Origin of the sequence: Streptomyces olivochromogenes, from assembly GCF_021538895.1 — a bacterium.
GTDB classification, from domain to species: Bacteria; Actinomycetota; Actinomycetes; order Streptomycetales; family Streptomycetaceae; genus Streptomyces; species Streptomyces olivochromogenes_A.
On the sequence record NZ_JADDRL010000072.1, the window covers coordinates 1 to 51,203 of the forward strand.

54 protein-coding genes, 1 tRNA gene and 1 pseudogene are annotated in these 51,203 nt (G+C 68.4%); 32 read left to right on the forward strand and 24 right to left on the reverse strand.

Annotation, left to right across the window (positions count from 1 at the left end):
* Positions 1–430: pseudogene (gene carB, locus IPZ69_RS30325) on the forward strand (carbamoyl-phosphate synthase large subunit); the annotation flags it as partial.
* Positions 431–493: 63 nt separating this feature from the next.
* Here carB and IPZ69_RS30330 read toward each other — a convergent pair.
* Both IPZ69_RS30330 and IPZ69_RS30335 read right to left on the reverse strand, forming a co-directional pair.
* A complete protein-coding gene (locus IPZ69_RS30330; protein WP_235457836.1) occupies positions 494–1,141 on the reverse strand; it encodes a LysE family translocator in 648 nt (215 codons plus the stop codon).
* Between the two features lie 45 nt (positions 1,142–1,186).
* Entirely contained in the window at positions 1,187–1,615 is a 429-nt protein-coding gene (locus tag IPZ69_RS30335; protein ID WP_235457837.1) for a DinB family protein, read from the reverse strand.
* Positions 1,616–1,859: 244 nt separating this feature from the next.
* On the opposite strand from IPZ69_RS30335, the gene IPZ69_RS30340 reads away from it, so the two are divergent.
* Positions 1,860–3,206 (forward strand): aminotransferase-like domain-containing protein, encoded by a 1,347-nt coding sequence (locus tag IPZ69_RS30340; RefSeq protein WP_235457839.1) that lies wholly within the window; start codon positions 1,860–1,862, stop codon positions 3,204–3,206.
* Here IPZ69_RS30340 and IPZ69_RS30345 read toward each other — a convergent pair.
* The gene (locus IPZ69_RS30345) at positions 3,120–4,181 is read right to left on the reverse strand and encodes an NAD(P)/FAD-dependent oxidoreductase (RefSeq protein WP_235457841.1); all 1,062 of its coding nucleotides are present in this window, start codon (positions 4,179–4,181) and stop codon (positions 3,120–3,122) included. The genes IPZ69_RS30340 and IPZ69_RS30345 overlap by 87 nt on opposite strands.
* A gap of 504 nt (positions 4,182–4,685) precedes the next feature.
* Here IPZ69_RS30345 and IPZ69_RS30350 point away from each other — a divergent pair.
* The 4 genes from IPZ69_RS30350 (at position 4,686) to IPZ69_RS30365 (ending at position 8,361) form a co-directional block, all read left to right on the forward strand.
* The gene (locus tag IPZ69_RS30350) at positions 4,686–5,726 is read left to right on the forward strand and encodes a LuxR C-terminal-related transcriptional regulator (RefSeq protein WP_235457843.1); all 1,041 of its coding nucleotides are present in this window, start codon (positions 4,686–4,688) and stop codon (positions 5,724–5,726) included.
* A gap of 64 nt (positions 5,727–5,790) precedes the next feature.
* Positions 5,791–6,363 (forward strand): Chromate resistance protein ChrB, encoded by a 573-nt coding sequence (locus IPZ69_RS30355; RefSeq protein WP_235457845.1) that lies wholly within the window; start codon positions 5,791–5,793, stop codon positions 6,361–6,363.
* Between the two features lie 38 nt (positions 6,364–6,401).
* Entirely contained in the window at positions 6,402–7,577 is a 1,176-nt protein-coding gene (locus IPZ69_RS30360; RefSeq protein ID WP_235457890.1) for an MFS transporter, read from the forward strand.
* A 91-nt stretch (positions 7,578–7,668) separates the two neighbouring features.
* The gene (locus tag IPZ69_RS30365; protein WP_235457847.1) at positions 7,669–8,361 is read left to right on the forward strand and encodes a GNAT family N-acetyltransferase; all 693 of its coding nucleotides are present in this window, start codon (positions 7,669–7,671) and stop codon (positions 8,359–8,361) included.
* A gap of 419 nt (positions 8,362–8,780) precedes the next feature.
* On the opposite strand, the gene IPZ69_RS30370 is transcribed toward IPZ69_RS30365, so the two are convergent.
* Complete coding sequence (locus IPZ69_RS30370) at positions 8,781–9,137, reverse strand: hypothetical protein (protein ID WP_235457848.1); 357 nt, start codon at positions 9,135–9,137, stop codon at positions 8,781–8,783.
* 498 nt (positions 9,138–9,635) lie between these two features.
* Entirely contained in the window at positions 9,636–9,989 is a 354-nt protein-coding gene (locus tag IPZ69_RS30375) for a VOC family protein (protein ID WP_235457849.1), read from the reverse strand.
* A 271-nt stretch (positions 9,990–10,260) separates the two neighbouring features.
* Here IPZ69_RS30375 and IPZ69_RS30380 point away from each other — a divergent pair, with 271 nt between their 5' ends.
* Positions 10,261–12,255, forward strand: coding sequence for a YncE family protein (locus IPZ69_RS30380; protein WP_235457850.1), 1,995 nt, complete (start codon positions 10,261–10,263; stop codon positions 12,253–12,255).
* A 706-nt stretch (positions 12,256–12,961) separates the two neighbouring features.
* Here the strand turns inward: IPZ69_RS30380 and IPZ69_RS30385 are convergent.
* The 4 genes from IPZ69_RS30385 to IPZ69_RS47935 all read right to left on the reverse strand — a co-directional run bounded on the left by IPZ69_RS30385 (position 12,962) and on the right by IPZ69_RS47935 (position 15,904).
* Positions 12,962–13,357, reverse strand: a complete 396-nt coding sequence (locus IPZ69_RS30385; RefSeq protein WP_235457851.1) for a DUF3883 domain-containing protein — start codon at positions 13,355–13,357, stop codon at positions 12,962–12,964.
* A gap of 450 nt (positions 13,358–13,807) precedes the next feature.
* Complete coding sequence (locus IPZ69_RS30390; RefSeq protein ID WP_235457852.1) at positions 13,808–14,392, reverse strand: DUF4145 domain-containing protein; 585 nt, start codon at positions 14,390–14,392, stop codon at positions 13,808–13,810.
* Between the two features lie 410 nt (positions 14,393–14,802).
* Positions 14,803–15,144 (reverse strand): hypothetical protein, encoded by a 342-nt coding sequence (locus IPZ69_RS30395; protein WP_235457853.1) that lies wholly within the window; start codon positions 15,142–15,144, stop codon positions 14,803–14,805.
* Positions 15,145–15,619: 475 nt separating this feature from the next.
* Positions 15,620–15,904: a Pycsar system effector family protein gene (locus IPZ69_RS47935; RefSeq protein WP_374294335.1), complete on the reverse strand. Its 285-nt coding sequence runs from the start codon at positions 15,902–15,904 to the stop codon at positions 15,620–15,622.
* A 465-nt stretch (positions 15,905–16,369) separates the two neighbouring features.
* Here IPZ69_RS47935 and IPZ69_RS30400 point away from each other — a divergent pair, with 465 nt between their 5' ends.
* Both IPZ69_RS30400 and IPZ69_RS47940 read left to right on the forward strand, forming a co-directional pair.
* Positions 16,370–18,997, forward strand: a complete 2,628-nt coding sequence (locus IPZ69_RS30400; RefSeq protein ID WP_235457854.1) for an N-6 DNA methylase — start codon at positions 16,370–16,372, stop codon at positions 18,995–18,997.
* The gene (locus IPZ69_RS47940; RefSeq protein ID WP_374294339.1) at positions 18,994–19,986 is read left to right on the forward strand and encodes a ComEC/Rec2 family competence protein; all 993 of its coding nucleotides are present in this window, start codon (positions 18,994–18,996) and stop codon (positions 19,984–19,986) included. Before IPZ69_RS30400 ends, IPZ69_RS47940 begins: the two co-directional genes overlap by 4 nt.
* A gap of 434 nt (positions 19,987–20,420) precedes the next feature.
* Here IPZ69_RS47940 and IPZ69_RS30405 read toward each other — a convergent pair whose 3' ends face one another.
* Entirely contained in the window at positions 20,421–21,206 is a 786-nt protein-coding gene (locus tag IPZ69_RS30405) for a hypothetical protein (protein ID WP_235457855.1), read from the reverse strand.
* Positions 21,203–22,288 carry a DUF1152 domain-containing protein gene (locus tag IPZ69_RS30410; protein WP_268835222.1) on the reverse strand — a complete coding sequence of 362 codons (1,086 nt, stop codon included), beginning with the start codon at positions 22,286–22,288 and terminating at the stop codon, positions 21,203–21,205. Before IPZ69_RS30410 ends, IPZ69_RS30405 begins: the two co-directional genes overlap by 4 nt.
* An 80-nt stretch (positions 22,289–22,368) precedes the next feature.
* On the opposite strand from IPZ69_RS30410, the gene IPZ69_RS30415 reads away from it, so the two are divergent.
* The 14 genes from IPZ69_RS30415 to IPZ69_RS30480 all read left to right on the forward strand — a co-directional run bounded on the left by IPZ69_RS30415 (position 22,369) and on the right by IPZ69_RS30480 (position 31,191).
* On the forward strand, positions 22,369–23,109 hold the full coding sequence (locus IPZ69_RS30415) for a GntR family transcriptional regulator (RefSeq protein ID WP_235457857.1): 741 nt from the start codon (positions 22,369–22,371) through the stop codon (positions 23,107–23,109).
* A 276-nt stretch (positions 23,110–23,385) separates the two neighbouring features.
* Entirely contained in the window at positions 23,386–23,823 is a 438-nt protein-coding gene (locus IPZ69_RS30420) for an ATP-binding protein (RefSeq protein WP_235457858.1), read from the forward strand.
* 87 nt (positions 23,824–23,910) lie between these two features.
* Positions 23,911–24,639, forward strand: coding sequence for a GntR family transcriptional regulator (locus IPZ69_RS30425; RefSeq protein ID WP_235457859.1), 729 nt, complete (start codon positions 23,911–23,913; stop codon positions 24,637–24,639).
* A gap of 123 nt (positions 24,640–24,762) precedes the next feature.
* The gene (locus tag IPZ69_RS30430) at positions 24,763–25,113 is read left to right on the forward strand and encodes an SCO3933 family regulatory protein (RefSeq protein WP_235457860.1); all 351 of its coding nucleotides are present in this window, start codon (positions 24,763–24,765) and stop codon (positions 25,111–25,113) included.
* Positions 25,114–25,118: 5 nt separating this feature from the next.
* Positions 25,119–26,492: an FtsK/SpoIIIE domain-containing protein gene (locus IPZ69_RS30435; protein ID WP_235457861.1), complete on the forward strand. Its 1,374-nt coding sequence runs from the start codon at positions 25,119–25,121 to the stop codon at positions 26,490–26,492.
* An 83-nt stretch (positions 26,493–26,575) separates the two neighbouring features.
* Entirely contained in the window at positions 26,576–26,782 is a 207-nt protein-coding gene (locus tag IPZ69_RS30440; RefSeq protein WP_235457862.1) for a hypothetical protein, read from the forward strand.
* Positions 26,782–27,399, forward strand: coding sequence for a DUF2637 domain-containing protein (locus IPZ69_RS30445; RefSeq protein WP_235457863.1), 618 nt, complete (start codon positions 26,782–26,784; stop codon positions 27,397–27,399). The genes IPZ69_RS30440 and IPZ69_RS30445 overlap by 1 nt, the downstream gene beginning before the upstream one ends.
* 18 nt (positions 27,400–27,417) lie before the next feature.
* The gene (locus IPZ69_RS30450) at positions 27,418–27,609 is read left to right on the forward strand and encodes a hypothetical protein (protein ID WP_235457864.1); all 192 of its coding nucleotides are present in this window, start codon (positions 27,418–27,420) and stop codon (positions 27,607–27,609) included.
* Positions 27,609–27,800, forward strand: coding sequence for a mobile element transfer protein (locus IPZ69_RS30455; protein ID WP_235457865.1), 192 nt, complete (start codon positions 27,609–27,611; stop codon positions 27,798–27,800). The genes IPZ69_RS30450 and IPZ69_RS30455 overlap by 1 nt, the downstream gene beginning before the upstream one ends.
* Before the next feature lie 9 nt (positions 27,801–27,809).
* Entirely contained in the window at positions 27,810–28,004 is a 195-nt protein-coding gene (locus IPZ69_RS30460) for a hypothetical protein (protein ID WP_235457866.1), read from the forward strand.
* Positions 28,005–28,017: 13 nt separating this feature from the next.
* Positions 28,018–28,263, forward strand: coding sequence for a SpdD protein (locus IPZ69_RS30465; protein ID WP_235457867.1), 246 nt, complete (start codon positions 28,018–28,020; stop codon positions 28,261–28,263).
* Between the two features lie 128 nt (positions 28,264–28,391).
* On the forward strand, positions 28,392–29,690 hold the full coding sequence (locus tag IPZ69_RS30470; protein ID WP_235457868.1) for a replication initiator: 1,299 nt from the start codon (positions 28,392–28,394) through the stop codon (positions 29,688–29,690).
* Positions 29,690–29,896: a helix-turn-helix domain-containing protein gene (locus IPZ69_RS30475; protein WP_235457869.1), complete on the forward strand. Its 207-nt coding sequence runs from the start codon at positions 29,690–29,692 to the stop codon at positions 29,894–29,896. Before IPZ69_RS30470 ends, IPZ69_RS30475 begins: the two co-directional genes overlap by 1 nt.
* A complete protein-coding gene (locus IPZ69_RS30480; RefSeq protein ID WP_235457870.1) occupies positions 29,884–31,191 on the forward strand; it encodes a site-specific integrase in 1,308 nt (435 codons plus the stop codon). The genes IPZ69_RS30475 and IPZ69_RS30480 overlap by 13 nt, the downstream gene beginning before the upstream one ends.
* 75 nt (positions 31,192–31,266) lie before the next feature.
* On the opposite strand, the gene IPZ69_RS30485 is transcribed toward IPZ69_RS30480, so the two are convergent.
* The 3 genes from IPZ69_RS30485 to IPZ69_RS30495 form a co-directional block, all read right to left on the reverse strand.
* Positions 31,267–31,340: transfer RNA gene (locus IPZ69_RS30485), tRNA-Pro, on the reverse strand.
* Positions 31,341–31,373: 33 nt separating this feature from the next.
* Entirely contained in the window at positions 31,374–32,165 is a 792-nt protein-coding gene (locus tag IPZ69_RS30490) for a Pr6Pr family membrane protein (protein ID WP_235457871.1), read from the reverse strand.
* A 132-nt stretch (positions 32,166–32,297) separates the two neighbouring features.
* Complete coding sequence (locus tag IPZ69_RS30495) at positions 32,298–33,224, reverse strand: metallophosphoesterase (RefSeq protein WP_235457872.1); 927 nt, start codon at positions 33,222–33,224, stop codon at positions 32,298–32,300.
* A gap of 94 nt (positions 33,225–33,318) precedes the next feature.
* On the opposite strand from IPZ69_RS30495, the gene IPZ69_RS30500 reads away from it, so the two are divergent.
* A complete protein-coding gene (locus tag IPZ69_RS30500) occupies positions 33,319–33,786 on the forward strand; it encodes a GatB/YqeY domain-containing protein (RefSeq protein ID WP_235457873.1) in 468 nt (155 codons plus the stop codon).
* 166 nt (positions 33,787–33,952) lie between these two features.
* On the opposite strand, the gene IPZ69_RS30505 is transcribed toward IPZ69_RS30500, so the two are convergent.
* Positions 33,953–36,235: a transglycosylase domain-containing protein gene (locus tag IPZ69_RS30505; RefSeq protein ID WP_235457874.1), complete on the reverse strand. Its 2,283-nt coding sequence runs from the start codon at positions 36,233–36,235 to the stop codon at positions 33,953–33,955.
* A gap of 440 nt (positions 36,236–36,675) precedes the next feature.
* Here IPZ69_RS30505 and wblA point away from each other — a divergent pair, with 440 nt between their 5' ends.
* Positions 36,676–37,014: a transcriptional regulator WblA gene (gene wblA, locus IPZ69_RS30510; protein ID WP_179851885.1), complete on the forward strand. Its 339-nt coding sequence runs from the start codon at positions 36,676–36,678 to the stop codon at positions 37,012–37,014.
* Positions 37,015–37,189: 175 nt separating this feature from the next.
* Here the strand turns inward: wblA and IPZ69_RS30515 are convergent, their stop codons facing one another.
* Positions 37,190–38,542 carry an ArsA family ATPase gene (locus IPZ69_RS30515; protein WP_235457875.1) on the reverse strand — a complete coding sequence of 451 codons (1,353 nt, stop codon included), beginning with the start codon at positions 38,540–38,542 and terminating at the stop codon, positions 37,190–37,192.
* Positions 38,539–39,516 carry an ArsA family ATPase gene (locus IPZ69_RS30520; protein ID WP_235457876.1) on the reverse strand — a complete coding sequence of 326 codons (978 nt, stop codon included), beginning with the start codon at positions 39,514–39,516 and terminating at the stop codon, positions 38,539–38,541. The genes IPZ69_RS30515 and IPZ69_RS30520 overlap by 4 nt, the downstream gene beginning before the upstream one ends.
* 72 nt (positions 39,517–39,588) lie before the next feature.
* Here IPZ69_RS30520 and IPZ69_RS30525 point away from each other — a divergent pair, with 72 nt between their 5' ends.
* From IPZ69_RS30525 to IPZ69_RS30540, 4 genes are read left to right on the forward strand one after another with little or no spacing between them, the layout of a single operon-like run.
* Entirely contained in the window at positions 39,589–39,750 is a 162-nt protein-coding gene (locus IPZ69_RS30525; protein WP_003975360.1) for a DUF4177 domain-containing protein, read from the forward strand.
* The gene (locus IPZ69_RS30530) at positions 39,747–40,211 is read left to right on the forward strand and encodes a RidA family protein (protein WP_235457877.1); all 465 of its coding nucleotides are present in this window, start codon (positions 39,747–39,749) and stop codon (positions 40,209–40,211) included. Before IPZ69_RS30525 ends, IPZ69_RS30530 begins: the two co-directional genes overlap by 4 nt.
* A gap of 55 nt (positions 40,212–40,266) precedes the next feature.
* Positions 40,267–41,145 (forward strand): NUDIX hydrolase, encoded by an 879-nt coding sequence (locus tag IPZ69_RS30535; protein ID WP_235457878.1) that lies wholly within the window; start codon positions 40,267–40,269, stop codon positions 41,143–41,145.
* On the forward strand, positions 41,142–41,972 hold the full coding sequence (locus IPZ69_RS30540) for an MBL fold metallo-hydrolase (RefSeq protein ID WP_235457879.1): 831 nt from the start codon (positions 41,142–41,144) through the stop codon (positions 41,970–41,972). The genes IPZ69_RS30535 and IPZ69_RS30540 overlap by 4 nt, the downstream gene beginning before the upstream one ends.
* Here the strand turns inward: IPZ69_RS30540 and IPZ69_RS30545 are convergent.
* Together IPZ69_RS30545 and IPZ69_RS30550 are read right to left on the reverse strand one after the other, a co-directional pair.
* A complete protein-coding gene (locus IPZ69_RS30545) occupies positions 41,969–42,790 on the reverse strand; it encodes a nucleotidyltransferase domain-containing protein (RefSeq protein WP_235457880.1) in 822 nt (273 codons plus the stop codon). The genes IPZ69_RS30540 and IPZ69_RS30545 overlap by 4 nt on opposite strands.
* 103 nt (positions 42,791–42,893) lie before the next feature.
* On the reverse strand, positions 42,894–43,568 hold the full coding sequence (locus IPZ69_RS30550) for a Crp/Fnr family transcriptional regulator (RefSeq protein ID WP_235457881.1): 675 nt from the start codon (positions 43,566–43,568) through the stop codon (positions 42,894–42,896).
* A gap of 310 nt (positions 43,569–43,878) precedes the next feature.
* On the opposite strand from IPZ69_RS30550, the gene nth reads away from it, so the two are divergent.
* The 3 genes from nth (at position 43,879) to IPZ69_RS30565 (ending at position 46,811) form a co-directional block, all read left to right on the forward strand.
* Entirely contained in the window at positions 43,879–44,745 is an 867-nt protein-coding gene (gene nth / locus IPZ69_RS30555) for an endonuclease III (protein ID WP_374294356.1), read from the forward strand.
* 157 nt (positions 44,746–44,902) lie between these two features.
* The gene (locus IPZ69_RS30560; protein WP_235457883.1) at positions 44,903–45,598 is read left to right on the forward strand and encodes an NUDIX hydrolase; all 696 of its coding nucleotides are present in this window, start codon (positions 44,903–44,905) and stop codon (positions 45,596–45,598) included.
* A 13-nt stretch (positions 45,599–45,611) separates the two neighbouring features.
* Positions 45,612–46,811: a MarP family serine protease gene (locus IPZ69_RS30565; RefSeq protein WP_235457884.1), complete on the forward strand. Its 1,200-nt coding sequence runs from the start codon at positions 45,612–45,614 to the stop codon at positions 46,809–46,811.
* A 38-nt stretch (positions 46,812–46,849) separates the two neighbouring features.
* Here the strand turns inward: IPZ69_RS30565 and IPZ69_RS30570 are convergent, their stop codons facing one another.
* The 5 genes from IPZ69_RS30570 to IPZ69_RS30590 all read right to left on the reverse strand — a co-directional run.
* The gene (locus tag IPZ69_RS30570; RefSeq protein WP_235457885.1) at positions 46,850–47,029 is read right to left on the reverse strand and encodes a hypothetical protein; all 180 of its coding nucleotides are present in this window, start codon (positions 47,027–47,029) and stop codon (positions 46,850–46,852) included.
* Between the two features lie 127 nt (positions 47,030–47,156).
* Entirely contained in the window at positions 47,157–48,080 is a 924-nt protein-coding gene (locus IPZ69_RS30575) for an alpha/beta fold hydrolase (RefSeq protein WP_235457886.1), read from the reverse strand.
* A complete protein-coding gene (locus IPZ69_RS30580; protein WP_235457887.1) occupies positions 48,077–48,571 on the reverse strand; it encodes a phage holin family protein in 495 nt (164 codons plus the stop codon). Before IPZ69_RS30580 ends, IPZ69_RS30575 begins: the two co-directional genes overlap by 4 nt.
* A 91-nt stretch (positions 48,572–48,662) precedes the next feature.
* Positions 48,663–50,099 (reverse strand): Na+/H+ antiporter NhaA, encoded by a 1,437-nt coding sequence (nhaA, locus tag IPZ69_RS30585; protein WP_235457888.1) that lies wholly within the window; start codon positions 50,097–50,099, stop codon positions 48,663–48,665.
* A 236-nt stretch (positions 50,100–50,335) separates the two neighbouring features.
* Positions 50,336–51,203 (reverse strand): AMP-binding enzyme (locus tag IPZ69_RS30590; RefSeq protein ID WP_235457889.1); only part of this gene is annotated, 868 nt, incomplete at its 5' end.

A 51,203-nucleotide genomic window follows, 5' to 3' on the forward strand; every position in this document is an offset into this window, starting at 1 on the left:
CAGGGGGCGGGCGTTCATCTCGGTGGCCAACCGGGACAAGCGGTCGATGATCTTCCCGGCGCGGGAACTGGTCGCGCACGGCTTCGAGCTGCTGGCCACCTCGGGCACGGCGGAGGTCCTCAAGCGCAACGGCATCCACGCCACGATCGTGCGCAAGCAGTCCGAGGGCGTCGGCCCGAACGGCGAGCGGACCATCGTCCAGCTCATCCACGACGGTGAGGTCGACCTCATCGTCAACACCCCCCATGGCGCGGGGAGTCGGCTGGACGGGTACGAGATCCGCACCGCGGCGGTGGCCCGGTCCGTGCCGTGTCTGACCACCGTCCAGGCTCTCGCGGCCGCCGTTCAGGGCATCGACGCCCTCAACAGCGACGCGGTACGCGTCCGTTCGCTGCAGGAACACGCGGCACGCCTCGCCGCGGGGCGGTAGCGCCGGAGCCGGAAAGGCGGAGGGCCGGTCACGGGATTCCGTGACCGGCCCTCCTGCCGTGTGTCAACTGGCCTTGGCCGGGCCCGAGGTGTCGATGGCCAGGGAGATGGCGAGGGCGCCCAGCACCGTACCCATCGCGTAGCGCTGCACCTTGAGCCAGGAGGGGCGGCGGGCGAGGAAGACGGCGATCGTGCCGGCGGCGAGGACGATGGTGAGGTTGACCGCCACGCTGACCACGATCTGGAACGAGCCGAGGATGAGGCCCTGGAGGAGGACGTGGCCCTTGTCCAGGTCGATGAACTGGGGGATGAGGGAGACGTACATGATGGCGATCTTCGGGTTGAGCAGGTTCGTCATCAGGCCCATCGTGAACAGCTTGCGCGGCGAGTCGTGCGGCACGTCCTCCGGGGCGAACACGGAGATGCCGCCCGGCTTCAGGGCGTTCCAGGCGAGGTAGGCGAGGTAGGCGGCGCCGGCCAGCTTCACCGCGAAGTACAGCTCGGGTACGGCGAGGAAGACGACCGACAGGCCGAGGTTCGCGGCGAGCAGGTACACCATGAAGCCCAGGGCCACGCCACCGAGGGAGATCATTCCGGCACGCCTGCCCTGGGTGATGCTGCGGGAGACGAGATAGATCATGTTCGGACCGGGGGTGAGCACCATGCCGAGTGCCACCACCGTCACGCCGAGGATGCCGCTCAGTTCAACCATGAAAATCCCTCATTCGCTGTACACACGCTGAACGTTGATCGCTGATCACTGATCGCGCTCGGCCTCGGCCAGGTCGTGCGCGATGTCGTGCAGGAGATGCCGGGTGAAGAAGCCGACGGTGAGGCGCGGGTCGGCCAGGCGCGGGTCCGCGCGGTCCCAGTCCTCGGCGGTGAACGCGGCCAGGCGGCGGGCCAGGGTCACGGCCGCCCGTCCCAGTTCCTCCGCCACCTGTCGGGGGTCCTCGTCCTGGTAGCGCCGGAGGGTGTCCCCTTCGGTGGATATTCTCGGTGCAATCGCCGATTCGCCGAGGATTGCATCGAGCCGGGTGTGGAACAGCAGGCACATGTCCCGTACGTGGCAGCCGCTCTCCAGGGGAGACCAGGCGGGCAGGCCCGCGCGCCGGTCGTCCAGCTCCGGCGCCCGGAGCAGTCGTTGCCACCCTGCCGTGTACTCCCGTAGCGCGTCGGCGACCACATCCTGCCTGATCAGGTCGGATGTGAAGCCGCAGCGTCGGCAGTCGGGCGGGGGCAGAGGGGCCGGACCGAGGGGTAACCGGGGACGTGTCGTCGTATTCACCGCGCGCGGGACTCCCTTCCGGGCTCGGAGCAATGCCGTGAGTGTATTGCGGGGCAATGTTCAATGCAATATTGATATTGCACTCGGTGCAATGCTGTGGTTGGATGGGCGTCAGCCGGACGAGGGGGACGAGGAGAGCGCCGTGAGGGACTACCAGAGCGTCGCCGACGCGGTGGCCGAGGAGATCAGAGCCGGTCTGCTCCGGCCCGGCGACCGGCTCCCCACGCAGCGCGAGTTCGCGCGCCAGCACGGCATCGCCAACTCCACCGCCACCCGCGTGTACCAGGAACTGGCCCGGCGCGGCCTGACGGTCGGCGAGGTGGGACGCGGCACCTTCGTCCGCGCCGCCTCGGAGGCCTCCCGGGCGTCCGCCCCCGCGCTCACCGAACCGGCCGGCAGCCGGATCGACCTGGAGCTCAACTACCCGGTCGTACCGGAGCAGAGCGCGCTCCTCGCCGAGGGACTCGGCGGGCTGCTGCGCCCCGACGCGCTCGGATACGCCCTGCGGCCGGTCGGCGCCTCCGGGCTCCCCGCCGTCCAGGAGTCCGCCGCCGACATCCTCGCCCGCGGCGGCTGGCGCCCCGACCCCGCGCGGATCCTGTTCGCGGGCAACGGGCGGCAGGCCATCTCGGCCGTCGTCACCGCCCTGGTGCCGCCGGGCGCGCGACTCGGGGTGGAGGAGCTGACGTACCCCGTCATCAAGGCCGTGGCCGCCCGCCTCGGCATCACGCTCGTCCCGCTGGCCATGGACGGCGACGGACTGGTTCCGGAGGCCGTGGAGGAGGCCCACGCCGCCGCGCCGCTGCACGCCGTCTACGTCCAGCCCAGAGTGCACAACCCGCTCTCGCTCACCATGCCCGCCGCGCGCGTCGAACGGCTGGCGGAGGTGCTGCTGCGGCTCGGGATCCCCGCGATCGAGGACGCCATCTGGGCCTTCCTGCGGGACGAGTTGCCGCCGCTGGCCGCCTACGCCCCCGAGCGGACCGTACTGATCGACAGCCTCTCCAAGCGGATCGCCCCCGGTCTGACCCTCGGGTTCGTGGTGGCGCCCGGCGCCCTGGCCGGCGAGATCGTCGCCACCCTGCGGTCGGGCGGCTGGACCCCCATGCGCTTCGCCCTGGAGGTCGCGCACCGCTGGCAGCAGGACGGCGCCGTGAAGAAGCTGGTCGAGGCCAAGCAGCGGGAGGCGGCGGTACGGCAGGAGATCGCCGCCCGGCACCTCGCCGGGTTCGCCGTGCAGAGCGATCCGCGCTCCTACCACTGCTGGTGGCAGCTGCCGCGCCCGTGGCGCGCGGACACCTTCGTCGCCGCCGCCGCGCGGCACGGCATCGGGGTCGTCCCCGCAGCCGCGTTCACCATCGGCCGCAACCACGCCCCCAACGCCATCCGCCTGGGCCTCGCCTCACCGCAGCCGGAGGTCCTCTCCCAGGCGCTCGCGACCCTCGTGGAACTCGCCCGGTCGGCGCCGGAGGATCTTGTCGCCGACTGATGCGAGGCCCTCCGGGGGCTCTGCTGTCGGCCTCTCTGCGGGCTTCTCGGTGTGGCGAGCCTCGTAGGCCTCCCGGTACTCCCGCGCGAACCCGGCGAAGGCCGCCTCCTCGGTCGAGGTTCCGCTCAGGAAGGCGTCCAGGGCATGGGCGGCGAGCTCGGCGCCGTGGCGGGCCAGGCGCACTCTCTCGGACAGCGGGGACTCCACGGGAGGGGAGCAGGCGGCGTCGCCGACGAGGGCCATCCCGGGACGCCACAGCCGTTCACCGGCGTACGACCATTGCGGGCGCACCCGCACCCGCCCGTGCGGACCGCCGCGCACCCGGCCGGCCCGGGCCAGCAGCTCCCGGACGGGCGGACACTCCTCGGCGAAGCCGAACAGGGCACCTTCGGGATCCCTGTGCACCGGGTCGGCCAACTCCCGCCGCACCACGGCCCCGACGCAGAAGACGGCCTCGTCGCCGTCCCCGACCGGCGCGACCCAGAACCACCCGCCGGGAAACGGAAACCGCCGCGGCCCGTCGAGGGCCCGGCCGCCGCCCGAGCCGCTTTCGAAGCGGTCCTCGAAGCCGTAATCGAAACCGTCCTCGAAGGCGCCCTCGAAGCAGGCGTACACGGCGAGGCCGGAGAAGGCTTGGGCGCCGACGACATGGCGGCGCAGCAGGCTGCCGCCGCCGGAGGCGTCGAGCACGTACCGCGCCCGTACGGTGCGGGCGGGCCCGGCGGCCGGCCGGTACCGCAGCCCGGTCACCCGTTCGTCCTCCGTGACGACGTTGACGGCGACGCACCGCTCCCGCACCTCCACGTCGTGCGCGCGGGCGGCGCCGAGGAGGGCCGCCTCGCAGGCCGTCCCCCGCTCCAGAAGGAGCACTCGGTGCCCCCGCCCGGCGACGAGGCCGGCCGCGGTCAGCCCCGCGACACCGCCGCCCACGACCACGGCGTCGTACACGTGCCGACCGCTCCGTTGGCTGTCCATACCGCATTCCCTCCCGGATACGGGTGCGTACTGAAACTTTCCACTCGGAGGCGATACCGCGTATGTCGTTGCGGGGATGTTACGGAACCGCCGAAAGAACTACGGAAACACGCCGCGTGTCATCGCGGGTGCCCTGTGTGCGATAGCTCGGCCGATACCGGAAACCGGGCTTGGCGGAATTCTTCTTAAATGGCTGAAGTCAGCCCCAGGCCGAGTCGTCGCACGCGGCGGTGTCGGCCAGGAGGAGGGTGGTGCAGAGGTGGCCGTACCGGATGGTCTGGGACATCTTGCATACCTCGCCAGTGTGAGTAGTTGCACGTTTAGCCATATTTCGCCGGGCGGGCGGCAAGGATCGAACGTGGCCCCGAGCCAGGTGAAACGCCTGGCAGGAGCCTGTTCGACCGCTCGACCCGGCCACGTGATCAATCTTGCTGAAGCGCGACCGGGGGTGCGAGGGCGACAGGCGTCGGGTTCATGCAACGCAGCAACACGAAGGGGGGACATATGTGCCGCGAAAAGGGCATCGAGGAAAAGGGCAGCCTGGGATCTTCGTCCGCCGTCCACTTCTGCACGGACGGCCTGAGGCGTTATCGCGAAGCTCTCGATGAGGGGACCATATCGGGTGAGGTTCCCGAGTGCCTGATCTCCTACGGACTGCTGCGCCCGGTCTCGGGCGTCGCCGGATTCTTCGTGCCCATCCCGCCCAGAGTCGCCGAGGCGGAACTCTCCCGTTCCGTCGTACGGGAGATCGAACACCACGAGAAAGCCCTCGCGACACTGCGCTCCTCCTACGTGGCCGCCGAAAGCCTCTATCACAAGGCGCAGCAGGACACCGGAGCCCCCATCGAGTCCCTGTACGGCACGGACGTGATCAGCCAGTCGCTGGGCCTGGCCGTCGAGTCCTGCCGGGAGGAACTCCTGACGGCACAGCCGGGCGGCGGCCGCTCCCCGGCCCTTCTCGCCGAGGCGCTGCCCCGCGATCTCGCGCTCGTCCGGCGCGGCGTCGCCCAGCGCACGCTCTACCAGCACAGCGTGCGCTCCCATCAGCCCACGCTCGCCTACATAGAGCGCGTGACGGCCGAGGGTGCCGAAGTCCGCACCCTGGACGAGATATTCGAGCGCGTCATCATCTGCGACCGCACCGTCGCCTTCATACCCGGCAGCCCGGAACGCAGGACCGCCGCCCTCGCCGTGCGCCACCCCGGCGCCGTGGCCTTCCTGGTCAAGGTCTTCGACCACATGTGGGAGCGCGGCCGCCCGGTGTCCATCGTCCCGGAGCAGCACCGCCCCGACCTGATGACCGACTCGGTCCGCGCCACCATGCTCCGCATGGTGGTCACCGGCCACACCGACGAGACCATCGCCGCCCGCCTCGGCGTGAGCTCCCGCACGGTCTCCGCCCACATCAAGAAGGTCTCGGAGCTCCTCGGCAGCCGCAGCCGTGCCGAACTCGGCTATCTGATCTCCCAGCGCCGCCTGCTGGAACAGGGCCAGCTGGAACAGGGGCAACTGGAACAGGGACGGGAGGAGCGGGCGGCGTCGTGACGCCCCGGGCCCGCCGCCATGGCCACCCGATCGCACATCCACCGAAGTAACGCCTGTTACATTCATGGATGTGCCGAACACTGAACCGACGGGTCGCTGGCTCGTCCTCGTGGTCAAAGTCCCCGCGCAGCCGTCCCGGCATCGCGTGGCGGTGTGGCGCGAGCTGCGCAGGATCGGTGGGCTCTCCCTCGGCCAGGGCGTGTGGGCCGTACCGGACGTGCCGGTGTTCGCCGACGGTGTGGCACGCGTGATCGCGCTGACCGAGCAGGGCGGCGGCCGGACGGTGACCCTGAACGCGACCGGGCGCGGTCCCGAGGACGCCGCCCGGTTCGAGGCGCTGTTCACCGCCGCCCGGTCCGCGGACTGGGCGGAGTTCCTCGCCGACTGCGGCAAGTTCGAGGACGAACTGGCGAAGGAGATCCGCATCGCCAAGTTCACGCTCGCCGAACTGGAGGAAGAGGAGCAGTCGTTGGAGCGGCTGCGCCGCTGGCACCGCGATCTCACGGCCCGCGACGTGTTCGGGGCGCCGGAGGCCGCCGAGGCCGGCCGACGGCTCAAGGAGTGCGCGGCCGCCTGCGAGGACTACGCGGAACGGGTGTTCGCGGCCCTGCACGAGACGCCGGGGGAGACGTCATGAGTACGGCGGCCACGGTGCGCTCGGCGCCCGCCCGGCAGATGTGGCCGCTGTACGCGGCCGGGTTCACCACCGCCTTCGGCGCCCACGGCATCGCCGCCAACCTCGGCGGTTTCTCCAAGGACACGGTCACCTCGCTGATGGTGCTGGGCGGCCTGCTCGCCCTCTACGACGGCGCCGAGGTGCTCCTCAAGCCGCTCTTCGGCACCCTCGCCGACCGTGTCGGCGCCCGCCCCGTCCTGCTCGGCGGGCTCGTCGCCTTCGCCGCCGCCTCCGCCCTGTACGCGGTCGCGGACAGCCCCGGCTGGCTGTGGGCCGCCCGCCTCGGCCAGGGCGCCGCGGCCTCCGCGTTCTCCCCGTCGGCGTCCGCGCTGGTCGCCCGCCTCAACCCGGCGGCCAAGCACGGCCGCGCCTTCGGCAGTTACGGCTTCTACAAGTCCATCGGCTACACCCTCGGTCCGCTGCTCGGCGGGGTGCTGGTGTGGGCCGGCGGACTGCGCCTGCTGTTCACCGTGCTCGCGGTACTGGGCGTGGCGGTCGCCGTCTGGGCCGCGCTCGCCGTCCCCCTCGTACCGCCCCTGCCGAAGGCCCGGCAGACGGTGCTCGACCTGGCCCGGCGCCTGGCCGACCCGTCCTTCCTCGCTCCGACCGCCGCACTGGCCGGGGCGACCGCCGCACTGTCGGTCGGGGTGGGCTTCCTGCCGGTCTCCGGCCGGGCGGCCGGGCTGGGCACGGTGGCCACCGGCGCGGCGGTCTCGGTGCTCGCCGCCTGCGCGGCCGTCGTACAGCCGCGGGCCGGCCGCGCCCTCGACGAGGGCCGCCTCACGCCCCGTTCGGGCATGATCGTGGGCCTGTTCGTCGCCGCCGCCGGCCTGGCCTGCGCGATGCTGCCGGGCCTGACCGGCGTCCTGCTGGGCGCGGCCCTCACCGGCGCCGGCACCGGCCTGATCACCCCGCTCGGCTTCGCCGCGCTGGCCGCGAGCACGCCCACCGAGCGCCTCGGCCAGACCATGGGCGCCGCGGAACTCGGCCGCGAACTCGGCGACGCGGGCGGCCCCCTCCTGGTCGCCGCGGTCGCTTCCCTGGCCACGCTCACCTACGGCTTCGCGGCGCTCGCGATCCTGCTGGCGGCAGGCGCCGCGACGGCCCTGACCAGAACCCTCAGGCCCCCCAGGCCTTCCACGACCCCCAGGGCCGCGAACCCGCGGAACCCTTGAGCACGGCACATCGGCTCGAAACTAGACTCCGGCCGACGCCGGGCCCGATCGAGTCCGGCCGGGCCCGGCTCGGGCATCTCCAGGGGACGACATGATCTGGTCACGGCTCCGCCGCGGGCGGTCGACGCCCGGGCTTCCGCTGCCCGGCGTATGCGGACACCGGCGGCACACCTTGCGCACGGCCCGTCTCCTGCTCTACACCCCGGAGACCAAGCTGGACCTCGCGGCCGCCCTGGCCTCCGCCTCGGACCCCGAGGCCCAGCGATGGCTCGGCTGGGGCCAGGGCGTCCTGACGGACCCACGCACCCGCGAGGCCCTGCTCCAGCTGCGCCCCGGCGATGCCGCCTCCCGCGTCAAGTCCCGTGAGGTCCGGCGCCTGTTGGCCGACCTCTACGAACCCGGCCCGGACGACGGGGAGATACTCATCGGCGTGCGCCTGGACGACGGCAGATACGCCGGCGCCACACAGTTCGATCCCGGCACCGCGGAGATCGGCGGACATCTCGCTCCCCACGCACGTGGCCAGGGCCTGGGCGCGGAACTGTTCGCGGCCGCCGCACTGCTCGCCCACGCTCATCTGGGAATACGGACGGTACGCGCGGGACACGAACCGGCGAACACCGCGAGCGGCCGGTCACTGACGGCCGCCGGCTTCGTCCCGACCGCCGGCCCACCCCACCACACCCTCCCGGACGGCCGCGAGATAGAGGCCCGCTGGCTCCAGCACACGTCGCCGACACCGACCACCCGCTGCCGAGGCGCCGCCCCGGCGGAGGGGCAGTAGCAGGCCGGGCTCAGGCACCGGCAGCGGACCGTCCGCCAGCACGGGCGGCGGCTCTCCTCGCCGGACACCACCAGGCGAGTGTCCGACGGACACCCGCGCACTCCGGCGCACAAGATTCCGCAGGTCAGTGCATCCAATTCCGCCCAGTACCAGGCTTGGAAGGCGAGGGCGTACCCATCCGGGTGGACCACCCGACCACCCCTGTCCCTCCACCTGTTGCGCATGCTTCGCTACATCACATGACTCTCCGGTCGCGGCATGCGGCATGGATCGGAGACCCCGTCGACGTCGGAATCGGCACACCTGTCCGGCTCCCCAACCGCCCGCCGATCTCCGCCACAGACGCGCACAACCCACCCTGCACGGCGCAACGGAAAGGAACCCTGATGCACGAGGCGACATGAACGCCTCGCCGACGTTCAGAGCGATTCGGATGCCCTGGGCGGCTCTTCCTGCGCGGGCGCACCACGGCCGATCGTCAGGGACCAGCGCACGGCCGAGGGCGCCTCGACGGACACGACGCCACTACGGTCCGCCCCGCCAATGGCCACTTGGTTGTACGTGGTGCTGACCTCGCCGGCGAGGCAGTTCAGGGGAAAGGAGACATGCACGGACCGCACCGCGACCTTGATCTTCCCCGCGCCCTGACAACGCACCGCGATGATCAGGGCGTCCCCCTTCCTGCCCTGACCGAATGCGACGCTCGCGTTCCCACGGGTCACCTTCTGACGACCGACGAGCGTCTCGTCATCGACCAACTCCGGCGGCTTCTGCACAGGGAGCGGCCTGGTGCTCGGGCTGGCCGATGCCGTTGCCGTTGCCGAACCAGGCTCGGCCGAACGCGTGGGCTGCGAAGCCCCCTTGGCGCCGGAATGATCCGAAGTGCACGCGGCAACAGAAAGGAGCGCTGCGGCACAGGCGGCACTCAGCCCTACGAGGGTTCGGCGGGACACGTCAGTCCTCCCAGATGGCCGGCCGACACGATGCGGCACGCAGACGGTCACGGTCTTCTCGGCACCTTTGCCGCAGCCGTGGGCGTGACGACAAGGGCGCGACCATTTCCCCCGCCCTGCCTGACGGGAGCATGCCAGCCCCCTGAGGCGGACGACCGGCTTCCGCGCAATCCCTGAGCAAGACGTGAGGTTCACGTGGAGTGGAGCCGCGGAGCAACTGGCACCGTGAACCCGGGGCTCTCCCATGCGGAGAGAGACCGGCCAGAGAACCTTCGAGGTCCGCGGTCAAGGGGGGTGGGCACGCGCGCTCTCAGGGGGTCCTCACTGACGCCGTTGGCCAAGGACACAGAACTCGTTGCCTTCGGGGTCTGCCAGGACAACCCACGACTGGTCACCCTGGCCGATGTCGACACGCTTCGCGCCATGAGCCTCAAGGCGAGCCACCTCGGCGTCCTGGTCATCGGGCCGGAAGTCGAGATGCAGCCGGCTCTTGACCTTCTTGCTCTCTTCGATCCGGACGAAGTCCAACCCTGGCAGGCGATCCGGCTCCGGGCGGATCTCGAACTCCTCGTCGGAGGAGTGGACCACGACCCAACCAAGAGCCTCGGCCCACCACTGCTCCAGGGCCACCGGATCCACCGAGTGAACGATTACCTGTTCCCATTCCAAGGTCATCCGGCGAGCGTAGTCCGACCGGGGTTTCGAAAACAGGCGCGGTACTCCCGTGGCTCCCAGGCGCCCTCCGGCGCATGAGGCGCTGACGACGGCGTTGGGCGTGGCCTTGTATAGCGGATACGTCAGCGGAATGGCCGGATCTCGCCCACTTCTTTGACCATCGTTGACCCCCGTTTGCCTCTGCTGTCACTGGCGTGACCTAGGCTCCGGTTGCTTCCCCAGTTCAACTCGACAACAGGGGCTTTTTTCGTTCCGGGAGTTCGAAACCACCGTGCGCATACGCACTCTTCCGGCCGCGACGGCGCTCGCGGTCCTCTTCAGCTCGGCCGCGCTCGCGGTCACCTCGGCCGCGCCCGCGCTGGCCGACTCCAGCACCGTCCTGCCGGTCAAGTCGACCGGCGACGTCGTCGTGGACGGCGTCCACCAGCGGGTCTTCATCAGCGACCCGACCAGCGGAAAGGTCGTCGCAACCGACTACAGCGGCACGGTCGTCGGAACCGTCGACTCGTTGCCCGGCGTGCGCGGCCTGGAACTGTCCGCCGACTCCGGCACCCTGTACGCGGCCGTCGAGGACGCCGACGCGATCGTCGCCATCGATACGGCGACCGCCACCGAGGCCCATCGCTACCCGACGGGCGACGGCACCCAGCCCGAGTATCCGGCCCTCGCCGGCGGCAAGCTCTGGTTCGGCTACCGAGGCTCCGGCAGCGGCAACATCGGCTCGCTCGACCTGAGCGCCGGCGACCCGGTCGTGGCCCTCCACCAGGACACCACCCGTACCTGGAACGACGCTCCGATCCTCGGCTCCTCGGCCGGTGCCCCGGGCACCATCGTGGCGGGGGCCTCCGGGCAGAGCCCGAACGAACTTGCCGTCTACGACGTGTCGTCGGGCTCGGCGAACCGCACCGCGTACGCCTGGGATCCGGGCAGCAGCAGCAACCTCACCGACCTCGCCGTCACTCCGGACGGCAAGGACGTCGTCACGGCCAGCGGCGCCCCCTACAAGCAGGAGGTGTTCAAGCTCTCGGACCTGTCGGAGGACGGCAGCTACACCACCAACCCCTACCCGAACGCGGTCGACATCGCCCCGAACGGCGCCGTCGCCGCGGGCACCTTCTCCTGGTACGACCCCGACGTCCACATCTTCGAGCCGGGCGTCTCCACGCCGGTACGGCAGTACGACTTCCCGAATACCGGCACCAGCAGCGGCTCCGACACCCTCGCGGCCTCGGGTCTCGCCTGGGCGCCGGACGCCGGCAAGCTGTTCGCGGTGTCGTACAACGCCACAGACGTGTACTCGCTGCGCGTCCTCGACGACCCGACCAAGGCGGACACCACCCTCACGGCGACGGCCCCGGCCACCGCCACGCGCGCCAAGTCCCTCGGCGTCACGGGCAAACTGACGTCGAACACCGTGTTCCCGTCCGGTACCACGGTCTCCGTCACCCGCACCGACGACGAGTCCCCGGCCGGCAAGGCGCTCGGCAAGGCGACGATCGGTGCCGACGGCTCGTACACCTTCGCCGACACCCCGCCGGCCGGCGGCAAGGTCACGTACACGGTCGGCTACGCGGGCGACGAGTACCACGCGGGCGCCACCGCCACGAGCACGGTGAACGTCACCCGCACCGCGACCATGGTGACGCTCAACAACAACGGCAAGGTGTACGCGTACAACAGCGCGGTGAAGTTCACGGCGCACCTGGGGACGACGTACAAGAACCGCACCGTCGCGATCTACGCCAACCCCTACGGCGCGGACAAGCCCGAGAAGCTGGTCAAGTCCGGCACGGTCGACTCCTCCGGCAACCTGTCCGTCACTCTCTCCCTGACCCGCGACACCAAGCTCACCGCCAAGTTCACCGGCGACACCCGGTACGCGCTCGCGACGGCCATCAGCACGGTCGGCGCGCAGGTCAAGGTGTCGACCGCGCTCAGCGGCTACTACACGAGCAAGACGGCGTGGAGCCAGACGTACCGCTACTTCCACAAGTCCAAGGACCCCGTCTACGACACGACGATGACGCCGTACCCGGGCCGCAAGTACAAGGTGGAGATGCAGGGTTACTACCAGGGTGCCTGGCGCACCACGCACTCCGCGTACCTCGTACTCGGCTCGGGCGGCAAGGACACGCTCGAGCTCATGGGCACCCCGCCGACGGGCGTCCGCTTCCGGGTCCGGTCGTCCTACATCGACACGACGTCGGGCGACAACGTGAACTCGACGACGCACGGGACCTGGAAGTACCTCATCTTCACCAGCTGACGTCCGGTACTTCTCTCCGAAGACCGACGTGACGGGCGCGGGTCTGCCGCTGAAGCAGGCCCGCGCCCTGGGCATCCGCCAGGCCGAGGAAGCACAGGACCGCCGGCACTAGGCGGTGGTCGGCGACGGTCGGGCCCCGAGGGGGCGCGCACTCGGCGAGATGCCCGAGCCGAAGCAGGCTCTGCCCGAGGGGCACGGGTGCTGACGCCGTGCGAGCGGCTGGTGGTAGGAGAGTTCCTCGACCGCCGCTGGACCCGTTCGGCCGCCTGCACCACCTCGCTGACGGCTCCGGGCTCCGCCTGGCCACGCGCCGCGGATCAAGCTTCGTGTACCTGGCCTGCTTCCGCCCCTGCGGGGCAGGCGAGCCCGGCCGTCGGCGCGAGCGCGTCGGAGGCGGTTGCCCCGGCGAGCCGACGGCGGGGAGACCGCCCGTCTGATGGTCCGAGCCGTAACCCAGCGGGCGGCTCAAACGGTTCCCCAAAAGGCCCGCGAAACCACTCAGGGGCCCGACCCGCCAAGCGGATCAGGCCCCTGATTTGGTACTGCACTGTCGGGGTGGCGGGATTTGAACCCACGACCTCTTCGTCCCGAACTATCGGCAGTGGGGTCATTGCCGTCCAGCGAGCTGGTCAGTCGGCCGCTCACAGCTCTTGGCGGTCGGCTGTGGTCATGGTGGTTGCTGTACTCCGTTGCTGTACTGCAGCACTCATTGCAGCCGCTCCGCCTGGTCATACTCGGCTGCCCTGAAAGTGGGCCAGTACGTGATCTGGGGCTGGGTTCGCTCGATCATTGCCAACAGTGCCTCTCCATGCAGGGTGCGCACTCCAACCTCGGCTCCATCTGTGCCCGCAAGGTTGTCGACCACATAGAGGTAGTAGTGCTCGGGTTTCGCCCTGGCGGCTTCCACCTGGCGGTGTTCCAGCGGCAGTGCTTCGCTGCGCGCCGTGCGGCTGCAGGCCTTCACTTCGATCATGCGAGGCGGACTTTCGACGTCGTACGGGAGGCCCGAGGTGTGGACGTCTTTCGGATCGCGGCCTGCGGCTCGTTCCAAGGCCATCACATGCGTGATCGCGGCCTGCTCTGTCTCCTTGTTCCCCACCATGCCCCCTATGGTCAGCCGACCCATGGTGCCGCGAAGAATCTCAGCTTGGGAAGCTCAGTAGGACACTGAGTGCCGGAATCGGGTCCGCCTCCGCTCCGAACGCTCTGTCAAGGCAGCCGATTCCCCCCAGCAGTCCTTGCACAAGGGCAGGAAGGAGGCCTAGTCACAGTCACCGCACGCGTTGCATGCGATCGAGTAGCCAGCTCTGTTCGCGCTTTAGCAAGGTCGTTGGTCGTCATTGGCCACTGTTGAGCGACCTCGGACGGCCCAGGGACGGCCCGGCGTGGCAGGTCCGGGGCGTGCGCGATCCCCAGGTGGGTTGCCGCCGAACCGGTCCGCTGTCAGCTAGAAACCTGTTGGTCATCCCTCGTGCTCGGGGCGACTGACCGCATCTCTGCAGCAGCGCAGTCGGCCGAGCACTACGGATCACCCTTGTCGGTTACGGCGGGCTTAGGCAGGTGAGGGCTCGCCGTCCTTCGCCTTGGCTTCGGCCCGCCGCGCCTTAAATGCCTCAAATTGTGCCGAAAACACATATAGGTAGTCGAGTAGGGCCTCGGCAAGCGCCAGGCCATCGGCGGCGTCCTCACGACTCACTGAGGTGCCGGTGAAGTGAGCGCCCTGGTTGCCAAGAACTCGCAGTTCTTGAGCCCACTCGAAGAGCTGCCCGTCGATCTTCCCCTCGTCCCTCATCTGCTCAAGCATCTTGAACAGCGGCTTCGGCCGGCCCCCCGCACCAGACATACCTTGGTCCAGACATACGCCCTCAAGGGTCCGGCGGACCATGACCGCCGTAGCCGTGTACGCCTTGGCTGAGAAGCACTGTCGTGCCTCTTCATGTTCGCGCCGCATAGCCGCGGGCACGCTCAGGCTCAAGGGCCTCTGCTGCCTAGGCCAAACGGCCAGAGGGTCTCCGTCCCAACCCTCGCCGTAGTCCTCTTCCATCATCAGGAAAGGGTCGAAGCAGTTGCCGCACTGAGCCAGTTCTAGGAGGTACGGCGGTTCGTGTTCACCGCCCCCACTAGCCTCGCTGGTCACCGTGGCCAGGGTGGGCTTCTCACAGTGGGGGCAAACCAACGGAAAAGTGGTGCCAACTCGGCTCACGTCGCTCATATGACCGCACGCTAGCTGCGTCCTGAGCCCCGTGGGGGTTGATCGACCACACTGGGTTCTTGTTCTACCGCAGGCCTATCGCGATCGGTGCGCATCAACGGCGAAGAACGCGACCCAGCAAGGCCTGTTCCCGCTCTTTGAGCTAGGCACCTGTGCTGCTCAACCGCGTGAGGGTATCGGTTGAGCCGAGGTGCTCCCGGCGAGTCGAAGCTGCGACACCCGCTTTAGGAGTTCGGTCACTGCCCGGCTAGGCATTGGATCCGCACGGACTCACCGGCCACCAAGGGCCATTGACGGCTGTCCGCGTTCGGCACCGTTGATGTCAGGCGTGGATGTCACGTGAGGTCCTTCAAGGTTCCAGGGATGCTGTCGAACATGCCCGGCGGGAACGACCTCATGCCGAGCTTCTCCATGCCCGCCACCGTGGCAGCCAGAGACACGACCTGCCCTAGTGGGCTGTCCTTCTGGATGACGAACACGAACTCACTCTCGGATGGCGGAAGCGTCTTCGGCAGCGTCATCAAACCGTGCCTGTCGAGCTCCTTGCTGATCTGCTCGCGCAGCGCCGCGCTGAGTCGGTCTCTCTCCGGCGCGGCGTACTTCTTGATGAAGCGCATCGAGAGGCGCTTGATGCCGTGGTCCACCTCTACCGCGTGAGCAATCACAGTGAAGTCCATAAGACAGTAGATAACTCAGTTAGTAGCTGGGTTGTCAAGGGTACTAATGCCGTGCGCTTGGGTCCGGCACCTGTGACAGCAGCAACGGTGTGCTGTGAGGCGGCCGGTCTCGGTCTGATGGGCGGACACTTCGAGGGCGTCTGTGCCTCAGCCGACGACAGTCAGCCACGTGGACGGGTGCGCCGACCGATCAGGTGCGCGTATGCTTCGTCGGACCCCCACCGACCTCAGCCACGCTGTCACGGCGTCGACCACAGCAAGCCGCGTCGGCCGGGCCGTAGGACACTTCAGGGTCCGCCTTTTCAAGGCCCTCAGCTTGGGAAGCTTGGGTCTTCTATGGGCGATTGCTGCGCTGACCAGCAGCGGAACTGCTAACGGTGCCGCGCCGGTCGGCAGCGTGCTCCCCGCCATTCCCCGTTGCTCCCCGCACAACCTGGCACGAGTCTGGCACGGTGCTTCATCCTCGGTCGCGGCTCTACGAGACCAAGCTCAGCGCAGTTGCAGCAAACTGCAGGCCGACTCCAGCCAGGATGGGTTTGATTCCGAGATGGGGACGACGGAACTTGATCACGACTGTGGGGGAGAGGAATGAAACCCGCTCAGCTCGATGTTCCGCGCGCATGTGGTCGCATAGCGCCTCGGGCTCCAGAGTCGCCCAACGAGACCAGCCTTCGGCGGTCACAGTGCCGATGTGCACTGGTCGGACGGTGAAGAGTAGAGCCACGATGGCGATCACGAGGCACGTCGCGCCAGCTGCCACCCCTCATGCGTGGGAAGCGCCGGTGTGGTGCACGGCAGGCTCCCCTAGTGGCTAGTTTGCCTGCGTCAGCCGGCGTGACTTACACACAGCACCAGCCTGTTGTGAAGGCGGTCTGCTGGTTCGAGCTCGGCCCTACTGCCGAACATTCAGCGCCGGCACCATTACTCATCGGGTGGGAGAGAGTTGAGGGCCGTAGTCCCGGCGGGCAGGCGCATGAACGACGTCTGCGGCGGAGATTCATATATACAGCCCGAGCCAATGAACCGACAGCTATGGTCAGTCGATGTACACGGGCGATGCTGCACGCTGCCGCTGATGCATCGACAGTGGAGCAGCACAGAGGAGGTGTTGAGTGGCGCTACCGCTGGCACGTCGGGCGATCACACTTCATAGGATGACCTAAGAGTAGGGCGAGATCGGGGCAACTCGAAGCCCCAGGACCCAGAGGAGCGGAGAGTCCCCAGCATGGTTACTGCGACCTACGAGCAACGACGGGCAGTACTGGCTGGCGTCCTTGCTCAGTGCGGATATTTTGATCGGTTGATCCGGGAAGATTTTCCAGTTTGGCCTGTTGAAGGGCGTCGAGTTCGAGCGGATTTCGTAGCATTCGCCCAAGTTGATCAACAAGACCTGTCGACGAGTGCCATCATGGCCGCTGTAGTCGATTACGAAGCCGAGATCCGAGGGCGCTGGGTAGAAGCGGCCGCGTCCCTTGCAACTCCTGCAATGCTTATTGCACTTCCCGATCGCCTGAGTCTGTGGCGTGTATCGGTAGATAATGAGAATACCCGGGAGATCCAGACAGCACCTATCGGGTCACAGGACCTGATCGTTCGGGAACTTTCTTCTCTCACTCCTGAGGCTGTAAGTCGAGCGAAGCTCAATTTTTCACAGAATCCATTGTTCCCTGTTGACCTAGAGCTCTTTGAACAATCACGAAAGAAGAACAGGAGTTACCTGACTGAACAAGTCGAGGCCGCTATGCAGGCTGCTGATGAGTCTATGCAAGGGCAGTCCCCCACAGATGTTTCGCGCCTCGTTATCGGAGCTCTTGCTGTGCTGATGCTTCGAGATAAGGGGCAGGTGGCCGATGGGCCGCCGGCCGTTCTCATTGACGTTGCACAACAACGCTATCCCGGCTACTTTGACTGGCTGAATCAGTTTTCGCCTACCGGCATTGAAACATTTGATTCCATCGTCCGAGAAATCGGCGAGAGAGTGAACTTCGCCGGGCTAGAGCCCGCAATGGTCAGTGACGTCTATGAGCAAGCCCTCGTTACCCATAGTCAGAGAAGAGAACAAGGGACCTATTACACGCCGCCCGCCGTGGCGAAGCAGCTACTAGAAATGGTTCCTGTTGAAACAATCCATCCACGGAATCGATTCATCCTCGATCCAGCATGCGGATCGGGGACCATGCTACTTGCCGCCTCAGACCGTCTTAAGAAACTTCAGCCTGCTGAGGCTGATGCTCTGGAGAAGCATCGATATATTACGAGCCATCTGCGCGGTTATGATCAGGACCTCTTTGCTACGGAAGTAACCAAGCTTTCACTTCTGATGACGGCACTTCCATCGGGAAACAGTTGGCGCGTTGAGTCGCGAGACGCACTTGCGGAACATCTCGATGCTCAGGATAGGCCGTCCATCATGGTCAGCAATCCTCCCTGGCAACACACTCGGCGAGGTAAACCAGCAGCCGAAAGGGCGGATGCATTTATTGACTGGATGCTGGACAACCTAGTTGAAGACGGATTTCTCGCCTGCGTTCTTCCGCTGAGTTGGGTGAAGTCAAGGACCAGTAAGTCGGCCCGAACGGGTTTGCTGGAGAGAGCCACTCTACTCGAAATGTGGCGGCTCCCGAGTGAGACCTTCCAATCGACAACCGATGCAATCGCTCCGGCTGTAATCATCGCCCAGAAGAAAGCAGGCGGCCATAGGAGTAATCGAGTTACGCTCGTAAAACGTGTTTCCGGACGCGCAGGTGCACTATCGCGCTTCCTGGACACAGGACTTCCCGACTACTCGTACACAACTCTTCCCGGTAAGAGTGGCGAGGGGCTACTCGAAGGCCCACTTACCAGATTCTTTAAGCAACACGCTGGCGTTGTGCCCCTAGGGAATGTGGCTGTGATTCGGAACGGCAGACCACATGAGCCAGGCAGGCCTCGGCGTGAGGCAGAAGAAGCGACGCACTTGGAGCTGTCTTCACTACGTGATCTGAAAGCTTTCGGGTCTCCAGATCAAAGCAGACTGATCCCTGTTAAATACCCTGAGGACTTTAGTAGGACGGGTCAATTCGACGGGCATGTGCGCAGTGCCAAGGTGCTGGTGGTTGCGAAGCGTTGGAACACCTCAAACCCCTGGCGCATTAAGGCTGGGGTTGATCTCTTGGGGGTCGTGCCCAGGGAAACGTTCCATATGGCCATTCCCAACGCTGATTGGCGTGGCTGGAACGGGATGGGACCCGAGGATCGTCTATTTGCCATCCTCGCTGTCCTGGGCTCTGGTATGGCCTCATGCTGGGTAGATGAACGAGAGCCTGGGCGGAATATCTCACCAACCACTATTCAAGCGCTCCCCATTCCAGCAACACGCGATTCGCTTCTCGAACTAGCGAAGGCTGGTAGGCAAATGTCCCGAGCGGTAGCTAGCGGAAATCCTGCATCAATGGAATCCGCAGCCAACGGCTTGGAAGAGACGATTGCTTATGTTTATGGATTGACAGAAGATATTGCTCGGGTAGTTGGGCGGTCCTTGGAAGGTCAGCCTGGCCCTGAGGGTGTTATCCGATACCCTTCTCATGGTCCTAACTCAGAAGCAAGGAGATCTGGATTTGAGGCTCCCGCCTTTGGTCACGTCTTGGAGGCGGACGAACACGGGTTGCGTGTCTGGGTCTCTGGCGTCACGGACGATGAAGGTATGCGAATGAAACCACCCCTCCGTGCCCCAGGCTGGCTCTGTCAGCCAGGGGTTGATTTCCAGGCGTCCGGAGACTTGAAAGACCTCGTGTCAGCGCGTTTCGGATTGCATACTTTCGATTGGCTCCCTGCGGATGAGTATGGTGATCCCGGAATGGAGATCAATCGGTGACTATTGCCAGCCAGTATGGAAGCGTTGGCCCTGCAGCCGAAATCTGGTTCCTTGATGTAGGCCAGGGGGACTGCACGCTAGTGATCGACTCGGAGAGTCGAAATGCGGTCCTGATTGATTGCCCGGCGGGGCGTGCTGACCAAGTTCTGGAGTTTGCAAATCGGGAATCGATTTCAATCCACACGGCTATAGTGACACACTGGGATCTTGATCATTACGGTGGGATTGCCCGCGTGACGGCCGCGATGCCTCCTGTGAGAGTTGTCTACAATCACGACACTCTGTTCCCTGAAGGAGGGAGACCGAACTACGGAATCCGCACGACCTTGTTGCAATTTCTGAATCTCGATCGATCGCGAACCCGTCTGGAGGGTGCGGAAGAGGGTGCGGAGGGAGTAGTCGGGAAAGTCCATTGGAAGATGTTGGCTCCAGATCACAGAGAATTAACTGAAGCTTATGCGCGGAGACAGCGGAACGTAGCTAGCGCGGTAGTGGCAATTGAGGTTGAGACTACGCGCGTTTTGATTGGCGGGGATGCCGTCGGATCTACGTGGAGTAGGCTTATCGCGGACGGGACTTCTCTGCAGGCGCACATATTTCGTTGGCCTCACCATGGAGCAGATCTGCACGGAGACGCGGGTGGGGCCGTTCGCGACCAAGTTCTGCAAGCAGTTCAGCCTGAGCGCTTGATCATATCTGCTGGCGCGACGAACAGGTATGGGCACCCGTCTGCCGGTACTGTTCGAGCAGCTTCTTCCCTGTCTAAAGTTATGTGCACCCAAGTGACTGCAGGATGCTTCGGTTTCATTGACCGCCCTCAGCGCATCTCTGCCCAAGCCCAGCAGGAAATGCGTTCGCTGCCGTCACACTTTTGTGCTGGTTCGATTCGCGCGGTTGTTACCAGTTCTGGCTTCACTTTGGCCGCTCAGTGTGGAGACCACCAGGATCGAATTGATCAGTGGCCAGTGCCTCTCTGTAAGACCGTCTAGGGCATACCGCCCGTGATGGCTTTGGGCGCACAGTAGGTCGGCGGAGCGGGTTTGGCCGGTGGCCTGCCCGGTCTGGGGTCGAGCATGATCAGGGGGCCGTACGCTGGTTGGCAACTCGGGCAGGCTTTGGGCCTGACCGCAATGTGCACGAGTGGCCCCCTGGTCTTGCTCGACGCGGGACCCGGACCGGGGAGGTGGCTAGAGCCGTGGAGCCGACCACCCCAGCCACGACGTACCCCTTCTCTGGCATCAGGCGGCTGATTGCTCAGAGCGCGGCCCGGGCGCCGGCCGGGCTGGAGCGGGGCGGAGACAGGAGCGCAGGCCCGGCCGGGGGCCGGGCCGCGCGCGGGGAGCGGAGCGAGCCGCCTTGAACCAGTAGAGAAAGTTGTAACTCACTGGCTGACAGCCTCGTGTGGATCTTGGATGGTCGGCGGTCAGAACGGCGGTTCTTCGCTGTATCCCTCGGTAGACCTAGGGTCAGTGAGCCACGCTGAGGAGTCGTCGTGCAGTAGATCGGAGTCGCAGAACTGGAACGGGTTCCGCTGGCCTACCAAGCCCGAGGAGTCCTCGCCCCAGGAGTCGAGTGCGTCGATGGCTCGCTCGCGGTGCTGCCACAGCTCACTCGTGCCCAAGACCTCTCTGATCAAAGGCACCAAATCTCCTCGGTGGCCCACCAACTGGGGATCGTCAAGGAGAGGGATACAGGCCGTAAGGGCTGCCTCGCGCACGTGGCGGTCGGTGTCCTCGGTGCAGAGGAGGGACGCTGAGAACAGGAGCGGTCGAATCTCTCGGATGCCGACTGCTGGCGGGTACTCGTCGAGGGGCAGTCCAAGGCGCTGGCACAAGGCTTCAGCCTCGTTCGTGACTTCATTCGCGACTGAGGCAATCCAGGCCAGCAGTTCAGCGCGCATGCAACCAGGGAAGTCGTGGCGTTTCTTGTCGACGGCCCATGTCGTTCGCGGGTCTGGCAAGATCGCTGCCGCGTAGCGCGCCGCTGGCACCGTTGCCTCGTAGAGCGTGTTCTGGTGGTGCAAGGTGCCGTGCAGGTAATCGAGCGCCTTGGTCCTCACGCCCTGGTTTGCGTCGAACAACGCTGCCAGCATCTCCGGTGCCTCGGTGGCAAATCCATAGGCGTGGCTCAATGCAGCCCAGTCCGTTCGTGCTAGCAAGACCTGGGCATCAGTCGGACCGTCCGGCGCAGGAGTGCCGTTACTCGTCATGTGAGCTGCCATAGAGGCGCCACGTACTGGCGTGGACGGTTGATGATCAGAAGTTGGCGGAGGGCATCGCGCTGAGAGCCGTCGAGGTTCAGGGCCTCGGTGAGGTGGCGGAACGTCGTGTGGGTGACTCCGCGGCTCCGGGCCTCGGCCTCAAACCGGTCGAGTTGAGGCAGCACGAATTCGACGTCGAGTTCCACCGGCGGCTGCTCCTTGAGCCACGCGGCCTTGTTGCGCTCGTAGTCGATCTCGGAGAAGCCGCAGACGTCCCGGCTGTGCGCCTCCACCTCGTCCAGGGCGGCAGTCGTCATGATGGCGCGGGCCAGGTTGTTGCGGCTCAACGCGTCGTCCAGGTCGACCTCGTGGACGCTCGGACCGTCGTCGGTCAGGGGTACGGGAAGGCCGGCATCCCGAACCTCACAGGTACCGCGTACTCCTCGGGCGGTGGCCGCGAGCATCCCCGTGGCCTCGGAGGGGTGCCAATCCAGGACCGAGCTGATCGGCTCCACCTCCGCCGCGGTGAAGCTGTGGACGAGGGGGCCGAGTATCCCGCGCACTTCATCGTGGGGAAGTTCGCCGTCCAGGCCGGGCCCTGCGACCAACAGCCGGATCGGCGCGTTCACTTGGCAGGCGGCGGCCAGAGTGACCGCGTCGGCAAGCGGGCTTTTGAGTGTCGGCTCGCTGCCGCGGGCGAGGATGTCGCCGCCGACGTCGAGGAGGTCGACCGACTCCGGGCCCAAGAGGCTGATCAGTTCTTCCAGTTGGCGCGTCACGCCCTCGGCGCCGTGGTGCGGGTCGAGCAACGCCAATGTGTGCGGGAGCTCTGCCGCGAGGCGGGGGAGCGTGGATCCTGCCGGAGCGATCGGGCGCGCGGCCGCCGGCACTGCCCACACCGCGGGAGTGATCGGTTCGAGCCCTGTGAAGTCGCGCGCCCCTCGGGGGCCTGGCACCGGGTCGACGAGCAAGCGATCCCACGCGTACGTGAGGATCACCGCCGGGTCCTCGTCGCCGTACAGGGCGGCGTCAAGCATTGCGGCGGCGACTGCGTCGCCACCTCCTCCTGCTGCGACGATCAACCGCGTCATGCGACCAGCGTACGGGTTCGAATATTGGCCAGTGACTCTATAGTGGCTAGAGGCCATAGCCACTTGGATAGGGAGGGAGCATGCCTCAGATCGAGGAGGCTCAGCCGAAGTATCTCCAGATCGCCCACTTCATCCGCGATCAGATCCTTCGGGGGGACCTGCGGCCGGGGGACGAGGTCCCCTCGGAACGGCAGCTTGCGTCGGACTGGAAGGTGTCCCGGCCGACAGCTGCCCGCTCGCTGGAAGCGCTGAGCCATCAGGGCCTGGTCGAGAAGCGACAGGGATCGGGAACGTACGTCCGCAGCCTGGAAGTCAACCGACGGGCGCGGGAGTTGTACGGGCGGGCTCGGCAGACGGGGAAGATCTACACCCCTGGCGAGTACGCCGTCATCACGTCGGCCGGCTGGCTGGAGGCACCGGATTACGTTGCTGAGGCGCTGGGCCTGATCAAGGAGCGGCGCGCCGTGCACCGGAGGCGCGTGACCAACAACCAGGACGGACCTATCACGTTGTCCACCTCGTGGTTCGCTCCGGACGTCGGGGAGAAGGCGCCCAAGCTCATGGATCCCGAGAGGATTCAAGAGGGCACCCTGCTGTACGTCGAGAACATGACGGGACGCAAGGGGAGCTACGCAGAAGACCGCATGTGCGCTCGGGCCGCGACCGAGGAGGAGTCTGCCGACCTCCAACTGGAGCCCGGTTCAGCTGTCTTGATCGTGCATCACGTCGTCTTCGACTTGCAGGACCGACCGCTGGAGTTCGCCGAAGCCACCTACCCGCCCCACCGTTGGGCGTTCGAGCAGGGGTACCCGCTCACCTGATCGTTCACCAGTTACGTCGAACCGCTTGCGCGGTCGGAGTGGCTAATGCCACTATCCAGTAAGTGGCTAAGGCCACTTACTGGAAGGGGGCACGGTGTGACGAGTCAGCGGCCGGATGAGGGCGCGCACTTAACCTGCCGCGGTTGCCGGGGGCGTGGTTGGAAGCGCGTCAGCTCCCGCACGGCGCTGGCGCTCTCCACCGTCAACGACCGTGCCCGTGCCACATCGAAGCGGCGGTGCCTCGACTGCGACGGCACCGGCAGGGAGTGAGCACGGATGCGCGACAGCAGCGACAAGCGCGGTGGTCCCGGCCCGGAATCACTCGGAGCGATGACCTTGCACCCTCTTCCGGACTCCGTGCCGATGGCTCGGCGCTGGTTCCGGAAGTTCATCGCTCCGCACAATCCGGCCTGTTCGGTCGAAGACTGCTCGCTGATGATTTCCGAGCTGGTGACCAACGCGATTGTCTACGGGCGATCGGACGATACGTGGGTCGTGAGGGTGGAGTGGTTCCGCGAAGGGACCTCGCTCCGCGTGGAGGTGCACAATCCCGGGTTCCCCGCGAGCGTGCGGATGCGTCGGCCGGATGCCAATGACGCCCACGGGCGCGGGCTCCTCCTGGTCGACTCCATCGCCGACTCTTGGTACTCGGGTCCGAGCCGGTTCGGTGGAACCGTCGTGTCCTTCGTGATGGCTGATGCCTGGCCCCAATGAGCGCGGCCCGCGTTACATTCCCTTGTGCTGCGATGGGCGCTAGTGTGGTTGACCAGTTGACTTGGCCAATCTCGATGGGCGGCGTTCATGGCGTATGAGGTGGAAGCGCCGAAGTACGTTCGTCTCGCGCAGACGATTCAGCGTCGCATCGAGGACGGCACGTATCCGCCTGGCACTCGGGTTCCCAGTGAGAATCAGCTGGTGCAGGCCTTCGGGATGTCGCGTCCGACCGTCGTGCGGGCGTTGGAACTGCTGAAGCGGGACGGCTGGCTGGAGTCCCGTCAGGGCTACGGCACGATCGTGCGTGGGCGTCCGGCCGTGGTCGAACAGAAGGATCGGCGGGGCCGTGACGCGCTGGAGCGCGATGAGTCACGCACCCAGGGGCGCCTCGTCGAAGTCGGCGAAGTCTTTGTGCCTGCTCGCGTCGCCTCCGCGCTGGGGCTGCCGAAGCGTGCCGAGGTCCTGGTGCGTCGCTTCCTTGTCGAAGACGGCGGCGAAGCTGCCGAACTGGTCTCGTCCTACTTCCCCGCCGGCCTGGCCGAAGGCACTGGCCTGGCGAGCGATGAAGCCTTGAGCGGCAGTGTCCGCGAGCATCTGGAAGCGCGGAGGAAAGTCCGCTTCGACCATGTGACGGAACGGGTCTCGGCTCGACTGCCCGAAGCGAGCGAAGCTGAGTTTCTGGCTCTGCCCGAAGGAGTGCCAGTCCTGAGTGTCCTGGTCATCGCCTGCGATGCCACCGGCCAGGTGTTGCAAGTCTCTGACGTGCTACTTCCTGCCGACCGGCAGGAGTTGGAAGACACCTATCGCTTGAACTGAGCCCGATTCGGGGCCAGTTCCCTTCCGATCTGACTTGACAAGTCAACTTGACGTCCCTAGCTTCGAACTTGCTAAGTCAACCTGTCAGGTGGCTGGTTGATCGACTCAGAAGGAGAAATCCCTGTGCGTGTGATCCGCATTGACGCCTCGTCCGCCACGATCCTGCTGACCGAAGCTCCGGCGCCGAAGGTGCGCGACCGGCAGACCGGTGAGATCGCCAAGGACGCCGTGACTGGTGAGGCACTGATGACCGTCGGCGTCGTCTACATCGACGAGGGCGAGTCGTCGTTGATCCAGGTCACCATCCCCGAGAACGGAGTGACGGAAGGCCTGACCGTCGGCGCTCCCGTCTCGCTGCCCGGCCTGGTGGCCCGTCCGTGGGAGAGCGTGTTCAACGGTCAGCAGCGGCACGGCATCGCCTACCGGGCCACCGCGGTTGCTCCTGGCGCCTTCCCGATGGCTCAGGCGGGCTGATCCGCATGACGGACCTGATGACGGTGGCCGAGCTGGGCGGCTCACTCGCTGCGATAGGTGGTGCGGCCTACGCTCGGCACGCTCATCCGGCGGCGTACTGGTCCACGGTCGGGCTGCCGCTTTCGGTGGCCCGGCTGGTGGCCTCGTACTCCTCGACCATGGACGCCTGCGGCTTAACCGTCGAACCGTCTCGGTGGCGGGCGCTCGCCATCAAGGCGACCACTCGTCGAGAGATCCGTCCCGTCCCGCCCCGCCGGGGTCTGATCCGACCCAGCGCGACCGGTCTCCGGATCCGGCTGCGGCTGGCTCCGGGCCAGGAACCGGCGGATGTGGCGGCCTCGGCCGAACGTCTACGGCACGCCTGGGGTGTCCATGCCGTGTACGTGAAGGACGTCAAGCCGGGCGTCGTCGAACTCCGGCTTGTCGGCTTCGACGTCCTGCGGAAGGTACGGATGCCTCGCCGGTTCGATGGCGGGCTTCTCCGGATTCCGGTGGCTCTACGGGAGGACGCCACGCCCTTCGTGCGTGACTACCGGACCGTTCCGCATGAACTCGTCCTCGGCGCAACGCTGTCCGGCAAGTCCATGTACCAGCGTCACCTCGTCACCGGGCTCGCCCGTCAGCCCGTCGCCCTGGTCGGCATCGACTGCAAGCGGGGTGTGGAGCTGGCGCCTTTCGCCCCGCGGCTGTCAGCACTGGCGACCGACCCGGACGAGGCCTCCGAGCTGCTGCCCGTACTGGTCAAGGAAATGGAGGACCGCTACGACTTGATCAAGTCCCGGCAAGGCACCGCGCACGGCACCCCGGACGAGGAGATCACCTCCGATATCTGGGGCTTGCCCGAGAACGAACGGCCCGTGTCCATCGTGCTGTTCGTCGACGAGGTGGCCGAACTCTTCCTCATCGCCACCAAGAAGGACGAGGAACGGCGGGACGAGATGGTCACCCAGCTCATCCGCCTCGCCCAGCTCGGCCGCGCCGCCGGCATCTACCTCGAAGTCTGCGGCCAGCGCTTCGGCGCCGAACTCGGCAAGGGCGCCACCATGCTCCGCGCCCAGCTCACTGGCCGCGTCTGCCACCGCGTCAACGACGAAGCCTCCGCAAAGATGGCCCTGGGCGACATCGCACCCGAAGCCGTGGCCGCCGCCTGTGCCATCGCGCCCGAACGCCCTGGCCTCGCCGTCGCGGGCGACACCTCCGGCGGCTGGTCTCGCATCCGCACCCCGTACCTCTCCCTCGCCGATGCTGCGGCCGTATGCCGAGAGTCGGCGTACCTCGCCCCGGACGTACCGGCGCTCACTCCCTTCCGGCCGCACAGCCCGGCCGTCCCCGTGAAGGGCTCCGGGCCGATCACCGTCCCGCGCCCGATCACCGACTGATCCCACCCGACTCATCGGCCGGCGCGGCCGTCCCGCGCCAAGTCCCTACCCCCTCCATGCCTGAAGAAGGGAGAGCACTCGCCATGTGCCGCCGCAACGAGGACTTCGCCCGGACCGTCCTACTGCTCGGCCAACTCGCGCTGTACGCCCACACCGTCGGCGCGGACGCGGGCTTCATTGCAGCCGTCGGCCCGTCCCTGGCGGCATCCTTGCCGGAGCCTCCGCCCGGCACCTTCCCGCCCGGCTACGACCCCAACGGCGGCCCCGACTACCCCGGCGAGAAGTCCTGATGGCCCGCCCCGCCATGCGAGTGGACGCGGTCCTGGTCCAAGCAGTGATCGCCGGTGCACTGTCCTTCGCTCACCTACATGACCTCGCTGCCGCTGCCGGACAGGCCGGTTGGAAGGCATGGGCCTATCCGATCAGCGTTGACCTGCTCCTCGTGGCCGCCTGGCGGCGGATCCGCTCAGGTGGCGGCAAGGCGGCCGCCTGGTGCTGGTTTCTCGTTGCGCTGACTGTGTCGCTCGGCGCCAATGTCGCCACGGCCGGACTGCTCGACCTGGGCGCCGTGCCGGCCTGGCTGCGCGTTCTCGTCGCTGGATGGCCCGCCGTCGCCTTCCTCGGCGGAACGCTCCTCGCCCACGGAACTCCGCGGCCGCAAGAACCACCGGTCCCGGAGGAGAACACGGCCCGGGCTACGCCCTCGACACCCGAATCACCCGCTGTGGAACTGGCACCGGCTCCGCCCTCGACAACGCCCGTCCCGCCTGCCCTCGTCGCCCTCGCTCGCAAGCTCGCCGACGAGCACCGCTCCCGGACGGGAGCTGCCATCGACACCCCGACCCTTCGTGCCCGGCTCGGCGTCCCGCTGCCGCTGGCCGAAGCCATCGCCGCCCAACTCATCTGACCCGGAGGAACTTCCCCGATGCGCCTGTCCACGCTCCGCGCGCTGAAACGCGCCGCCGAGCTGACCCGCCAGAACCGCCTCACCGAAGCCGTGCTGATCGCCGAGCCGGTGATCCTCGCCGCCGACAGCTACGAGGGCGACGAGATCTTGCGCTGGCTGGCCGATCACGTCACCGACTTCACCGGCGAGAACTCGAAGGAGATCCCCTGATGCCCGCCAACCGCCGCTTCCGCAACGTCGCCCGCATCGGCCCCGTCCAGGTCGCCACCTCGTACGACAACCGGGGCCGCGAGAAGCACACCGCCGCCTGCACCGCCCCGCGCTGCGGCTTCTCCACGGACTACGACAGCCGCGCCGCCGCCGAACTGGCCGCCCGCACCCACCGCTGCGCCGTCCGCTGAGGAGCTCCCGTGACCGTCTCGCTCCCGCTCGTCTTCGTCCTCGGCGTCATCGCCTGGGCCGCGATCAAGTTCCTCGGCATTCGCCTCTGGGTCGCCGTCGTGTTCGCGCTGTTCGGCTTCCTGCTCTCGCACACCATCCTCGCCCCCGCCATCGACTCCGGCACCCGCTCCGGGGTCGGCGTCGTCAACGGCACCCACCGCTGAAAGGAGATCCGCCGTGTTCCTGCCCAAGTACCCCGACAACCCGACCCCACCGCCCGCGCACACCCGCACCTCGACCGACCAGACGCCGGTCCGGCGCGCACTGCCGTCGATCGCCCTCGACCACAAGGCCGTAGCGGTCGTGCTCGTCGGCGGAGTGGTCCTCACCGCGCTCCTGGCCGCCGTCGCCGTCACGGCCATCTCCGTGGCCATCGCCGCCGTAGTGCTGCGCTTCCTGGCCAGCAACGCCAACAGGCGATGACCGGCCGCCGGGGCGGCAACAGCCGGCAAGCATCGGCCGCCCCGGGGCCGTCCCTCCCAACCGCGAAACAGCCGAAAGGAAGTCCCATCATCACCCGGCACACTCCGCCCCCGCTGACGGAACTCTCCATGCTGGCCTCCCTCGGCACCATGCCCGAACTGGCCCGCCAACTCTCCGGACTGGGCGGCTGCACCAACCCCGTACGCCTTGACGGCCACCGCACCGAATACGAGGTCAACAAGACCACCGGCGAGATCGGCCGAGCCTTACACCACCTCGACTCCGCCTCGCTCCCCGCCGGTCAGCTCCTCGTCCGCTGCAACAACCGCCGGGCCACCCGCTGCGCTGCCTGCGCCGAGACATACCGCCGCGACACCTACCACCTGATCACCGCCGGTCTGCGGGGCGGCAAAGGCACGCCCAAAGAGGTCGGCACACACCCGCGCGTCTTCGCTACCTTCACGGCTCCGAGCTTCGGCCCCGTTCACAACCGCCCCTCCAGCGGCCGGGACTGCCGCTGCGGCATCCGGCACGAGGAAGCGGACCCAGCCCTGGGCTCGCCCCTCGACCCGGACACTTACGACTACGAAGCGGCCGTGCTCTGGAACGCGCACGCCGGCGCCCTCTGGCGTCGTTTCTCGATCTACCTCCGCCGCGAGGTGGCCAAGCGTGCCGGACTCACCCAACGGGAGTTCCGCGATCACGCACGCATCTCGTTCGCCAAGGTCGCCGAGTACCAGAAGCGAGGCGCCATCCACTTCCACGCGGTCATCCGCCTCGACGGCCCGGACGGCGGCAACGGCACCCCTCCGGCGTGGGCAACGGCCGAACTGCTCACAGACGCCATCCGAGCCGCCGCTGGCGCCTCCCGTGTCGACGGCCCGGACATTGACGGCCGGTCGCACACGTTCGGCTTCGGCCGACAGCTCGACGTCCGCCCGATCCGCTCCGCCGACTTCGACGGTAGCCAGGAGCTGACCGAGCGTGCCGTAGCGGCGTACATCGCCAAGTACGCCACCAAGGGTGCCGAGACGGCGACTGGCACCCTCGACCGACCCATCAGGTTCCTCGCCGAGCTGCCCCAGGCTCGGATCACCGAACACGCCCGGCGCATGATCCGTACGGCTTGGACCCTGGGCGCGCGCAAGGAACTGGAGGAACTCCGGCTCCGGGCCTGGGCTCACATGCTGGGCTTCCGCGGCCACTTCTCCACCAAGTCCCGCCGCTACTCCACCACCCTCGGCGCCCTTCGCGACGCACGCGCCGATTGGCGTCGTGCCCAAGTTGCACCGGTGCTCTCGCGGGACGGCGAAACCACGCTCGTCCTCGCCCACTGGGTCTTCGCCGGCACGGGCCTCAGCGCAGCTGAGACCTGGCTCGCCGCCACCCTCGAACCCGCCCCCGGAACAGAAGGAGAACCCACCTGATGACCCCGGCCACGATCAGCCGGAAGTGGCACACGATGGCGGAAGTCGCCGAAATGCTCGGCTTCAGCCTCTCCAAGACCAAGTTGCTCGTGCTCGCGGGCGAGATCCGTTCCATCAAGATCGGGCGCAACCGGCGGATCCTCCCGGCCTGGGTGGACGAGTACGTGAACCGCTGCGCCTCCGAAGCTGAGAGGTGGTCCGCGTGAGCGGGAAGCGGGGCAACGGCGAAGGGTCCATCTATCCCTACCGGAACGGGTTCGCCGCGTACGTCTGGGTCACCACACCGGATGGGAACCGCAAGCGGAAGTACGTGTACGGGCCCACCCGGAAGGACGTCCACGAGAAGTGGGTCAAGCTCCACAGCGAAGCCAAGAAGGGGCCCGTGGCGACCAATACGCCGACCCTGGCGTCGTACCTCGCTTACTGGCTCAAGGAAGTCGTAGAACCCAACCTCCGGCCGTTGACCGCCGCGACGTACGAGACGACCGTGCGCCTGTACATAGTCCCGTTCCTCGGTTCGAAGCGGCTCGATCGGCTTACCGTCCAGGACATGCGGAGCTGGCTCAACAAGCTCGCTGAAACTTGCCAGTGCTGCGTACAGGGCAAGGACGCCAGGCGGCCCGAGGAAAAACAGCGTTGCTGTGCCAAGGGACAGTGCTGCAAGCGGACGCTTTCGAAGCGCTCGGTCAACGACGCGCGGACGATTCTCCGCAGCGCGCTGACGAACGCGATGGTGGAAGAACGCATCGCGAAGAACGTCGCCCAGCTGGTGAAGGTGCAGCGGGCTCGACGCAAACGACCGGACCCGTGGTCAGTCGAAGAGGCCTGCACCTTCCTTGAGAACGCGCAGACCTGGCGGGACTACCTGTACGGCGCCTACGTGCTGATCCTCGTGCTGGGCCTGCGCAAGGGGGAGGTGCTCGGCCTCACCTGGTCGGACGTGAACCTGGACACGGGGGAACTGCGCATCCAGCACCAGCTACAGCGCGTCCGCCGGCGCCTCCTGCACACCGACACGGCCAAGACAGAGGCCTCGGAGGCAGTGCTGCCGCTGCCTGACATCTGCATGGCCGCCCTCCGTCTCCGGCAGAAGGAGCAGCAGGCCGCGAAGGAGCGGGCAAAAGATCTCTGGACGGAATCGGACCTCGTCTTCACGACCCGCTATGGCACCCCGGTGGAGCCGAGGAACTTCACCCGCGAGTTCGATCGCCGCTGCGAGCGCGCCGACGTCCGCCGTATCCGCGTCCACGACACCCGCCACACCTGCGCCTCGCTCCTGGCCGCGCTTGACGTCCACCCCCGGATCGCGATGCAGATCCTTCGCCACTCGGAGATCGCGGTGACTATGGAGGTCTACACACACGTGCCGTCGTCGGAGACCCGGCGCGCGCTCCGAAAGCTGGGGAAGGCCCTGGGCGGCAGCAAGCAGAAGGACGGCAAGAAGAGGGGCAAGCGCAAGCAGGAAGAGCCGTCGGACATGGACGGTCAGCAGGAGTCATAGCGGTTGCTGTACTCCGCTGCTGTACGCACGACAGAGGCCCATTCACGATCAACGTGAATGGGCCTCTGATCTGTGTCGGGGTGGCGGGATTTGAACCCACGACCTCTTCGTCCCGAACGAAGCGCGCTGCCAAGCTGCGCTACACCCCGATGTCGCTGCTTGTCGCGGCGACGACGTTTACTTTAGCCCACTGGTGCCCGGAGACGAAATCCGGTTTTGGAGCGGCGGCGGACGGGGTTCGGGCGGGCGTGGTCCAGGGCGATCAGGAGGACGGACAGGGCGTAGACGGCGAGGCCGAGGAGGAGGGCGTTGGCCAGGGTGCTGCGGTAGCCGTGCTGGTCGACGTCCAGGAAGGGATAGAGGTAACGGCCGGGCGTGCCGGGGACGAGGAGTTCGCCCCGGACGAGCGTGAAGGCCAGGTAGGCCAGGGGGTAGAGGAGCCAGGCGCTGGCCTGGCGCAGGTGCAGTCGGCCGGGGGCGGTCAGCAGGAGCCAGTCGAGGACCGCCGCGGCCGGTGCCGCCTTGTGGAGGAGCTGCGCGGCGATCCACTCGCCGTGCCACCGCTCCGGCGGCGTGGTCGCTCCCGTCATGGAGAACGGGGGCGTCGTGTGGGCCAGGAGCAGGTGGTAGGCCAGGGCCGCGGTCACGGCGTAGAGGAGGATCGCCCCCGTCAGGGCCGGTGCGACCGGGCGGCGCGCCGCCCAGGCCCGGTGGGCTGAGATGAGCATGACCAGGGCCAGCAGGATGTTGGCCTGGACGCTGAAGTGGCTCAGGGCGCGGGTCGGGCTGCCGAGGAGGAACTCCAGGGTGACGCCCGCGGTCGCGGTCAGGGCCGTCAGGAGGCGGAACGTCGCTGCCAGGGGCCGACGGAAGGGGGTCACCACCGCCGCGGCCGGCACGGGCGAGGGCACCAACGCGGGCGTGCTCGGGACCGCGGGGAGGTCCGGGATGTCCCTGGGTATCGGGGCGGTCATGCCCTCACGCTAAGCAAGCGTGACAGAAGGGGCGATTTGGGCGGGCTGGGTGAGTTACCCGCCGCCCCCGTTTCCTCCGCTTCCCCAGCCGTTCGATCGAGCCCGCTTCCCCAGCCGCCCGATCGAGGGGGCCTACTCCTTGCCCACCAGCGTCAGCAGCGTCGCCTCCGGCGGGCACGCGAACCGTACCGGCGTGTAGCGGCTCGTGCCGCAGCCCGCCGACACGTGCAGGTACGACGTCCGGCCCTCCGCCGTGTGCGTGGACAGGCCCTTCACGCGGTCCGTGTCCAGGTCGCAGTTGGTGACCAGGGCGCCGTAGAAGGGGATGCACAGCTGGCCGCCGTGGGTGTGGCCGGCCAGGACCAAGGGGTAGCCGTCCGCAGCGTAGGAGTCCAGGACGCGCAGGTACGGGGCGTGCACCACGCCCATCGAGAAGTCGTACGTGCTCGACGGGCCGCCGGCCACCTCCGCGTAGCGGTCGCGCTTGATGTGCGGGTCGTCCAGGCCGGTCAGCTCCACCGAGACGCCCTCGACCTTCAGCACACCGCGGGTGTTCGTCAGGTTCAGCCAGCCCGCCGCGTCAAAGCTGTCGCGGAGGTCTTCCCAGGGGTTGTGGACCGCGCCGACGACCGGCGGGTTGCCGTTCAGGCCGTGGCGGCCGCTGGTCTTCTCCAGCAAGTAGCGGGCGGGGTTGCGGGGTGTGGGGCCGTAGTAGTCGTTGGAGCCGAAGACGTACGCGCCCGGGAACTCCATCAGGGGGCCCAGGGCGTCCAGGACCTCCGGCACGCCCTCCGGGTCCGAGAGGTTGTCACCCGTGTTGATCACGAAGTCGGGGCGCAGGCCCGCCAGCGAGCGCAGCCAGCGCTGCTTCTTGCGCTGCCCTCTCACCATGTGGATGTCGGAGACCTGCAGGATGCGCAGCGGGCGCATGCCCGCGGGGAGGACCGGAATCGTCACCCGGCGGAGGCGGAAGGAGCGGGCCTCGAACCCCGCCGCGTACACCAGACCGGCGGCGCCGGCGGCCATGATCCCAAGAGGTACTCCGTATCGTGCGCGCATACGACCATCGTGTCAGACCCCGTCGGTACGCCGTGCTCGGGCAGCCCATAAATCAGCGGGCGTCCGGGCTCCCACACCTGCGACAATCGTGCGCATGACCACCACGCTCAAGTCGAAGCTGCACGACGACCTCAATGCCGCGATCAAGGAGCGCGACGAGCTCCGCTCCTCGACGCTCCGGCTGACGCTTGCCGCGATCACCAAGGAGGAGGTCGCGGGCAAGGAGAAGCGGGAGCTCTCCGACGACGAGGTCCTCAAGGTGATCACCAAGGAGGCCAAGAAGCGCCGCGAGGCGGCCGACGCCTTCGCTCAGGGTGGTCGCCCCCAGCAGGCCGAGCGGGAGACCGCGGAGGGCGAGATCCTTGCCGCGTACCTGCCCAAGCAGCTGTCCGACGAGGAGCTGGAGCGGATCGTCGGCCAGGCCGTCGAGGAGGCGAAGGCGGCGGGGGCCGAGGGGCCGCGGGCCATGGGTGCCGTCATGAAGATCGTGAACCCGAAGGTGGCCGGTCAGGCCGAGGGCGGCCGCGTCGCCGCCGCGGTGAAGAAGCTGCTCCAGGGCTGACCGACTCGGCCCGGCGTGAGGCCGACGACCAGCGGCGGGTGAAGGGTCACCGGCTGGTCGACGCCCCCTGACACACCGACGGCCCCTTTCCCCTCGTACGGCTCGTGCCGTGCATGTGAGGAGAAAGGGGCCGTCGCTTGTCCGTCAACCCTGGTGGCGGTCGGGCTCAGCCCCTGCCGCCGCGCCCGTGGCCGTTGGTGCCGCCGTTGGTCTGGCCCTGGACGAAGCCGCCGGGGAAGGACGGGGTCGGGAAGGTGCCGCCGTTCTGGCCGCCGTCCAGTCCGCCGATGATCCCGCCGATGACTCCGCGGTTGTCCCCGTTGCCACCGTTGCCGTTGCCGTTGTGGCCGCCGTCGCCCTGGTCGTCGTGACCCTTGTCGCTGTCGGGGATATCGACGAGGTTGAAGGAGCCGGCCGGCTTGCCCTGGAGCGCGCCGCTCATGGCGTCCTTCCAGATCGGGCCCGGGACCTGACCGCCGTAGACGAGGGGGTGGTAGACGCCGCCGATGGAGATGTTGACCATCTTCACGTTCTGCCGGGCGCTGCCGACCCAGACCGCACCGGCCATGTTGGGCGTGTAGCCGACGAACCAGGCGTTCTTGCGCTCGTCCGTCGTACCCGTCTTACCGGCGCTCTCGCGGTCGGTGAGACCGGCCTGCTGACCCGTACCGGAGTCGACCACACCGCGCAGCAGCGTGTTGACCGTGTCGGCGGTCTGCTCGGTCATCGCGCGCGAGCAGGTCGACTTCGGGACCTGCATCGACTTCCGCTCGTTGCCGATCTTCTGGGTGATCGACTCTATGGCGATCGGCGTGCAGTACATGCCCCGGGAGGCGAAGGTGGCGTACGCGTTGGCCATGGTCAGCGGGGAGATGCCCTTGGAGCCGAGCGCGATGGCCGGCACCTGGGGGAGCTTCTCGCCGTCGCCCTGCACCACGTGCATCGCGTCGGTCATCTTGACCACCGGGCACAGGCCGATGGAAGAGATGAGCTGCACGAAGTAGGTGTTGACCGACTTGGCCATCGCCTCCTTCATGGCGTACGGGCCCTTCTCGGACTCGCTCTCGTTCTCGACCTTCGCGTTCTCGTTGTTGACCCACTGCTTGCCGTCGCAGGCCTGCACCGGGCTCGGGTACAGCATCTGGTACGGCGAGGAGAACTCCTGTGTCGCCGGGCGGCCGTTCTCGACGGCGGCCGCGGCCACGAACGGCTTGAACGTCGAACCGGTCGGGAAGCCGTAGTTGGAGCCGCCCATGTCCCGGTCGACCGAGTAGTTGTACTCGGTCTCGTTCTTGCCGTAGCCGTACGGCTTCGACTGGCCCATCGCCAGGATCTTGCCGGTGCCGGGCTCGACCAGGGTGGCGGCCGCGGCGACCTTGTCGGACTGGTTGACGTGCTCCTTGAGCGACGCCTGGACCGAGTCCTGGGCCTGCGGGTCGAGGGTCGTACGGATCGTGAGGCCGCCGCGGTTCCAGACCTTGGCGCGGTCCTCGCGGGTCTTGCCGAAGACCGGGTCGCTGAGGAAGACGTGCTCGACGTACTTGCAGAAGAAGCTGGCGCCCTTACTGGCCGTGATGCAGCCGTTCTTCGGCTGGCGGACGCGCAGCCGGATCGGCTCCTCCTTGGCCTTGTCGGCCTCCGCCTGGGAGATGTCGCCGACCTCGGCCATGCGCTGGAGCACGATGTTGCGGCGCTTGGTGGCCTCGGCCTCGTCGTTCACCGGGTCGTAGCGGCTCGGGGACTGGACGATGCCGGCCAGGAGCGCGGCCTCGGGGAGGCTGAGGTCCTTGGCGTGCTTGGAGAAGTAGCGCTGGGCGGCCGCCTCGACGCCGTAGGCCTGCTCGCCGAAGAAGGTGATGTTGAGGTAGTTCTCCAGGATCTTCTTCTTGCCGAGCTTGTCCTCGATCTGGATCGCGTACTTCAGCTCGCGGATCTTGCGGCCCAGCGTCTGCTGGGTGGCCTGCGCGACCTTGGTGGGGTCGTCGCCGGCCTCCTCGATGAAGTAGTTCTTCACCAGCTGCTGGGTGAGCGTGGAGGCGCCCTGGGAGACCCCGCCGCTCTGCGCGTTCTTGTTCACGGCGCGCAGGACACCCTTCAGGTCGATCGCGCCGTGCTGGTAGAAGCGGGAGTCCTCGATCGCGACGATCGCCTTCTGTATGTACGGCGAGATGTCCTTGAGGTCCACCACCGTGCGGTCACGGGAGTACACCGAGGCGATCTTGCGGCCCGCGCCGTCCAGGATCGTGGTGCGCTGACTGAGCTGCGGGCTCTTGAGGTTGGCCGGGATCTCGTCGAATCCCTGGACCGACCCCTTGGCCGCGAGCCCGAGCGCACCGGCAGCGGGCAGCGCGATGCCGGCCATCACGGCTCCCGCGAGGACACTGACACCGAGGAACTTGGCGGCCTGCTGCGTTGGCGACAGACCACCACCCGAGCGCTTCTTTGGCATAGGGGCAGCCTACGTTCTCATTCGCCGGACACGCGTGAAGGCCTTGGCCTAAGCTGCTCCCAACTGTCACAGCAGTGCGGCCACGTATCAATACGTCCGGCGACCCCGAATCGTTCCGGAACCACTCGACTTTTTTCGGCGGGCTCCCCCGTCGGGCATGTCGGGGTGTGTTGGAAGCGTGTCCGACTCCGCCTCGTGTGTCACACGGCGTCCGTTGTGGCGCATCACAGGTGTCCCGGTTTGCCGGGATGATCACGCATGTCGCCAGCTCACTCCCGCGGGTGATCTGCCGCTTACCCATAGTCCGTTCGGGCCATTCAAGATTGGGCCCGAAGGGGGTGTTGCGCTGTGCCCACCTTCCGTAACGTCCTCAACTGGCGGCGGTGAATATGCCGCTGCCGCCGTGGGGGAGCCTCGATTCGGGAGAGGACGGCGCCGGTATGGGCTGGGTTACCGACTGGAGTGCGCAGGCCGCCTGCCGCACTACCGATCCGGATGAACTGTTCGTGCAGGGAGCAGCGCAGAACAGGGCCAAGGCAGTGTGCACCGGATGTCCGGTACGCACCGAATGTCTGGCTGATGCGCTGGACAATCGCGTCGAATTCGGCGTATGGGGAGGCATGACGGAGCGCGAGCGCCGCGCATTGCTGCGCAGGCGACCCACCGTGACGTCCTGGCGCAGGCTGCTGGAGACCGCGCGCCTGGAGTATGAGCGGGGGGTCGGGATCGTGCCCCTGGACAGCGACGAGGTGTACGAGAACTACGCAGCGGTGAGCTGAGGGCGCTGCCCTCGGGCACACCTGGGCGTTCAAGGACCTTTCGGGCACATCTTCCGGACACGTCGTCCGGGCATACATTTCCGGTATACGCCGACAGCAGCCCCTTTGTCAGGGCCCGCTGTATGCGGGCCCACGGCGACGCCCGGCCACTCAGGCGGCCCGGCCGTGCAGACGGCTAGGGCAGCTCAGGTCGGCCGGCCGCGAGCCGTTCCCCGATGTCCCGCAGTCCAACGAGGTCGTGCACATCGCCGGGCAGCGCGGCCACTTCCACCACCGCCACCTCGGGGTGGCGCGCGGTGAAGCGGTCACGCGTGCGCTGCTCACGGGAGAGCAGTTGCATACGCTCGGCGTGCAACCTCAGCAGGCCTGCGGTGAGCTGATCGACGGGTCGCTCCTCGTCGGCGCGCGCGGTGTCGCCCGTGCGCTCCTTCTCCGTGGCGGCGGGGGAGCCTTCGTCAGGAGTTGGTGTTTCGGAAGCGCGAGATTCTGAACTGCCGTACGTGTCGGGAGAGTTACGAAGACCAGCTTTCCCGCCCCCCTGATCCACAATGCGGGGCTCTTCAAGATTTTCCGCGGCGGCGAGCGCCCGCTCGGCCGACAGCCGGCCGGCGCCGCTGCCGTGGACCCGGTTGAGCACCAGACCCACCAGCGGCATGTCCTCGTCGGCCAGCCGCTCCACGAAGTACGCGGCCTCGCGCAGTGCGTCCCGCTCCGGGGCCGCCACCACCAGGAACGCGGTGCCGGGCGCCTGCAGCAGTTTGTACGTCGCGTCCGCGCGCGTACGGAACCCGCCGAAGGTGGTGTCCATCGCGGCCACGAACGTCTGGACGTCCTTCAGCAGCTGACCGCCCAGCAGCTTGCCGAGGGTGCCGGTCATCATCGACATGCCGACGTTGAGGAAGGCCATCCCGGCGCGGCCGCCCAGCTTCGCCGGGGCCGTCAGCAGCCGGATCAGACGGCCGTCCAAGAAGGAGCCGAGCCGCTTGGGCGCTTCCAGGAAGTCCAGGGCCGAGCGGGACGGCGGCGTGTCGACGACGATCAGATCCCACTCGTCCTTCGCCCGCAGCTGGCCCAGCTTCTCCATCGCCATGTACTCCTGCGTGCCCGCGAAGCCCGCAGAGAGCGACTGGTAGAAGGGGTTGGCCAGGATCACGGCGGCCCGCTCGGGGTCCGCGTGCGCCTCGACGACCTCGTCGAAGGTGCGCTTCATGTCGAGCATCATGGCGTGCAGCTCGCCGCCGCCGTCGGTGCCTTTCACCCGGCGCGGCACGTTGTCCAGCGAGTCGATGCCCATCGACTGGGCGAGCCGCCGGGCCGGGTCGATGGTGAGGACGACCACCTTGCGGCCGCGCTCGGCGGCCCGCAGCCCCAGCGCCGCCGCGGTCGTGGTCTTCCCGACCCCGCCCGAGCCGCAGCACACCACGATCCGGGTCTTCGGGTCGTCGATCAGCGCGTCGACGTCGAGCACGCGCGCGGGGGAGAGGCGGTGACGGGCGGGCTCCTGCGCCTTGGCCGGTTCCGGACTCATGACATCCCCTGCTTCCGCAGCTCGGTGGCGAGTTCGTACAGGCCCGCGAGGTCCATGCCCTCGGCGAACAGCGGCAGTTCGTGCAGCGGCAGGTCCAGCTCGCCCAGCACGGCCCGCTGCTCGTGCTCCAGCGCGTACCGCTCGGCGTACTCGCCGGCCTGCGCCAGCAGCGGGTCCACCAGCTGCTCGGCCTTCCCGCCGCGCCGCGCCCCGCCCAGTCCTGCGGCCGACAGCGACTGCGCGACGGCGGTACGCGGCACCGTCCGTACGAGTTCCAGATCGGCCGCGTCCAACACCTCCGGGCGCACCATGTTCACGACGACCCGGCCCACCGGCAGCCGCGCCGCGCGCAGTTCGGCGATCCCGTCCGCGGTCTCCTGGACCGGCATCTCCTCCAGCAGCGTCACCAGGTGAACGGCGGTCTCGGGGGACTTCAGCACCCGCATCACGGCCTGCGCCTGATTGTGTATCGGGCCGATCTTCGCCAGCCCGGCCACCTCGTCGTTGACGTTGAGGAAGCGGGTGATGCGCCCGGTGGGCGGCGCGTCCATGACGACGTAGTCATAGGCGAACCGTCCGCTTCTGTCCTTGCGCCGCACCGCCTCGCACGCCTTGCCGGTCAGGAGCACGTCCCTGAGGCCCGGCGCGATGGTGGTGGCGAAGTCGATGGCGCCGAGCTTCTTCAGCGCCCGGCCCGCGCCGCCCAGCTTGTAGAACATCTGGAGATAGTCCAGAAGGGCCAGTTCGGGATCGATGGCGAGCGCGTACACCTCGCCGCCGCCCGGGGCGACGGCGATTTTGCGCTCCTCGTAGGGCAACGCCTCCGTTTCGAAGAGCTGTGCGATGCCCTGCCGACCCTCGACCTCCACGAGAAGCGTCCGCTTCCCCTCGGTCGCGAGAGCCAGCGCGAGGGCTGCGGCGACCGTCGTCTTTCCGGTCCCGCCCTTGCCGCTGACGACCTGGAGCCTGCTCACGTCTTCGAGACTAACCAGTCCGTCGGCGGCCTACGCGGGAGGCTGTGGATAACAGCGGCTACAGTCGGCCACATGACCAAGTGGGAATACGCAACCGTGCCGCTGCTCGTCCATGCCACGAAGCAGATTCTGGACACCTGGGGCGAGGACGGCTGGGAGCTCGTCCAGGTCGTGCCCGGACCGAACAACCCCGAGCAGCTCGTGGCCTACCTGAAGCGGGAGAAGCAGGCGTGAGCGCCGTCGAGGCCAAACTGGCCGAACTCGGTCTCTCCCTGCCGGCGGTCGTCCCGCCGCTCGCCGCGTACCAGCCGGCCGTGCAGTCCGGCGTGTACGTGTACACCAGCGGCCAGCTGCCGATGGTGGACGGCAAGCTCCCGGTCACCGGAAAGGTGGGCGCGGAGGTCACCGCGGAGGAGGCCAAGGACCTGGCCCGCACCTGCGCGCTGAACGCGCTGGCCGCCGTCAAGTCCGTCGCCGGCGACCTGGACCGCATCGCGCGCGTGGTGAAAGTGGTCGGCTTCGTCGCCTCCGCCGCCGACTTCACCGGTCAGCCCGGTGTCATCAACGGCGCCAGCGAACTGCTCGGCGAGGTCCTCGGCGACAAGGGCGTGCACGCCCGCAGCGCGGTGGGCGTCGCGGTGCTCCCGCTGGACGCGCCGGTCGAGGTCGAGGTCCAGGTGGAGCTGCTGCCGTAGGCCCTGGCCCCGGCCTGCTCTCGAACATTCGCTCACATCGGGATAGCCTCCGCCCATGGCGAATGGGCAGTGGTATCCCCCGGAGTGGCCGGAACGCATCCGCGCGCTCGCGGAAGGCAGCCTCACCCCGGTGCCCGCCGTGCGCGCGGCCACGGTGTTGCTCCTGAAGGACACCCCGGACGGCCCGGCCGTCCACATGCTGCGCAGACGCGCCTCCATGGCCTTCGCCGGAGGCGCGTACGCGTATCCCGGCGGCGGCGTCGACCCGCGCGACGACGACCACCAGATCCGCTGGGCGGGCCCCACGCGCGCGTGGTGGGCCGAGCGCCTCGGCGTCGACGAGTCCGGCGCCCAGGCGATCGTCTGCGCGGCCGTGCGCGAGACGTACGAGGAGGCGGGCGTCCTGCTCGCCGGACCCGACCCCGACTCGGTCGTCGGCGACACCACCGGCGATGACTGGGAGGCCGACCGCGCCGCCCTGGTCGCCCGGGACCTGTCCTTCGCCGAGTTCCTGGACCGCCGCGGCCTGGTGCTGCGCTCGGACCTGCTGGGCGCCTGGACCCGCTGGATCACCCCCGAGTTCGAGTCCCGCCGCTACGACACCTGGTTCTTCGCCGCCGTCCTCCCGCAGGGGCAGCGCACCCGCAACGCCTCCACGGAGGCCGACCGCACGGTGTGGATCCGGCCCACGGACGCGGCCGCCTCGTACGACAAGGGCGAGCTGTTGATGATGCCGCCCACCATCGCGACCCTGCGCCAGCTGACCCCGTACGCCGCCGCGGCCGAGGCGCTCGCCGCCGCGCCCGCGCGCGACATGACGCCGGTCCTCGCCCGTGCCCGCCTGGTGGCGGGTGAGATCGTCCTGTCCTGGCCGGGCCACGACGAGTTCACCAAGCACATCCCGACCGCCCCGACCGGTGGAGGTCCCGCATGACGGACGCAGCAGCCCTGCCCGGCCAGCCCCGGGGCGGGGTCCTCTCGGGCCCGGCCACCGAGCGCGCCGTCAACGTGCTGGCGCCCAACGCCTCCGCGATGACCCTGGACGGCACGAACACCTGGATCGTCTCGGAGCCCGACTCCGAGCTGGCCGCGGTCATCGACCCGGGCCCGCTGGACGACGGCCACCTGCAAAACGTCGTCGACGCGGCGGAGAAGGCCGGCAAGCGCGTCGCCCTCACTCTGCTCACCCACGGCCACCCCGACCACGCGGAGGGCGCCGCCCGCTTCGCCGAGCTGACCGGCACGAAGGTGCGGGCCCTCGACCCGGCGCTGCGGCTCGGCGACGAGGGGCTGGCCGCCGGGGACGTGGTCACTCTCGGCGGCCTGGAGCTGCGGGTCGTCCCCACGCCCGGCCACACCGCCGACTCCCTGTGCTTCCACCTCCCGGCCGACCGGGCGGTGCTGACCGGCGACACGATCCTCGGCCGCGGTACGACGGTCGTGGCCCACCCCGACGGCCGGCTGGGCGACTACCTGGACTCCCTGCGGCGCCTGAGATCGCTCACCGTGGACGACGGCGTCCACACGGTCCTCCCGGGCCACGGACCGGTCCTGGAGGACGCCCAGGGCGCCGTGGAGTTCTACCTCGCCCACCGCGCCCACCGACTCGCACAGGTCGAGACCGCAGTCGAGGACGGCTACCGCACGCCGGCCGAGGTCGTCGCCCACGTGTACGCCGACGTGGACCGCTCACTGTGGCCGGCGGCGGAGCTGTCGGTACGGGCACAGCTGGACTACCTACGGGACCACGGGCTCATCTAGTCGGGCCTGGGCGCCTTCACGCCGTGCACGCGCGCGTACTCCCGCGCGAGCCAGGGCCCGAGGTCGTCGACGTACGACCGCAGTACGGCGGCGTCGCCGACGGGCTCGTACCCGTACTCGGCCGCGGCCCGCAGCTGCTCGGACCGCTCCGGGTAGTAGCCGCCGCACACCCGGGCCATCTCCCGCAGGTCACTGGTCCAGCCCCGCCAGCACGGCATGACGAGGGTGAAGCCGGTGCGGACCAGGTGCCGGGACATGAACCGGACGAGGGGCCGCCGGGCTTCCTCGCTGTCCGCCGCGCGGGCGATACGGTCCCGCCATCGGGGGAGCAGGAGAGCGAGGTCCCCATTGGTCTCGCGGGCCAGCAGGGAGTCGGGCCGGTAGCGGGGGAGGTGCTCGGCGAGGTCCGCGCCCAGGAGCGGAGTGCACAGGCAGGCGACGAACCACCCCAGGTCGTACCGCTCCAGCTCGCTCAGCAGCCGCGCCCGGCCGTACAGCAGCGTCCCGACCCCGTCGATCTGCGGGAACTCCCTGTCGACGGCCTCGCCAAGGGCACGGACGTCCGCCCGGTCGGCCTTCGTCGGCTCCTCCTCAAGGGCGACCAGCAGATCCAGGTCGCTGCGCCCCACGCGCGCGGTGCCCCGCGGAATCGACCCGTAGAGGTAGGCGCTGTGCATCCGCGGTCCGAACACGTCCAGCAGCCGTTCGCGAGCGGCGGCGACGACCGGACGGAAATCGTCCGGGACGCGCGCGAGGGAGCCCTCGCGCTGGAGGAAGCCGTCCTCGTCGAGCCCGCGGGAGGGGGCGTTCTGGATCACGGGCCCACTGTGCCCGGCCGAGCGCGCGCGGGCAGCTGATTTACGGCCGAGCCAGACGAAGGGCCCCACCGCGCGGCAGGGCCCTTTCCGTGTGCGTGGGCGATCAGCGCGACCGCTTGGCCAGGCGCTCGACGTCCAGCAGGATCACGGCCCGCGCCTCCAGGCGGAGCCAGCCGCGTCCGGCGAAGTCGGCGAGGGCCTTGTTCACGGTCTCGCGGGACGCGCCGACCAGCTGGGCCAGCTCCTCCTGCGTGAGGTCGTGGACGACGTGGATGCCCTCCTCGGACTGCACGCCGAAGCGGCGGGACAGGTCCAGCAGGGCGCGCGCGACACGACCGGGAACGTCGGAGAAGACCAGGTCGGACATGGCGTCGTTGGTCTTGCGCAGTCGGCGGGCGACGGCGCGCAGCAGGGCGCCGGCCACCTCGGGACGCGCGTTCAGCCAGGGCTGCAGGTCGCCGTGGCCGAGACCGAGCAGCTTGACCTCGGTCAGCGCGGTCGCGGTCGCGGTGCGCGGGCCCGGGTCGAAGAGCGACAGCTCGCCGATGAGCTCACCGGGGCCCACGACGGCGAGCATGTTCTCGCGGCCGTCGGGGGAGGTGCGGTGCAGCTTGACCTTGCCCTCGGTGACGACATAGAGCCGGTCACCGGGGTCGCCCTCGTGGAACAGCGAGTCGCCGCGTGCGAGGGTCACCTCACTCATGGAGGCGCGAAGCTCCGCGGCCTGCTCGTCGTCGAGAGCCGCGAAGAGCGGGTTGCGCCGCAGAACGTCGTCCACGAGTTCTCTCCTTGTCGACCTGCTCAGGGGATCTTGCTCCCCGTGGTGCCAGGGGACCGTGTTCCCCATTTTGCCGGACGGTCCAAACAGTGTGATCTGTCACAAGGATGCCGCACAGGTGTCCCGAGGTAAGCGGCAGGGGTCCAATTGGGGGCTGATCTTCTGGGTCCGGGGCGGATGTCGGTGCCGGGCTTTAGGCTGGCCGGGTGTCCAAATCGCCGGTAGAGCACAGGCCAAGGGGGCTGCGCGGGTGGTTGTACGTCGCGATTCCGCTGTGGGCGAACAGGACCCCGGCAGTGGTAAGAAAACGGTGAAAACGGAGAAAAAGGTTCCGGCGAAGAAGGCGGCGCCCGCGAAGAAGACGGCCGCCGCGTCGGCCGCGGTGGCCAAGAAGCCGCCGTCGGGCGAGTCGCGCACCGCCCTCGTCCGCCGTGCCCGCCGCATCAACCGCGAACTCGCCGAGGTGTACCCGTACGCCCATCCCGAGCTCGACTTCGAGAACCCCTTCCAGCTCCTCGTCGCCACGGTCCTGTCGGCCCAGACCACCGACCTCAGGGTCAACCAGACCACCCCGGCACTCTTCGCCAAGTACCCCACCCCCGAGGACCTGTCCGCCGCCAACCCGGAGGAGGTCGAGGAGATCCTGCGGCCGTGCGGCTTCTTCCGGGCCAAGACCAGGTCGGTGATAGGGCTGTCCCAGGGCCTCGTGGAGCGGTTCGGCGGTGAGGTTCCCGGCCGGCTGGAGGACCTCGTCAAGCTGCCCGGCGTCGGCCGCAAGACCGCCTTCGTCGTCCTCGGCAACGCCTTCGGGCGGCCCGGCATCACCGTGGACACGCACTTCCAGCGGCTGGTGCGGCGCTGGCAGTGGACCGAGGAGACGGACCCCGACAAGATCGAGGCCGCCGTCGGAGCGCTCTTCCCGAAGAGTGACTGGACGGACCTCTCGCACCACGTGATCTGGCACGGCCGCCGCATCTGCCACGCCCGCAAGCCCGCCTGCGGCGCCTGCCCCATCGCCCCGCTCTGCCCGGCGTACGGCGAGGGCGAGACCGACCCGGAGAAGGCCAAGAAGCTCCTGAAGTACGAGAAGGGCGGCTTCCCGGGCCAGCGCCTCAAGCCCCCGCAGGCCTACCTCGACGCGGGCGGCACAGCGGCACCGCCGCTGGGGGCCGCGTGACGCGCCGACCCGGCGGGGTGTCATCGGCGGGCCGGGGCGCGCTGTGTACGAACGGAGGCGCGGCGCGGTCCGTGCCGGTGGGTCGGTCAAGACAGGTTGACCCGCTGGAACGAACTCGGAGGCGTCCGGCGTTGGAGACGGCAGAACGGGGGTGGGCATGACGCACACGAGCAATACCCAGGACGGCCCGGTGACACTCAGCAAGGAGGGCCTGCCGGGCTGGCTGGACCCGGTGGTGCACGCGGTGGAGACGGTCGAACCGCTCCAGCTCAGCCGCTTCCTCCCGCCGAAGAACGGCGCGGGGCGGCAGTCCGCCGTGCTGATCCTGTTCGGCGAGGGCGAGCACGGCCCCGAGCTGCTGCTCATGGAGCGTGCAGGTTCGCTGCGCTCGCACGCCGGCCAGCCCTCCTTCCCCGGCGGTGCCCTCGACCCCGAGGACGGCGACCCCAAGGCCGACGGGCCGTTGCGGGCCGCTCTGCGCGAGGCCGAGGAGGAGACCGGGCTCGATCCGTCCGGCGTCCAGCTCTTCGGCGTGCTGCCCAAGCTCTACATCCCGGTCAGCGGCTTCGTCGTCACGCCGGTGCTGGGCTGGTGGCGCGAGCCGAGCCCGGTCGGCGTCGTCGACCCGAACGAGACCGCACGCGTCTTCACGGTCCCCGTGGCGGATCTCACGGACCCCGTGAACCGCGCCATCGCCGTCCACCCGAGCGGCCACAAAGGTCCGGCATTCCTGGTCGAATCGGCTCTGGTCTGGGGTTTTACGGCCGGGATCATCGACCGTCTGATGCATTACGCGGGCTGGGAGCGTCCCTGGGACCGCGAGAAGCAGGTCCCGCTCGACTGGCGCGCATGACAGGGTGTCACTCGTGAATGTGCTGGACATCCTGCTGCTGGTCGCCGCCGTGTGGTTCGCGGTCGTGGGCTATCGCCAGGGGTTCGTCGTCGGCATCCTGTCGGTGATCGGGTTCCTGGGGGGCGGCCTCGTAGCCGTCTATGTACTGCCCGTCATCTGGGACGCCCTGACCGACAACGCCGAGGTCAGCACCACCGCCGCGGTCGTCGCGGTGGTCGTGGTCATCGTCTGCGCCTCCATCGGCCAGGCCCTGACCACCCACCTGGGCAACAAACTGCGCCGGTACATCACCTGGTCCCCGGCCCGCGCCCTGGACGCGACGGGCGGCGCCCTGGTCAACGTCGTGGCGATGTTGCTGGTCGCCTGGTTGATCGGCTCGGCCCTGGCGGGGACGACGCTGCCGACGCTCGGCAAGGAGGTCCGCAACTCCAAGGTGCTGCTCGGCGTCTCCCGGGCCCTGCCCGCGCAGGCCGACACCTGGTTCGCCGACTTCTCCTCGGTCCTCGCGCAGAACGGCTTCCCGCAGGTCTTCAGCCCCTTCGCCAACGAGCCGATCACCGACGTCCGGCCGCCCGACCCGGCGCTGGCCGGCAGCGCCGTCGCCACCCGCTCCCAGCGCTCCATCGTCAAGGTCACGGGCACCGCGCACAGCTGCGGCAAGGTCCTGGAGGGCAGCGGCTTCGTCTTCGCCGACCGCCGCGTCATGACCAACGCGCACGTCGTCGGCGGCGTCGACGAACCCACCGTCCAGATAGGCGGCGAAGGCCGCAAGTACGACGCGAAGGTCGTCCTCTACGACTGGCGGCGCGACATCGCCGTACTCGACGTACCGGACCTGAAGGCGCGTGCCCTGCAGTTCTCGGCCCAGGACGCGGCGAGCGGCGACGGCGCGATCGTCGCGGGCTTCCCGGAGAACGGGTCGTACGACGTCCGTGCCGCGCGCGTGCGCGGCCGCATCACGGCCAACGGCCCGGACATCTACCACCGCGGCACGGTTCGCCGCGACGTCTACTCCCTGTACGCGACCGTCCGCCAGGGCAACTCCGGCGGCCCGCTGCTCACGCCCGACGGCAAGGTGTACGGCGTGGTCTTCGCGAAGTCCCTCGACGACGCCGACACCGGTTACGCGCTCACGGCCGACGAGATCCGGCAGGACATCGCCCAGGGCCGCACGGCGAACCAACAGGTCGGCACCGACAGCTGCGCCCTGTAGCGCCCTGTGGGGCGGCCGGGGAGCAGGCGGGCCGGGAGCTAGCCGCGAGGGTGGCGCAGACGGACCGAGACCCAGCGGGCCCGGCGGCGCAGGATGCGCGGGATCCCCACCCGGAGGTCCGTCCCCGGCAACTGCGGGGTGCCGCGCTCATGGGCGCTCAGGCCATTGGCCGAGCGACGGTTGCGGGGTGCGTCACTGTAGTCGTGCGTCCAGCCCATACCCCGACGTCTGCCCCTGCCCCATGGTCGATAACCGCCTCGGAGCCCTTCAATTGGCCTATGCGCCAGGCATGTGGCTGTTCGTAGGGCAAATGTTCAGAACCGGATACCGGGCGCATCGGCTTGGTCACCGGTCGGGTTCGGGATCTTTCAGCCAGTTGATCAGTTCGGTGGAGAAAGCGACCGGATCCTCTTCGTGCGGGAAGTGCCCGAGGCCGTCGAACAGCCGCCAGCGGTACGGCGCTTCGACGTACTCGCCCGAGCCGGCCGCGCTGCGCGTGCGCATCACCGGGTCCAGGGAGCCGTGCAGATGCAGCGTCGGCACGCGCACCGGCCGCTTCATGCGCCGGTTGAACTGGATGCCGTCCGGGCGGGCCAGGGACCGCACCATCCAGCGGTACGGCTCGATCGAACAGTGCGCGGTCGACGGGATGCACATGGCCCGCTGGTACGTCTCCACCGCCTTGTCGTCCGGCAGCCGGGGCCCGGACCAGTCGCGGATCAGCCTGCCGACCAGGGCGCCGTCGTCGGCGGTGAGCTGCCGCTCCGGGATCCACGGCCGCTGGAAGCCCCAGATGTAGGAGCCGGCCGCCGTCTGCCGGGCGTCGCGCATCATGGCGGCGCGCCAGCGCCTCGGATGCGGCATGGAGACGACCGCGAGCCGTCGTACGAGCTTGGGGCGCATCGCGGCGGCCGTCCACGCCAGATAGCCGCCCAGGTCGTGGCCGACCAGCGCGGCGTCCGGCTCGCCGAGCGAGCGGATCACACCGGTGACGTCGAGGGCGAGGTTGGCCGGGTCGTACCCGCGCGGCGTGCGGTCGCTGCCGCCCACGCCCCGCACGTCCATCGCCACGGCGCGGAAGCCCGCCTCGGCGAGCGAGACCAGCTGGTGCCGCCAGGTCCACCAGAACTGCGGGAAGCCGTGCAGCAGCAGGACGAGCGGGCCGTCGCCCAGCTCCGCGATGTGGAAGCGGGCGCCGTTGGCGGCGACGTCGCGATGGGTCCAGGGACCGTCGATGCGTACGGCCGAAGGGGCGGAGGGGTCCGTCATGAGGACGAGCGTGCCACAGCTTCGATGGCCTCGGGCGCACGCTCCTCCAGCGCCGGGCGCTCGGGGCGGGGGTGCGGCTTGGCGTTCTGCAGGACGCCCGCCGTCTCCTTCATCGACGCGGCGACCTTCTGCGGGCCCTGACTCTTCTTGGCCTTCTTCGCGAAGACCACGCCGATCAGCGCGAGGAGGCCGGCCACCAGGACGTTCGCCGCGAAGGACAGCAGGAAGCAGACCGCGAGGTTCCAGCCGCTCCAGGTCCGGATGCCGTACGCCAGCGCGAAGTTGAGCATCGGCAGGGAGAACAGCAGGACCATGGCGGCCACCGAGAACGCGCCGCCGCTCGTCGCGCCGCGCTTGACGTCCTGCTTGAGCTGGGCCTTGGCCAGCGCGATCTCGTCGTGCACCAGCGCCGACAAATCGGTCGTCGCCGACGCGAACAGCTGGCCGATGCTGCGTTCGGCGCCGACCGGGCTGCCGTCGGGTGCGCTCATCGCGGTCTCCCTCTCCTGCGCACGCGGTGCGCGCGCTTCCGTCTTCTGCCTGACTGGGTACGGTCCCGCTCTTTTGTACCGTCTCGTCAGATCATGCCGGACGGTCGTTCTTCTCGCCTGCCCCGCCCGGTACTTCGGCAAGCCCGTGGCGCGCGCCGACCTTCTCCCGGGCGATGCGGCGGTGCTCGGCGGCCTTCCGCTCGAAGATCTCCGCCATACGCAGGTGGTACGCCGGGTCGTCCTCCTCGTAGACGTCCGGGATGCCGTCGCGGTCCTCGTCCCGCTCCTCCTCCGCGCACAGCCTGCGGTACCGGGCGTTGCGTATCTTCAGCAGGACGGTCGCGGCGACGGCCGCGATCAGCGATCCGCTCAGTACGGCCGCCTTGACCTCGTCGGTGAGCACCGTGTCGCCCGCGAAGGCGAGCTCGCCGATGAGCAGCGAGACGGTGAAACCGATACCGGCGAGGGAGGCGACCGCGAAGACGTCGGCCCAGGCCAGCTCGTCGCTGAGGGAGGCCCGGGTGAAGCGGGCGGTCAGCCAGGTGCCGCCGAAGATGCCGACCGTCTTGCCGACGACCAGTCCGAGGACGACCCCCAGCGTCTCCGGTTCGGTGAACACGTCCAGCAGCGCCCCGCCGGTGATGCTCACCCCCGCGCTGAACAGCGCGAACAGGGGGACGGCGAGGCCCGCGGACAGGGGGCGCACGAGGTGCTCGATGTGCTCGCCCGGCGAGTGCTGCTCGTCCTCGTGGGGGGTGCAGCGCAGCATCAGGCCCATCGCCACACCGGCGATGGTCGCGTGGACTCCGCTGTTGTACATCAGCCCCCAGATGACGAGGGCGAGCGGGACGTACACGTACCAGCCGCGCACGCCCTTGCGCAGCAGCAGCCAGAAGACGACCAGGCCGACCACAGCCCCGCCGAGCGCGGCGAAGTCGATGCGCTCGGTGAAGAAGATCGCGATGATCAGGATCGCGAACAGGTCGTCCACGACGGCGAGGGTCAGCAGGAAGGCGCGCAGGGCGCTGGGCAGCGAGGTGCCGATGACGGCGAGCACGGCGAGCGCGAAGGCGATGTCGGTGGCGGTGGGCACCGCCCAGCCCTCCAAGGAGCCGCCACCGGTGAGGTTGGTGAGGGCGTAGACGAGGGCGGGTACGGCCATTCCGCACAGCGCGGCGACGACCGGCAGGACGGCCGCCTTCGGGTCCCGCAGGTCACCGGCGACCAGCTCGCGCTTGAGCTCGATGCCGGCGACGAAAAAGAAGATCGCCAGCAGTCCGTCGGCGGCCCAGTGGGCGACGGAGAGGTCCAGGCCGAGTGCCCCGGGGCCGAAGTGGAAGTCGGCGACGGTCTCGTAGCTGTGGTGCAGAGCGGGGATGTTCGCCCAGATCAGGGCGGTGACGGCGGCGACCAGCAGCAGCACGCCACCGACGGTCTCGGTGCGCAGCGCGTCCGCGACGAAGGTCCGCTCGGGCAGCGACAGACGTCCGAAGACCTTGCGGGGAGCGGTGTTGCGGGGCGCGGCCACGGGGGAGACCTCCGGTTGGTGGGCAGGGCTGAGCACATGCCGACCAGACTTCCCGGCGCATCTTTGGATCTTGTCGCTGCGTTGATACTTTGCTTAGTTTACCTAAGGTAGCCGATCGGCGCATCCGGGTGATTCCCACGGTAGGCGTGAAAGGGGCGCCCCGCTTGTGTGCGGGGCGCCCCTGAGCTGGTGCGCGTTCCCTGGGTGCCTCGGCTTCCCAGGTGCCTCGGTTTGCCTCAGTCCTCGCTGGGTGCCGCGGGGAGCTTGGCCTGGATGAGGTCCATGACGGCGGAGTCGGTGAGCGTGGTCACGTCGCCGAGCTGGCGGTTCTCCGCGACGTCGCGCAGCAGGCGGCGCATGATCTTGCCGGAGCGGGTCTTGGGCAGCTCCGCGACCGGCAGGATCCGCTTCGGCTTGGCGATCGGGCCGAGGGTGGCACCGACGTGGTTGCGCAGGTCGTTGACCAGGCCCTCGTCCTCGGAGGCGGTGCCGCGCAAGATCACGAAGGCGACGATGGCCTGTCCGGTGGTCTCGTCGGCGGCGCCGACGACGGCGGCTTCGGCGACGGAGGGGTGGGAGACGAGGGCGGACTCGACCTCGGTGGTGGAGATGTTGTGGCCGGAGACGAGCATGACGTCGTCGACGCGGCCCAGGAGCCAGATGTCGCCGTCGTCGTCCTTCTTGGCGCCGTCACCGGCGAAGTACTTGCCCTCGAAACGGGACCAGTAGGTGTCGAGGTAACGCTGGTCGTCGCCCCAGATGGTGCGCAGCATGGAGGGCCAGGGCTCGGTCAGGACCAGGTAACCGCCGCCGCCGTTGGCAACCTCGTTCGCCTCGTCGTCGACGACGGTCGCGGAGATGCCGGGCAGCGGGGTCTGCGCGGAGCCGGGCTTGGTCTCGGTCACGCCCGGCAGCGGCGAGATCATCATGGCGCCGGTCTCGGTCTGCCACCAGGTGTCCACGATCGGCGTCCTGTCGGCGCCGATGTGCTTGCGGTACCAGATCCAGGCCTCGGGGTTGATCGGCTCGCCCACCGACCCGAGCACGCGCAGGCTGCTGAGGTCGAACTTGGCGGGGATGTCGTCGCCCCACTTCATGAACGTG

Bases quoted from the DNA above. Each gene is read 5' to 3' on its own strand.
- IPZ69_RS30575 (WP_235457886.1), bottom strand. From the start codon at position 48,080: ATGACGGACCCCTCCGCCCCTTCGGCCGTACGCATCGACGGTCCCTGG.
- IPZ69_RS30350 (WP_235457843.1), top strand. From the start codon at position 4,686: ATGTGCCGCGAAAAGGGCATCGAGGAAAAGGGCAGCCTGGGATCTTCG.
- IPZ69_RS30515 (WP_235457875.1), bottom strand. From the start codon at position 38,542: ATGAGTCCGGAACCGGCCAAGGCGCAGGAGCCCGCCCGTCACCGCCTC.
- IPZ69_RS30495 (WP_235457872.1), bottom strand. From the start codon at position 33,224: ATGCGCGCACGATACGGAGTACCTCTTGGGATCATGGCCGCCGGCGCC.
- IPZ69_RS30455 (WP_235457865.1), top strand. From the start codon at position 27,609: ATGCCCGCCAACCGCCGCTTCCGCAACGTCGCCCGCATCGGCCCCGTC.
- IPZ69_RS30425 (WP_235457859.1), top strand. From the start codon at position 23,911: ATGGCGTATGAGGTGGAAGCGCCGAAGTACGTTCGTCTCGCGCAGACG.
- IPZ69_RS30505 (WP_235457874.1), bottom strand. From the start codon at position 36,235: ATGCCAAAGAAGCGCTCGGGTGGTGGTCTGTCGCCAACGCAGCAGGCC.
- IPZ69_RS30355 (WP_235457845.1), top strand. From the start codon at position 5,791: ATGGATGTGCCGAACACTGAACCGACGGGTCGCTGGCTCGTCCTCGTG.
- IPZ69_RS30375 (WP_235457849.1), bottom strand. From the start codon at position 9,989: ATGACCTTGGAATGGGAACAGGTAATCGTTCACTCGGTGGATCCGGTG.
- IPZ69_RS30490 (WP_235457871.1), bottom strand. From the start codon at position 32,165: ATGACCGCCCCGATACCCAGGGACATCCCGGACCTCCCCGCGGTCCCG.
- IPZ69_RS30540 (WP_235457879.1), top strand. From the start codon at position 41,142: ATGACGGACGCAGCAGCCCTGCCCGGCCAGCCCCGGGGCGGGGTCCTC.
- IPZ69_RS30450 (WP_235457864.1), top strand. From the start codon at position 27,418: ATGCGCCTGTCCACGCTCCGCGCGCTGAAACGCGCCGCCGAGCTGACC.
- IPZ69_RS30560 (WP_235457883.1), top strand. From the start codon at position 44,903: ATGACGCACACGAGCAATACCCAGGACGGCCCGGTGACACTCAGCAAG.
- IPZ69_RS30360 (WP_235457890.1), top strand. From the start codon at position 6,402: ATGTGGCCGCTGTACGCGGCCGGGTTCACCACCGCCTTCGGCGCCCAC.
- IPZ69_RS30500 (WP_235457873.1), top strand. From the start codon at position 33,319: ATGACCACCACGCTCAAGTCGAAGCTGCACGACGACCTCAATGCCGCG.
- IPZ69_RS30435 (WP_235457861.1), top strand. From the start codon at position 25,119: ATGACGGACCTGATGACGGTGGCCGAGCTGGGCGGCTCACTCGCTGCG.
- IPZ69_RS30570 (WP_235457885.1), bottom strand. From the start codon at position 47,029: ATGGGCTGGACGCACGACTACAGTGACGCACCCCGCAACCGTCGCTCG.
- IPZ69_RS30345 (WP_235457841.1), bottom strand. From the start codon at position 4,181: ATGGACAGCCAACGGAGCGGTCGGCACGTGTACGACGCCGTGGTCGTG.
- IPZ69_RS30410 (WP_268835222.1), bottom strand. From the start codon at position 22,288: ATGACGCGGTTGATCGTCGCAGCAGGAGGAGGTGGCGACGCAGTCGCC.
- IPZ69_RS30405 (WP_235457855.1), bottom strand. From the start codon at position 21,206: ATGACGAGTAACGGCACTCCTGCGCCGGACGGTCCGACTGATGCCCAG.
- IPZ69_RS30440 (WP_235457862.1), top strand. From the start codon at position 26,576: ATGTGCCGCCGCAACGAGGACTTCGCCCGGACCGTCCTACTGCTCGGC.
- IPZ69_RS30535 (WP_235457878.1), top strand. From the start codon at position 40,267: ATGGCGAATGGGCAGTGGTATCCCCCGGAGTGGCCGGAACGCATCCGC.
- IPZ69_RS30445 (WP_235457863.1), top strand. From the start codon at position 26,782: ATGGCCCGCCCCGCCATGCGAGTGGACGCGGTCCTGGTCCAAGCAGTG.
- IPZ69_RS30415 (WP_235457857.1), top strand. From the start codon at position 22,369: ATGCCTCAGATCGAGGAGGCTCAGCCGAAGTATCTCCAGATCGCCCAC.
- wblA (WP_179851885.1), top strand. From the start codon at position 36,676: ATGGGCTGGGTTACCGACTGGAGTGCGCAGGCCGCCTGCCGCACTACC.
- IPZ69_RS30475 (WP_235457869.1), top strand. From the start codon at position 29,690: ATGACCCCGGCCACGATCAGCCGGAAGTGGCACACGATGGCGGAAGTC.
- IPZ69_RS30470 (WP_235457868.1), top strand. From the start codon at position 28,392: ATGCTGGCCTCCCTCGGCACCATGCCCGAACTGGCCCGCCAACTCTCC.
- IPZ69_RS30395 (WP_235457853.1), bottom strand. From the start codon at position 15,144: ATGGACTTCACTGTGATTGCTCACGCGGTAGAGGTGGACCACGGCATC.
- IPZ69_RS30580 (WP_235457887.1), bottom strand. From the start codon at position 48,571: ATGAGCGCACCCGACGGCAGCCCGGTCGGCGCCGAACGCAGCATCGGC.
- IPZ69_RS30420 (WP_235457858.1), top strand. From the start codon at position 23,386: ATGCGCGACAGCAGCGACAAGCGCGGTGGTCCCGGCCCGGAATCACTC.
- IPZ69_RS30525 (WP_003975360.1), top strand. From the start codon at position 39,589: ATGACCAAGTGGGAATACGCAACCGTGCCGCTGCTCGTCCATGCCACG.
- IPZ69_RS30365 (WP_235457847.1), top strand. From the start codon at position 7,669: ATGATCTGGTCACGGCTCCGCCGCGGGCGGTCGACGCCCGGGCTTCCG.
- IPZ69_RS30385 (WP_235457851.1), bottom strand. From the start codon at position 13,357: ATGGTGGGGAACAAGGAGACAGAGCAGGCCGCGATCACGCATGTGATG.
- IPZ69_RS30330 (WP_235457836.1), bottom strand. From the start codon at position 1,141: ATGGTTGAACTGAGCGGCATCCTCGGCGTGACGGTGGTGGCACTCGGC.
- IPZ69_RS30400 (WP_235457854.1), top strand. From the start codon at position 16,370: ATGGTTACTGCGACCTACGAGCAACGACGGGCAGTACTGGCTGGCGTC.